This window comes from Streptomyces sp. NPDC055189 (assembly GCF_053606765.1).
In genome coordinates this window covers 1-55,633 of sequence record NZ_JBSGSG010000027.1, presented here as the reverse complement: position 1 = coordinate 55,633, position 55,633 = coordinate 1, and the positions used below count along the sequence as shown (strand labels likewise).

The following is a 55,633-nucleotide window of genomic DNA, read 5'->3' as shown; positions in this document are numbered from 1 at the left end:
TCACGCCGACCTCGCGGTCCGTCTCCACGTCCTGGCAGGCGTAGATCAGGTCGAAGCCGCCGATCCAGATGCCGACCGCGAGGCCGAGGATGACCGCCTGCCACGACCACTCGCCGGTGATCGCGATCCAGGCGCCGATCGGCCCGATGGCCTGGGCGAGGCCGAGGATCGCCTGCGGGAAGTTCGTGAACCGCTTGCCGTACGGATAGACCACCATCGGGATCACCGCGATGGGCGCGAGCGCGAGGCACAGCGGGTTGAGCAGTGCGGCGGCGCCCAGGAACACGACGAGCGCGATCAGCGCGCCGGTCCAGGCGGACTTCACCGAGACGGCGCCCGTGACGAGCTCGCGGTGGGCCGTCCTCGGGTTACGGGCGTCGATCTCCCGGTCGATGATCCGGTTCGCGGCCATGGCGAACGTGCGCAGGCCGACCATGCAGATCGTGACCAGGAGCAGCCGTCCCCAGTGGATGTTCTCGTCCAGCTGGAACATCGCGGTCAGCGCGGCGATGTAGGCGAAGGGCAGCGCGAAGACCGAGTGCTCGATCATCACGAGGCGCAGGAACGCCTTGACCTTGCCGGGCGGGGCGGGCTCGGGTCCGAAGAGTTCCGGCGTTGCTGAATCAGCACTCATCTTTAGAGCCCGTACTCCTTCCAGCGGCGGTCGACCTTCGACGCCGTCTCCGGGTCGGACTCGACCATGTTCGGCCAGCCCCCGTCCCGGGTGTAGCCCTCTTCGGGCAGCTTCTTCGTCGCGTCGATGCCCGCCTTGCCGCCCCAGAACTGCTGGTAGGAGGCGTGGTCGAGGTGGTCGACGGGACCTTCGGCCACCGTCAGGTCGCGCGCGTAGTCGGTGTTGCCGAGCGCGCGCCAGGACACTTCGTGCAGGTCATGGACGTCACAGTCCTTGTCCACGACCACGATCAGTTTGGTCAGCGACATCATGTGGGCGCCCCAGATGGCGTGCATGACCTTCTGCGCGTGCTTCGGGTACTTCTTGTCGATCGAGACGATCGCGCAGTTGTGGAAGCCGCCGGACTCCGGCAGGTGGTAGTCCACGATGTCCGGGACGATCACCTTGAGGAGGGGCAGGAAGAACCTCTCCGTGGCGCGGCCGAGCGGGCCGTCCTCCGTCGGCGGGCGGCCGACCACGATCGACTGGAGCAGCGGACGCTTCCGCATCGTCACGCAGTCGATCTTCAGGGCGGGGAACGGCTCCTGCGGCGTGTAGAAGCCGGTGTGGTCGCCGAAGGGACCCTCCGGCAGCATCTCGCCCGGCTCGAGCCAGCCCTCGATGACGACCTCGGCGTGCGCGGGCACCTGGAGCGGGACCGTCTTGCAGTCGACCATCTCCACGCGCTTGCCCTGGATGAACCCGGCCAGCATGTACTCGTCCATGTCGCCGGGCAGCGGCGCGGTGGAGGCGTACGTCACGGCGGGCGGACAGCCGAAGGCGATCGCCACGGGGAGCTTCTCGCCCCTGCGGGCGGCCACCTGGTAGTGGTTGCGGCTGTCCTTGTGGATCTGCCAGTGCATGCCGATGGTGCGCTTGTCGTGGCGCTGGAGGCGGTACAGGCCGAGGTTGCGCACCCCGGTGTCCGGGTCCTTGGTGTGGGTCAGGCCCAGGTTGAAGAACGAGCCGCCGTCCTCGGGCCAGGTGAAGAGCGCGGGCAGCTTCTCCAGGTCCACGTCGTCGCCGGTGAGGACGACCTCCTGGACCGGCGCGTTGTCGGACTTCACCTTCTTCGGCGGTACGTGCGTCATCGCGCCGAGCTTCCCGAAGGCCTCGCGGACGCCGACGAAGCCGTGCGGCAGCTCCGGCTTGAGCAGGCCGCCGATCTTGTCGCTGATCTCGGCGTACGACTTCAGGCCGAGCGCCTTCAACAGGCGCCGGTCCGTCCCGTACACGTTCATCGCGAGGGGCATCGCGGAGCCCTTGACGTTCTCGAAGAGGAGCGCGGGGCCGCCGGACTTCTGCACCCGGTCGGTGATCTCGCCGACCTCCAGGTACGGATCGACCTCGGCCTTGATGCGCTTGAGATCGCCCTCGCGCTCCAGTGCTCGGAGCAGGGAGCGAAGATCGTCATAAGCCATGCGTTCCAGTATCGGTCACCGGCTACCCTGGCCCCGTCACCGGGGGCACGCACGCCTCCCGCCGCCACCGCTTGGGGGACCGCGCCACCATGCTCAGGTATCTGCCGTTCCTCCTGGTCCTGGCGGTCTGGATCTACGCCTTCATCGATGTCCTGAACACTCCGGAGAAGGAGATCAGGCATCTGCCGAAGGTGGTCTGGGTCATCATCGTGCTGCTCTTCGGCGAGGTCCTGCTCGGCCCGATCGCCTGGTTCGTCACCGGCAAGGAGCGCAAGACGCCCGCCGGTGGAGGTGGTGCGCGCGCCGGGCGCGGCGGACAGTGGGTGGCACCGGACGACAATCCCGAGTTCCTGAAGTCGCTCAGGGACGAGGACCCGGACGAGAAAAAGCGGGACCGGGGCACCGAGAGCTAGGGCCGGCTGGAACGGAAGGCTGATCATGGAACTGCGGCTGCTCGTCACCTTCGAGAAAGTGGCGTCCGTGCTCAGCTTCACGCAGGCCGCGGCCGAGCTGAAGTACGCCCAGTCCAGCGTCACCAGCCAGATCCGCGCCCTGGAGTCCTCCCTTGGCACCGAGCTCTTCGACCGGCTCGGCAGCCGCATCCGCCTCACGGAGTCCGGTGAGCGCCTGCTCCCCTACGCCCGGCAGATCATCGAGCTGACGGACGAGGCGCGGGCCGCGGTCGTCGGCGCCGAGGAGCCCACCGGCGCGATCGCCGTCGGCACGATGGAGTCGCTGACCTCCTACCGCCTGCCCCCGCTGCTCGAACTCTTCCACCACCGCTACCCCGGGGTGCAGCTCGCCCTGCGCCCCACCCTGGGCGACGAGACGCGCCAGGCGCTGCGGCAGGGGACGTACGACGTCGGGTTCCTGATGGAGCGGGAGACCGAGCACGCGGGCCTGGAGACCGAGGTGCTCGCCGAGGAGCCGCTGGTCCTGGTCTGCGCGCCGACGCATCCGCTGGCAGGGCACGGGGCGGACTCGCTGGTCACGGGCGATCTGGCGGCGGTGCAGCTGGTCGGCACGGAGCCGGGCTGCCCCTACCGGGATCTGTTCGAGGACGAGCTGCGGGAGCGGAACGGCGCGCCTCCGCCGTTCATGGAGTTCGGCACGATCGAGGCCACCAAGCGAGGTGTCGCCGGTGGCCTCGGGGTGGCGCTGCTTCCGCGGATGGCGGTGCGTGCGGAGCTGGATTCGGGGGTGCTGGTCGCGCTGCCGTGGGAGCCGCCGTTCGTCCTGCACACGCAGCTCGCGTGGCGGGCGGGCAAGCGGCTGCCCGCCCATGTGCGCCTCTTCATCGAGCAGTCGGTACGGCTGGTGCGGGAGCAGGCAGCGGAGTCGCGGGAGACGGCGAACCGGTAACGGTCTTCGGCGTCCTGGCGCGGTTGACCTTCAGGCTGGCGAGGACGATGAGCGGTACGCCGAGCGCCTGGACGAGGCCGATGTGGTGCCCGTAGACGGCCCAGTCGGCGACCATCGCGACCGCCGGGTAGGTGAAGGCCAGTACGGCGATCTTGGCGGTGGGGAGCTTCGCGTACGCCGCGTACATCAGGACGTACATCAGGCCGGTGTGGATGACGCCGAGTCCGACGAGCCAGCCCCAGCCGGCGCCGGTTCCGCTCATCGCGCCGAAGTTCGCGAAGGGCAGCAGGAGCGGGATGCCGACGACGACCTGGATCAGGGCGATGAGGTGGGGGCGTACGCCCGTGATGCGCTTGGTGACGAGGGTGGAGAGGCCGTAGAGCAGCGCGGCCAGGAGGGCGAAGCCGATGCCGGTGAGCGAGCCGAGGTCACCGGGGCGGACTCCGGAGACGAGAATCAGCCCGGCGAACGCCGTCCCGAGCCACATGAGTTGATGCTTCGTCAGGCGCTCGCGGAAGATGACCGCGCTGAGCAGCACCAGCAGGAACGGCTGTGTGTGGTAGACGACGGTGGCAAGCGAGATCGAGGTCTCCTCGTACGCCTTGAAGAGGAACACCCAGTTGAAGACGATGAACGCCCCGCCGAGCGCGGCGAGTCCGAGCTTCTTGGGGGTGATTCCGTGGTTGTGGAAGTAGCCGCGGGCGAAGGCGTAGGTCCCGAGGGCGATGGCGCCGAACAGGACGCGGAAGAACACGACGTTGAAGGCCGACGCGCCCGACTCGACGACGAAAATCCCGAGGGTGCCGGAGAGCACCATCGCGGCGGTGAGCTGGGCCGTGCCCTTGTTCTCTGAGGTCATGCCCATGAAGCTACGAGCGGACGTATGCGCTGGTCCACGAGCCAGTGGGGCGTCCTGCCGATGGGGGCATCGGCGGGGACGATGAGCCCTGACGAAAGGTGTGCGCATGGATCAGGGACTGGCCCTCACGTGGCTCGCGACCGCTGTCGATGAGGCCCGCCAGGGCCTCGCGGAGGGCGGTGTCCCGATCGGCGCCGCGCTCTACGGGGCGGACGGGGCCTTGTTGGGGCGCGGTCACAACCGCCGTGTCCAGGACGGCGATCCGTCCCTGCACGCGGAGACGTCGGCGTTCCGGGACGCGGGGCGGCAGCGTTCGTACCGCGGGACGACGATGGTCACGACGCTCTCGCCCTGCTGGTACTGCAGCGGTCTGGTGCGGCAGTTCGGGATCTCGCGGGTGGTGATCGGCGAGGCGCGGACCTTCCATGGCGGGCACGACTGGCTGGCGGAGCACGGCGTGGAGATCGTGATCCTGGACGATCCCGGGTGCGCGGCGATGATGAGGGACTTCGTCGCGGCGCGGCCGGAGCTGTGGCACGAGGACATCGGCTTCGAGGACGACCCGGGCAGTGGTGGCGTGGGCTGAGCGCGACGCCTGCCCCCGGCAGGCGTCGCGTGGCTCGTGACCCGTGGCTACTTGTTGCGCGGGCGCTGGCCCGCCTTGTCGACGACGACCCGCTCCAGGACGGCGCTGCGGCCGGTCACGTCGCCCTTCTCGAAGCCCTGCGTGTCCTGGGTCGCGACCTGGCGTTCGCCGAGGAACTGCTTGGTCTCCTTGTCGAAGATCAGCTCCTGGCGCTCCCCGTCGTTCTCCCGGGCGATCGCGACTCCGCGCCGGCCGTCGGCGTCGGCCACGTCGTCGATCAGCTTGACGCCGGGGATCTTCGCCGCGGCCAGATACAGGGCGGCCGCCTGCTTCGGCGGCATCAGGGACTCCAGCGAGAGGTCCCCGACCAGTACGAAGGTGTTCTGGTCCTCGCTCTCGCCGCCCTCGCTCACCTTGTGCAGCCAGTCCAGCATGTTGACCGGGTCGGTCGGCAGCTTCTCCAGGTTGCGGTAGTTGGTGGCCGATTCCGGCAGCGGCTCTCCCGGCTCGGTGTCCGGATCGAACCGCTCCATGTCGAGGTCGTGGAGGGGCTCGTGGATCACGTCCGCGTGCCTGCCGTCCACGGACTGCCAGAACTCGCGCGGGTGCACGGGGTCGAGCTTGGCCGGGCCGTCCCCGCCCACCGCCAGGTAGCCGCCTGTGCTCCTGATGTACACGAACTGGTCGTCCCGGATGTCCTTCTGTACGGGCTGCCGCTCGGCCGCCGCGGCGATCTCCTTCAGCATCCGCACGGTCTCCGCGGAAGGCGCCGCTTGGGCGGACTGGCCGCCGAACGGCGAGGCCACAAGGACGCCCGCCGCGACGGCCGCCGCCACCGCTCCCGCGATGAGCGCGGGGCGGAACCAGCTCTTCTGGGTCTTCTTCGGCGCGGCCGCGGGCGCGGCCTCGCTCTGCCGGATCTCGGTCAACAGGTGCTCCCTGAGCAGGTGATGACGGCCCGGCGGAAGGTCGCGCTCGCGAAATTCACTCATCGGTTTCCCTCCCTGATGGGCCCGACCGCGGTGGTGCGGTCATCTCTCATCTGTCCGCGCCCGGAAGGCGGTTCCATATGTTTCGCGAGTTTTGTCCGGGCCCGCGAAAGGCGTGAACGTACGGTCCCGACCGGCACCCCGAGCGCCTCGGCGGCCGCCGCGTAGCCGAGCCCCGACCACACGCACAGGGCGAGGACTTCGCGCTCGGGACGCCGCAGGGTCGCGAGGGCCGCCCGTACGAGGGCGAGCTGCTCCTTGTCGTCGATGCGCTCGGCGACCTCGTCGGCGAAGTCGGCCACGCTCTCCTCGCGCGGCAGGCGCGCGACCGCGGCCGCGTGCCGCCGGGCGGCGCGGCGCGCGTTGCGGGTCACGTTCGTGGCGACGCCGAGCAGCCACGGCCGCAGCGAGCCGCCGTCGTCGTCGAGCCTGCCCCGCAGCCGCCACGCCTCCAGGAAGGTGAGCGAGACCATGTCCTCCGCCGCCGACCAGTCGCCCGTGAGGCGGTAGGCGTGGTTGTAGACGGAGCGCGCGTACGCGTCGAAGAGCTCACCGAAGGCGTCGGCGTCGCCGTCCCTGATGCGGACGCGCAGCGCTCTTCGGTGTGCCTGAAGTTCCCCCTGATTCGTCTCCACGCCCTCTTACCTGTCCGTACGGCGAAGGCCGGTTCCCGGCACCTGGAGAACAGGTGGCGGGAACCGGCCTCACGAGCCGTGCGAGAGGGGCGTCAGACGCCCGCGTACGAGTGCTTGCCGGTGACGAAGATGTTCACGCCGTAGTAGTTGAACAGCCAGCAGCCGAAGGCGATCAGGGCCAGGTAGGCGGCCTTGCGGCCCTTCCAGCCCGCGGTCGCGCGCGCGTGCAGGTAGCAGGCGTAGGCGACCCAGGTGATGAAGGACCAGACCTCCTTGGGGTCCCAGCCCCAGTAGCGGCCCCATGCGTCGCCGGCCCAGATCGCGCCCGCGATGATCGTGAACGTCCACAGCGGGAAGACGGCGGCGTTCACGCGGTACGAGAACTTGTCGAGCGTGGCGGCGGCCGGGAGGCGCTCCAGGACGGAACTCGCGAAGCGGCCGGGCTTTCCGCCCGAGGCCAGCTTGTTCTCGTAGGAGTCGCGGAAGAGGTAGAGGATCGTCGCGACGCCGGCCAGGTAGAACGTCGCGCCGCAGAAGATCGCGGTCGAGACGTGGATCCACAGCCAGTACGAGTGAAGGGCGGGAACCAACTGGTCGCTGGCGGTGTACAAGACAGTGACGGCGAGACCGAGATCGAGGAGGACCGTGGTGACCAGCGGAAGGCCGAGCCAGCCGACGTTCTTCTTCAGCGCCATGAGCACGAGGTACACACCGACGGCCATCGTGGAGAACGTCAGGTTGAACTCGTACATATTGCCCCACGGCGCCCGCTGCACCGACAGGGCGCGGGTGAGCACGCCACCGAACTCGACGAGGAACCCGAGCACGGTGAGGGACACGGCGATACGGCCGTAGAGGTCCCCCTGCTCGTCACCGGCCGAGGCACCCGGGCCGTCCGGCACGTCGCGGGTGCCGGTGACGGAGCGGGTGACGACCTTCGGGGCCGCCTTGGGCCGGTCGAGGACGGCGGTACCGGCCTTGGCCTTGACGGTGACCGCGGGCGCCTCCGCCGCGGCACCGGTCTTCGCGGTGATCGCGGAGGCCGTGCGGGCGACCTTGCTGCGGCTGCCGAGGATCCACTCCGCCATGTGCGCGAAGAAGGCAAGGAGATAGACGGCCATCGCGGAGTACACCAGCACATTGCTGATGTTCGCGAGGTTCTCGTTCGGTTCGGCGGCCAGGGTGGTGGCGAGATTCATTTCTCAGCCCCTTCGGCAGGAACAACTTGGGGGGTGGAATCGGCATGTTCGGCACGTTGGGCGTCCGCATGCGCGGCTTGGTCTGCGTCGGGCGCGCTCGGCGCCTTCTCGTGAAGGTGCGCGGCGAGGTCGCCGAGCTCTTCGGGCAGCTTGGCGGACTCGCTGCGGCCGAGCCCGGCCATCTCGACGACGGTGACGCCGTCGGCGCCCCGGACGGCCCGCACCCACACGCGGCGGCGCTGGATGAACAGCGACCCCGCGAGGCCGACGATGGCGGAGACCGCCCCGACGAGCGCCCACATGCTGCCGGGCTGCTGGGAGACCTGGAAGGTCGCCCAGCGCTTGATGTCCTTCTCGAAGGTGATCGAGCCGGCCCCGTCGGGCAGCTTCATCGTCTCGCCGGGCACCATCCGCTGCTTCAGGAGCTCGCCCTTGGAGTCCTTGAACTTGGTCATCTTGCTGGTGTCCAGCTGGTACACGTTCTGCGGCAGACCGGAGTCCACCCCGAGGCTCCCGTGGTACGCGGACAGCGCGAGCACCGGATAGTCGAGCGCGGGGAACTGGGAGAACATGTTGCCCTGCCCGGAGCCCGCGAACGTCGGCACGAAGAAGGCGTTGAAGCCGAGCTGCTCCTTCTTGCCGTTCTTGTCGCGGTAGCCGTCGAGCACCTTGATGGCGCCGGTCGCCGTGCCGTTCGAGTCGATGGGCAGGAGCGGCGTGGACTGGCGGCTGACGACCTTGCCCTTGCCGTCCCGCACGGTGACGGTCGGGGCGTAGCCCTGGCCGATGAGGTAGACCTTCGAGCCGTCGACCTCGAGCGGCTTGTTGACCTCGATGGCCTTCTTCTTCTCGGGGCCGTCGATGCCCTCGCTGTAGGTGACGTTCGCCCGGTAGGTGCGGGCCGTCCCCTTCTCGGGGCCCTTCCTCTCGAACGTCGACTCGAAGCTGTCCAGCTTGAAGCTGAACGGCGCCAGGTCGTCGGTGTTGAAGAGGTTGCCGGACTTGAAGTTGTCGTACTGGGTGAGGGTGTTGGAGAACCCGTCCCCCTGGACGATGAGCTTGCCGCCCTCGGACTTGAACAGGGCGCCGACGGCGAAGGCCACCAGGAGCACGATCAGCGAGATGTGGAAGAAGAGGTTGCCGGCCTCGCGCAGGTAGCCCTTCTCCGCGGCGACGGACGCCCCCGCGCCGCCCTTGCCGGACGCGAGGTCCGCGCGGAACCGGCGGCCCTTGAGCAGGCCGAGCGCGGCGTCGTGGACCTGCTCGGGCTCGGCCTCGGTGCGCCAGGTGGTGTAGGCGGGCAGCCGGTCGAGGCGTTTGGGCGCGCCCGGCGGGCGGCCGCGCAGCTGGCCGACGAACTGCCAGGTGCGGGGCACGATGCAGCCGATGAGGGAGATGAAGAGCAGGATGTAGATCGCCGAGAACCACACGGAGCTGTAGACGTCGAACAGCTGGAACTTCTCGTAGATCGGCGCGAGCGTGGTGTGCGCGGCCTTGAAGTCCTGGACCTTCAGCTCGTCGATGCTGGTCTGCGGGATCAGCGAGCCCGGGATGGCGCCGAGCGAGAGCAGCAGGAGGAGGAGCAGCGCGACCCGCATCGAGGTCAGTTGCCGCCACATCCAGCGCACCCAGCCGAGGGCCTCACGGCCCGCCCAGGCCAGCCAGCCGCCGGCACCGGGGCCGCGCTTCCCGCCGAAGGAGCCGGGCATCGCCCGGTCCACGGGAGCGGTGGAGAGCTGGGAGCCCGCGGCGCCCAGATCGTTCTGCTCCGCGGCACCCAGGTCGTTCTGCTCTTCAGGGGCTTCGGTCTTGCTCATGGATCAGATCCCCACCGTGTAGCCGTTGGACCAGACCTGCATCTGCTGCAAGATGCTGTCCCAGACGCCGGTGACAAGCAGCAGTCCGGTCGCGATCATCATGATGCCGCCGATGCGCATCACCCAGACGTAGTGCTTCTTGACCCAGCTGAACGCGCCGAGCACCTTGCGGAAGGCGATCGCCGCGAGGATGAACGGAACACCGAGCCCCAGGCAGTACGCGACGCTCAGTATGGCCCCGCGCCCTGCGCTCGCCTGGTCCAGGGCAAGCGCGTTGACGGACGTGAGTGTCGGCCCGACGCAGGGCGCCCAGCCGACGGCGAACAGCGCGCCCAGTATCGGGGCGCCCGCGAGCCCGGCGGCGGGCTTCTTGTGGAAGCGGAACTCCCGCTGGGAGAGCCACGGCATGAGCCCCATGAAGAAGATGCCGAGGACGATCATCAGGGCGCCGAGCACCTTGGTGATGACGTCCTGGTAGTCCTGGAGGTTCTGCCCCGCATAGCCGAAGAGGGCCCCGGTGGAGACGAAGACGGCGGTGAAGCCGAGCACGAAGAGCCCGGCCCCCGCGGTCATCCGGCCCCGCTTGGCCTCCGCGAGATCCGTGCCGCCGACCCCGGTGACGTAGGACAGATAGCCCGGCACGAGCGGCAGTACGCACGGCGAGAAGAAGGAGACGAGGCCGCCGAGCAGTGCGATGGGGAGCGCGAGGAGGAGCGCTCCGTCCATGACGGTCTGGTTCGGTTCGCCGACGGCGGCGAGAGTGGACATCACGGGGAAATCACTTCTCCGCGATCAGCGGGTCGATCATCTTGCGCAGGTTCTTCTCGCTGAGCGCCTGCTGCGAGCGGGCGGCGATCTTGCCGTCCCGGTCCAGGACGATCGTGGAGGGGATGAACTTGGGGTTCATCGTGCCCTTGGGGAAGCGCAGCATCAGCTTGCCCATCGGATCGTGCAGGCTCGGGTAGGAGATCTTCCACTCCTTCTCGAACGCGAGCGCCGGACCCTTCTGCGGGTCGCGGGTGTTGATCCCGACGAACTGCACGCCCTTGTACTCGGCGGCGTGCGAGACCTTCGAGAAGTTCGGCGCCTCGGCCCGGCACGGCGAACACCAGGAGCCCCAGACGTTCAGGACGACGATCTTGCCCTTGTAGTCGTCGACGTCGAGGTGCTTGCGGGTGAGGGTCTCCCCCTCCAGCTTCGGTCCGTCCTGGCGCTCGCCCTTGTCGGCGGTGGCGATGCCGTCGGAGCCGGTGACGAAGTTGGTGTTACCGGAGCCGCCGGACGTACCGCCCGAGCTGCACGCCGACAGGGTCAGTGCGGCGACCGCGGCCCCAGCGCCCAGCAGGGCGGTGCGGCTGCGGCTACGGCTGCGGTTGGTGCTGCGGGGGGCGCGGCAGGCGGCACTCATGTGAAAAGTTTCGCATGTCTGTTTCGGGGATCTTCCGCACCCCCCGGGGTTGCGGAAAGTCCCATTTCAGACGGCCTTCCCGAGTCCCTTCCAGCCACCGGTGGGCGCCTGGCCGACTTCGAGGCCCTGCAGGTCGGCGAGGACCTTGGGGTCCTGGACGTCGAGCCAGTCGACGAACTGCCGGAAGGAGACGAGGCGCACGTCCTTCTTCCCCGCGATGTGCTTGAAGGCCTCCTCGACGGCGTCCATGTAGATGCCGCCGTTCCACTCCTCGAAGTGGTTGCCGATGAAGAACGGCGCGCGGTTGGACTCATAGGCCCGCTTGAAGCCGGCTATGTAGGACTCGGTGGCCTGCTTGCGCCAGCCCGGGTAGTTGGCCGGCGGCGCCTTCGTGGAGTTCTGCGACTGGTTGGCCAGGATGTTGTAGTCCATGGACAGGACCTCGAAGGAGTGGCCGGGGAACGGCATCGCCTGCAGCGGCAGGTCCCAGACGCCCGTCTTCTTCTGGGGCCAGCGCTGACGGCCGCCGGGCGACGAGGCGTCGTAGCGCCAGCCGAGCTTCTTCGCCGTCGGCAGCAGATTCTCCTGGCCGAGCAGACAGGGGGTGCGGCCGCCGACGAGTTCCTTGTCGTAGTCGAAAGGCAGCGACGGCAGGTCGGTCCAGCCGGTATTCGTGCGCCATTCCTTCACGAACGAAGTGGCCTGGTCGATTTCGCTCTGCCATTGCGCGGGCGTCCAGTTGGCGACCGTGCCGCTGCCCGAGCAGAAGTGCCCGTTGAAGTGCGTGCCGATCTCATGGCCTTCGAGCCAGGCCTGCCGGACGTACTTCAGCGTCTCCTTTATGTGACCGTCGGTGAGGTAACCGATGTCGGAGGCGCCGACCCCGTTGTTCGGCGGCTTGTACATCCGCTTCTTGGATTCGGGGAGGAGATAGAGCCCGGAGAGGAAGAACGTCATCCGCGCGTCGTGTTCCCCGGCCAGCTTCAAAAAGCGCGGGAAGAGGCCGTTGCCGACCTCGCCCGCACCGTCCCAGGAGAAGACCACGAACTGCGGGGGCGTCTCACCGGGCTGCAGGGGGACGGGCTTGCCCGGCTGATTCGGCTGCTTGCCCGTGTACGAGGTCGAACCGTCGCCGATCGGCTTCGCCGGACGCTTGCCCGCGCCCTTGCCCTGACCCGCGGAATCCTGGCCCGACGATCCGCCCGAGTGACCGCTGCCGCCCGTGCCGCAGCCCGCGAGTCCCAAAGCGGCCGCGGATCCGACTCCGAGGCCGAGCATTCCCCTGCGACTGAAGTCGCGCATTCCATCCCCATTCGTCGTGCCCTTCGTCCATGCACGATGGACGCCCCGTTAGAGGGCACGACGAACAAGGGGGTTCCGACAAGTAGGCACATATTGAGTGCCTTTTACCGAGAACGGACATACAGTCGCCAGCCGATTACCTGGCGTGGGCGCCCCGAAGGGGGTGCGGGGAACTGCGCACCCGGCCACGACGACGACGCAGACAATCGACGGCAATACCAGCGGAGCGCTTATGCGCCGAACGCCTTCGCCTTCCCCTTCACCGGCTTGGCGCCCGCGAGGAGATGCGCGGGAACGAGATCCCGGGCCGGTTCGGCGTACCCCACCGAGACGATCTTGTCGCCGCGGTACGTGAACGTCGTAAGGGAGGCGAGCGTGCACTGCCGCTTGCGCGGGTCGTGCCACAGGCGCCGCTTCTCCACGAAGCTCCGCACGATCCAGATCGGCAGCTGATGGCTGACGCACACCGCTTCGTGCCCGCGGGCCGCGTCCTTCGCCGCGTCCAGGGCGCCCATCATCCGCACGACCTGCTCGACGTACGGCTCGCCCCAGGACGGCTTGAAGGGGTTGACCAGGTGCTTCCAGTTCTCCGGGTTCTTCAGCGCGCCGTCGCCCACACCGAAGGTCTTGCCCTCGAAGACGTTGCCCGCCTCGATGAGCCGCGCGTCCGAAGCAAGCTCCAGGCCGTGCTCCTTGGCGATCGGCGTCGCCGTCTCCTGCGCGCGGTCCAGGGGCGAGGCCACGACATGCGTGATGTCACGCGAGGCGAGATGCTCGGCGACCCGGTCGGCCATCTGCCGCCCGAGCTCGGAGAGGTGGTAGTCGGGAAGGCGCCCGTAGAGGATGCCCTCCGGGTTCTCCACCTCGCCGTGGCGCATCACATGGACGACGGTGAGCTCGCTGCCCGCGCTCATGCGGTGGCCTCCGTGGACTCAGTGGCTTCGGCGGCCGCGCGCGCCGCAGCGGGCAGGGCCGCGGCGATCTTCTCGATCGCCTGCTCGTCATGGGCGGTGGAAACGAACCAGGACTCGAAGGCCGACGGCGGCAGATACACGCCCTGCGACAGCATCGAGTGGAAGAACGCGGTGAAGCGGAAGGACTCCTGCGTCTTCGCGTCGTCGTAGTTCCGCACCTCACGCTCGGTGAAGAAGACGGAGAACATGTTCGACGCGTTCTGCAGCCGGTGCGCGACACCCTCCTTGGAGAGCGCGTCGGTCACCAGGGCGCGCAGCTGCCCGGAGACGATGTCGACCTTGTCGTACGCCGCGTCGTCGAGCAGCCGCAGCTGCGCGAGGCCCGCGGCCGTCGCGACCGGGTTACCCGACAGGGTGCCCGCCTGGTAGACGGGACCGACCGGGGCGAGGTGCTCCATGACGTCCGCACGACCGCCGAAAGCGGCGGCCGGGAAGCCGCCGCCCATGACCTTGCCGAAGGTCATCAGGTCGGGCCGCACGCCGTCGACGCCGAACCAGCCGGCCTTCGACGTACGGAAGCCGGTCATGACCTCGTCCGAGATGTACAGCGCGCCGTTCTCCCTGCACAGGTCCGCGAGCGCCTGGTTGAAGCCCTCACCGGGCGGTACGACGCCCATGTTGCCCGGCGACGCCTCGGTGATGACGCAGGCGATCTCACCGGCGTTCGCGGCGAACGCGGCACGCACGGCCTCGATGTCGTTGTACGGAACGACGATCGTGTCGCCGGCCTGGGCGCCGGTGACGCCGGGGGTGTCAGGAAGCCCGAACGTGGCGAGACCGGAGCCCGCCGCGGCGAGCAGCGCGTCCACGTGACCGTGATAGCAGCCAGCGAACTTGATGATCTTGGCTCGGCCGGTGAAGCCGCGCGCGAGACGGATCGCGGACATCGTCGCCTCGGTGCCGCTGGACACGAGGCGCACCTGCTCGACGGGCTCGATGCGCGCGACGATCTCCTCGGCGAGCGCGACCTCGCCCTCGCCGGGCGTACCGAAGGACGTGCCGCGGGCGACAGCCTCCTGAACTGCGGCGATCACATCGGGGTGGGAGTGGCCGAGGATCATCGGCCCCCACGAGCAGACGAGGTCGACGTACTCACGGCCGTCGGCGTCCGTCAGGTACGGACCGGTACCGGACACCATGAAGCGGGGCGTACCGCCCACAGCGCGGAAAGCGCGCACGGGAGAGTTCACACCGCCGGGTGTCACGGCCGCCGCACGGTCGAAGAGAGTCTGCGAAACTGGGGCGCTATACGGGAAGCTCACATGAACCATGGTGTCAGAGGCTTCGGACATCCTGCGGACAGGTGTTTCACTCGACGTTTTAGCCGGTGACCGTGGGGGAGGTCACTGACACGATGATCGGGTTGCGCGGCGGGGGCCGCGAGGCCTAGAAAAGCAGGGGCGGGCGCCCTGGAAAAGCAGTCGGGTGGAGATATGCATCGCGGTGGCGGACTGGGCGAGGGGACCGACGACCTGGGTCCCCGGCGTGCCCGGCGGATCGGCAAGCACCGGCGCGAGGCGGAAGCGGCCGAGGCCCGGGCCGTGGCACGGGGCGAGACGGAGCAGGACCGGGCGGCAACCAGGAGTGGCCGGGTGGGTGGGGTGACCTACAAGTACTTCGGAGCTCCGGACGGCGCGACCGCCGCCCGCGTGCCCATCTCGATGCGTCCCGAGGAGCTCGGCGGTGACGAACTCGGCATGGGCGGCATGTTCACGAAGATCAAGCCGGAGACGGTGGCCGCGATGGTCCTGACCGGCATCGAGGGCATACCCCTGCACAAGGTGCCCCCGCTCGAACTGGTCGTCCTGCACCCCGACTACGCCGTCGTGAAGCTCCCCATGACGGTCGTCGACCCGCTGCGCGGCGTCGGCGAGGAATCGGTCGGCGCCGCAGCCTTCATCTGGTCCACGGTCCCCGACCGCGGCGGCCCGCGCGACGCGTTCAACGTCTACCAATTGCTGCACGAATGGCAGGACTTCAGCCACCGGCTGCACGACGCGGGGCATCAGGCGTACTGCCTGGTGTGGCCGTAAGACCTGATCCCCGCTTCCGCGCCTACTCCGGCCGCAGCGCCGCCAATTGCTGCTCGAAGGGGATCAGCTCCTCGATCAGCCCCTCGTCCCGCACCGGCGCGGGCCGCATGATTCCGGCCAGCCCGGCCAGTTCGGCCGCAGCCCTCTCGATGCGCTCGTCCAGGCCGTCGGCGCCCCAGTCCTCGGACGCCGCGTACACGGCCGTCGGTACGACCACCGCCCGCAGGTAGGCGAACAGCGGGCGCATCGCGTGCTCCAGGACCAGCGAATGCCGCGGCGTACCACCGGTCGCCGCCATCAGGACCGGCGTACCGGCGATCGCGTCCTTGTCCAGGACGGTCAGCACGTCGAAGAACGACTTGAACAGACCGCTGTACGAGGCGGAGAAGACCGGCGTGACGACGATCAGGCCGTCCGCGCCCTTCACCGCCTCCGCCGCCGCGCTCAGCTCCGGGCCGGGGAAACCGGTCACGAAGTTGTGCGCGATCTCCACGGCCAGATCGCGGAGTTCGACGATCTCGATCTCCGCGTCCGTGCGACGTCCGGTGGCCGCCGCGAGCCGGTCGGCCAGCAGACGGGTGGAGGAGGGGACGCTGAGTCCGGCTGAGATGACGACGAGCTTCATGCGTCGACCTCCTTCTGGTTCCGGGTGGCTGCCACGCGTGCCGCGTGGGTGGGTGCGTCCGGCACTGTCGCCGGGCGGTTCTTGGCGAACTCCTCGCGCAGGACCGGGACGACCTCCTCGCCGAGGATGTCCAGCTGCTCCAGGACGGTCTTGAGGGGCAGGCCCGCGTGGTCCATCAGGAACAGCTGGCGCTGGTAGTCGCCGACGGTGTCGCGGAAGGACAGCGTCCGGTCGATCACCTGCTGCGGGGAGCCGACGGTCAGCGGCGTCTGCGAGGTGAACTCCTCGAGGGAGGGCCCGTGTCCGTAGACGGGCGCGTTGTCGAAGTACGGCCTGAACTCCTTCACCGCGTCCTGGGAGTTCTTCCGCATGAACACCTGACCGCCGAGCCCGACGATCGCCTGCTCCTCGGTGCCGTGCCCGTAGTGCGCGAACCGGCGGCGGTAGAGGTCGACCATCTTCTTGGTGTGCTCCTGCGGCCAGAAGATGTTGTTGTGGAAGAAGCCGTCTCCGTAGTACGCGGCCTGCTCGGCGATCTCCGGGGAGCGGATGGAGCCGTGCCAGACGAACGGCGCGACGCCGTCGAGCGGGCGGGGCGTCGACGTGAACGACTGGAGCGGCGTACGGAACTTGCCCTCCCACGTCACGACGTCCTCGTGCCACAGGCGGCGCAGGAGCGCGTAGTTCTCGACGGCGAGGTTGATGCCCTCGCGGATGTCCTTGCCGAACCACGGGTACACCGGGCCGGTGTTGCCGCGGCCCATCATCACGTCCGCCCGGCCGCCGGCCAGGTGCTGGAGCATCGCGAAGTCCTCGGCGATCTTCACCGGGTCGTTCGTGGTGATGAGGGTGGTGGAGGTGGAGAGGATGAGGTTGTCGGTGCGGGCGGCGATGTAGCCGAGCATCGTGGTGGGCGAGGAGGGGACGAACGGCGGGTTGTGGTGCTCGCCGGTCGCGAAGACGTCGAGCCCGACCTCCTCGGCCTTCAGCGCGATGGCCACCATGGCCTTGATGCGCTCGTGCTCGGTGGGGGTGCGGCCCGTGGTGGGGTCCGGCGTCACGTCGCCGACGCTGAAGATCCCGAACTGCATGCCGGATCCGGACTGCATGGCTGACTCACTCTCCGCAGATTGTTGACGCTTCAACTATACCTGCGGAACGGTGGTGGGCCAGGAGGTATTCCCCGCAGGCAGGACCTACGGCGTCCAGCCGGGGTCGCGGCCCGTCTCGGCCAGGAGTCGCTCCAGCTCAGAAGCGTCTTCGGGCACAGCGACCTGCTCTCCGAAGGCGCCCATCTTCCGGCCCGTCGGACCCAGACCCGCGACCGCTTCCCGCAGCACGGTGACGACGCCGCTGCTCCCGGGCGCCGCCTCGTACTCCTGGCCCGTGGCGCGGGCCAGGTCCCAGGCGTGCACCGTCAGGTCGAGCAGCACCATGCAGCCCACCGTCCTGGCCGGCATGTCCATCGCACCCGTGGTGCCCTCGTCGGCGCCGGGCGCGGACCAGGCGGCGACCAGCTTTCCGGCCTCGTCTGCGAAACGGTCGCGCCACTCGGGGCTCCCGGCGACGACATCGGGGGCCTCGCCGCCGAAGTCGGAATTCTGCTTGGCGGCGAGCGCCTGGAACTGGACGGTCACCTGGAAGAGGTGGTTGAACAGGGCTTTCACGTCGTACTCGGCGCAGGGCGTGGGAGCGGTGAGCTTGTCGTCCGGGATCGCGCGGACCACCGGGACGGCGTGTGCCGTGGCCACCTTCAAAAGGTCGGCAATGCTGTTCTCGGCATTGCTGTTCTCGGTCATGCTGTTCTCGGCATTGCTGTTCTCAGTCATGCCACGAAGCTATGGCGGCGGGTGCTCCGGGGGCTTGAAGAAACGCGACACGTGCCCGACCCCGGCATACGATCCAGCCATGGCCGACGCCGACGCCACTCCCGCCGCCCCGCGCAGCGACACCAAGGGCATCGTCGACGCCGCCGGGCTCCTCGCCCGCGCACGGTTCCGCCGGCACCTGGCCGCGCCCGCCCTGCGCCCCTACGTGGAGCAGTACTGGCTGATCGACTGGGACCTGTCCGAGCCCTACGCCTCGCACGTCGTGCCGCACCCGTCCGTGAACGTCGTCTTCCAGCGGCTGCCCGGACGGGAACCCTTCGCCGAGGTGGCGGGCATCGGGCTCGACCTCTTCACGCAGAAGCTGGAGGGGCGGGGCCGGGTCTGCGGGGTGAAGTTCCGGCCCGGCGGCTTCCGGCCGTTCGCGCCGGCAGAGCCGGTGTCCACCTGGACGGGCCGGCGCCTGCTGCCCCTCGAAGAGGTGTTCACCGAGGTCCCCGACGGCGCCCTCGACGCGGTGCTCTCCCCCGACGAGGAGCACGCGCGCGTGGCGGCGCTCGACGCCTTCCTGCTGGCCGTCGGCCCCACGCCCGACCCCGGGGCGGACCTCGCCATGGCCCTGGCCGAGCGCATCCGCACGGACAGCGGGATCCGCCGGGTCAGCGAGTTCGCCCGGGCGCAGGGCATGTCAGTACGGACGCTGCAGCGGCTGTTCTCGGCGTACGTCGGGGTCGGCCCGAAGTGGATGATCCTGCGCCACCGGATCCACGAGGCGCTGGAACGGGCGGAGACGGGCGGGGATGTGGACTGGGCGGACGTGGCCTGCACGCTCGGCTATGCCGACCAGGCCCACCTGATCAGGGACTTCACGGCGACGGTAGGCGTCCCGCCGACGGCGTACTCACCGCGCTGACGCCGGGCTCGCCTCAGCTCGCTTCAGCTCAGCTCAGTTCGGCTCATCTCACCTCAGCAGCTCAACTCAGTTCGACACTCCAGTCGTTGCACCGCATCCAGTTCCCCTTCGGGTACTCGAAGTCGTGCTCGCCCCCCGGCGTGAACCCGGCCTTGCGGCACACCCCGTTGGAAGCCGTGTGGCCCGCGGAGGGAAAGGCATGCAGCCGCCGGTGCCGACCGGCGGCCCGCGCCTCCTCGACGACAAGCCGAGCGGCAGCCGCCGCGATGCCCCGCCCCTGATAACCGGGCAGCACGCTCCACCCGGTCTCCCAGGCGGACTCCCCCTGCCAGGAGGTCTCCCAGTACCCGATGGACCCGACGGCGTCCCCGTCCACCACTATCCGGAACATCCGCCCCCGCTCCTCAAGGGTCAGATAGCGACGATGCCGGGACACCAACTGCTCGTGCGTCTCGGGCCCGCCCAAGTGGGCCATCATCTCCGCGGAGTTGCAGGCGACCAACAGCTCGAAGTCCCCTTCCGCCCAGGGAACCAGCTTCGGACCAACCAACGGCGATCTCTCCATACGGGCCACGCTACGGCGAGGGTCTGACAACGCCCTCTACGACATCACCATCGGCGACATCGCACCCCGGGAGGCGGGCCCAGCAGGGCGTCGCGCCGCACACCGTTCGTCTCCCTGCCCACGTGACCCACGACGGACCGCCTCCCGAGAACTTCCGGCTCCGGACATCTGCGCCAGACAGAAAGCGCACGACGCAGGTACCAGCGCCCCCGAGTGGTCCCGCAGCTACCAGCGCCCCCGAGTGGTCCCGCACCTGCCACGATCACCCCATGATGATCGCCCGCTCCGCCGCCCTCTTCGTCCTCGCCGCACTCTTCGAGATCGGCGGCGCCTGGCTCGTCTGGCAAGGAGTGCGCGAGCACAAAGGGTGGGCGTGGATCGGCGCGGGCGTCATCGCGCTCGGCGTGTACGGCTTCGTGGCCACGCTCCAGCCCGAAGCCGAGTTCGGCCGCATCCTGGCCGCGTACGGCGGGGTCTTCGTCGCGGGATCGATCGCCTGGGGCATGGTCGCCGACGGCTACCGGCCCGACCGCTGGGACGTGACGGGGGCGCTGATCTGCCTCGTCGGCATGGCGGTCATCATGTACGCGCCACGAACCCGTTAGGCAGGCGACTTATCCTGGCGGAACAGGCCAGGAACGTACACACGTCCAAGGAGAAACCATGACCGCCGCGCCCGCCGCCACCCGCATCGCGATCGTCACCGGCGCGAGCAGCGGCATCGGCGCCGCCACCGCGCGCGGACTCGCGGCCGCCGGCTACCGCGTCGTCCTCACCGCCCGCCGCAAGGACCGCATCGAGGCCCTCGCCGCCGAGATCACGGCTGCAGGGCACGACGCGATGGCGTACGCCCTCGACATCACCGACCGCACGGCCGTCGACGAGTTCGCCACCGCCTTCCGCAAGGTCGCCGTCCTGGTCAACAACGCGGGCGGCGCGCTCGGCGCCGACACCATCGCCACCGGCGACCCGGCCGACTGGCGCCAGATGTACGAGACGAACGTCATCGGCACCCTGAACGTCACCCAGGCCCTGCTCCCCGCGCTCACCGCCAGCGAGGACGGCACGATCGTGGTCCTCTCCTCCACGGCCGGACACGGCACGTACGAGGGCGGCGGCGGCTACGTGGCCGCCAAGCACGCCGAGCACGTACTCGCCGAAACCCTGCGCCTGGAGATCGTCGGCACCCCGGTCCGCGTCATCGAGGTAGCCCCCGGCATGGTCAAGACGGAGGAGTTCGCCACGACCCGCTTCGGCGGCGACACGGAGAAGGCCGCGAAGGTCTACGCGGGCGTGGCCGCCCCCCTCACGGCGGACGACGTCGCGGACACGATCACCTGGGCGGTAACCCGCCCGCCCCACGTCAACATCGACCTCCTGGTGGTCCGCCCCCGCGCCCAGGCCTCGAACACGAAGGTCCACCGGGAGCTGTAACCCCTCGGATCCGGGACGCGATTCACCCACATCGGTGAACGCGTCCTATCGCCATGCCCGTTGACGTTCCACCTGCCTAGGCTCAGATCAACAACAGCAAACAGAACGGCCCCCGGCCGGGACTGCAATCCCGGCCGGGGGCCTGACCATCAAGGAAGGACTCACTTCCTCATGGCTGAACGCGAGCCTAGCGCGCAGCAATTCACGCTGGACGATGCCCTCGGCGTCGACACGCCAGCATCCTTCATGGACCTGGAAGTCCCTGATTACGCCTACATGTTCGGCTTCTTGCAGACCGACGGGCATCTCTCACAACAATCGAGGGACCGAGGGCGGCTCACTGTCGAGATCAACGTGCGAGACATCCAGATCCTGCGCGAGTTCCAGCGACTGACCCCCTACAACAGCACGATCAGCGAGCGCACCCGGTCCACGAACTTCGCAGAAAGCCATCACTCGGCTACCTGGACACTGTGCTCCCTAGAAGCCAGGACAACCGTTAACCAGCTCGGTCTGCCCTACGGCCGCAAGTCAAAGAAGATCGCCCCACCGCGCGTCGAATTCTCACGCCGTGACTACCTGCGGGGCGTCATCGATGCGGACGGGGCTGTCGGCTACACCGGGCAAGGTCTCCCGTTCGTCTCCCTGACCACGGCCAGCACCGCCGTGGGGGTCTACCTGTGCCGCTACACGCGCATGCTCACAGGGGCTGAGCGCATCATCAAGCGCAATGCCCGTGATGACATCTACAACATCGTCTACACGAAGGAAGCGGCCATGGGGCTGGCCGCAGACCTCTACTACCCGGGCTGTCTGGCCCTGGAGCGCAAGCAGACAGCTGCCGCGTCACTCGGCGCCTGGGTCCGCCCGCCCGACATGAAGATCGCGCCTGAACGCCGTCGTTGGAAGCAATGGGAGGACCGGATCCTGCTGGATCAGGGCACCCCCCGTGCAGCAGCCGAAGCGCTGGGTCGAACCGAGCAGAGTTGCAGCCTCCGTCTCTGGCGCCTGCGCAGCGGAAGAGTGCCGATGCCTGCGAACGACCAGTAGAGCGCGGAGGGTGGTGGGTCCGGGCTGCTGCCAGCCCGGACCCACCCTCACTTCAGCCCTTCACGCAGATGAACTGCTTCAACTTCGCCACGACCTCGACAAGGTCACGCTGATGCTCCATGACCTGCTCGATCGGCTTGTAGGCCCCGGGGATCTCGTCAACCACACCCGAATCCTTGCGGCATTCCACGCCCTGCGTCTGCTCCTCCAGATCCCGCACTGAGAAGCGCCTCTTCGCCGCGTTCCGGCTCATCCGCCGACCCGCCCCGTGGGAAGCCGAATTGAAGGCCTTCTCGTTACCGAGACCCTTCACGATGTACGAACTCGTGCCCATGGACCCCGGGATGATTCCGTACTCCCCGGATCCGGCACGGATCGCGCCCTTACGCGTCACCAAGAGGTCCATCCCGCCATACCGCTCCTCCGCCACATAGTTGTGGTGGCACGAGATCTCCTGCTCGAAGGTCGGCTTGGCCTTCTTGAACTCCTTGCGGATCACGTCCTTCAGGAGAGCCATCATGATCGCGCGGTTGTACTTCGCGTACTCCTGAGCCCAGTAGAGGTCGTTCCGGTATGCCGCCATCTGTGGGGTGTCCGAGACGAAGACCGCAAGGTCGCGGTCGACCAAGCCCTGATTGTGCGGCAATTTCTGGGCCAGCCCGATGTGGTGCTCGGCCAGCTCCTTGCCGATGTTGCGGGACCCGGAGTGCAGCATCAGCCACACAGCCCCGTCCGCATCAAGACAAGTTTCGACCATGTGGTTGCCGGCTCCGAGCGTTCCCATCTGCTTCGTGGCACGTTCCTGACGGAACTTGACCGCGTCGGCAACCCCGTCGAACCGCGACCAGAAGTCCCCCCACCCACTGGTGGCGAACCCATGCAGCCTCCCCGGATCCACCGGATCCGCATGCATCCCCCGCCCCACCGGAATCGCCTGCTCGATCTTCGACCGGAGTCGTGACAGGTCGCCCGGCAGGTCATTCGCCGTCAGGGACGTCTTCACCGCCGACATTCCGCAGCCGATGTCCACCCCGACCGCCGCCGGGCACACCGCCCCCTGCATGGCGATCACCGAGCCGACCGTCGCGCCCTTGCCGTAGTGGACGTCCGGCATGACGGCCAGGCCCTTGATCCAGGGCAGCGTCGCCACGTTCCGGAGCTGCTGGAGTGCGACATCCTCGACCGAGGCCGGGTCCGTCCACATCCGGATCGGTACCTTGGCCCCTGGAACCTCCACGTACGACATTGCGTCCTCATTCCCCCGTAGTGCCTGTAGCGCCCGTAGCGCCTGCAGTTGAACAGACGTGCCGAATGGCTCTAAGCGCTCTTAGCGCAAATACCGGCACCAAGGTCAACGAAAGGGATGACGGACCGGCGTCCACGGCATTGCGTGCGATACACATTGTGTCCACCGGTCGCCCACCAGCGGCAACCGAATATCCCCGGCGAGAAGGAGCCCACACGGTGCAGCGGAAGGCCTACGTACCGGGCGTCGCAGCCCTCCTCGCAGCGCTGCTCGCCGGCTGCACGGGCGGGGGCGCGCTCGGCGGCGAGGCGGACGACTCGAAGCCCGGCGAGACCGGCAGCACGACCGCGGCCGCCGAGCCGGGCAAGTACCGCACGCTGCGCGAGCCCTGCAGCCAGGTCGAGGCGGGCACGCTCGACTCGATGCTGCCCGGCATCGAGGAGATGCCGGACGAGGAGCAGCAGGAGAAGGCGTACGAGGGCGTGCCGACCGTCACGTACGACACCGACCGGCGTGTGGGCTGCCGCTGGAAGGTGGAGTCCTCGGACGCCACCCACCATCTGCTCGTCGACTTCGAGCGGGTCGTCTCGTACGACACGGCTGTGAGCGATGACACCCGTGCGACGGAGGTCTACTCGTCGAAGGCCCAGAAGGCGCACCTGCCCGAGCCCTCCACCTCCTCGACCGACGAAGGGGAGCCGGAGGAGGGGTCGGAGACCACCGAGCCGTCCGAGAGCGCCGGGACAGATGCGGACGAGTCCGGCAAGGGTGACGACAAGGACAGTGGGAAGGGCAGCGGCAAGGGCAAGGGTGACGCGGACGACAGTGCCTCCGGCGGCTCGCCGACCGAGGCCGTCACGCCGCCCGGCCTGGAGCCCCGCGTCCTCGACGACCTGGGCGACGAGGCCTTCCTGGACGACGCGCTGACCACGGCCGCGTCCGCGACCCGGCACCGGACCGTGACTGTGGTGTTCCGCACGTCGAATGTCATCGTGACCGTCGAGTACGACGAGCAGCCGGGGCGTCGCACCGACATCCCCGACAGCAAGGAAATGCAGGACAAGGCGCAGGAACTGGCCGGAAAGCTTGCCGACGAATTCAGCGATTAGCGGCGGTTCGGACGGGTGACCGGCTCCGTGGAAGCGGAGTCGTCCGCGTCGGCCACGGCGTACCGTGGCCCATCGAACCGACGACAGCCGTCGTGAGTGACTTGAGTGAAGGAACCATGCACCGACAAGGACAGCGACTCACCCGCATACTCACCTGCGCAGCCGCCGTACCGGTGATCCTCATTGCCTCCGGCTGCTCCTCCGATTCCGGCTCGGACTCGGACGCGGCGAAGAAGGACTCGGGCTCGAAGGCCTCCGCGTCGGCCTCGGGCAAGGACAAGGCCGCGACCGTGGAGAAGGCGGCGTTCAGCAAGCTGCCCGAGCCCTGCGAGGTCCTGTCGAAGAAGACGCTCGACGACCTCGTCCCGAAGGCCAAGGACAAGTCGGGCAAGGCCGGCACGTCCGACGACACGTCGGCGCGCGGCACCTGCTCGTGGGACAGCCTGGAGAACAACGGCGTCGACGGCTCGCAGTTCCGCTGGCTCCGCGTCTCGCTGATGCGCTTCGACTCGGACGCGTCCCTGGGCAGCGGCGCCAAGCGCGCGCAGAACAGCTTCGCCAAGCAGGTCGCGGACGCGCAGGCGACGGAGGGCGCGAAGAGCGTCAAGACGGAGCCGGTGCCCGGGATGGGCGACCAGACGACGGTCGTGCATTACGACCTGAAGAAGGACAAGGAAAACTTCAAGCAGCAGACGGTCGTGACGCGCGTGGAGAACGCCGTCGTCACGATCGACTACAACGGCGCGGGCCTGGCGGGCGACAAGGCGCCGAGCTCGAAGGACCTGTCCAAGGACGCCGAGAAGGCCGCGAAGGAAGCCTCGGAGAAGGTCGTCTCCGCGAACAAGGCGGGCGGCAGCGCGAGCGAGGGCTCCGGCGGCGCTTCGAAGGACTCGGACAGCGACAAGTCCGACTCGAAGAAGGACTCCAAGTCCAGCGACAAGCCCAAGAGCTGACGCAGGACGCCGACGCGGGACTCGGAGATCTCGGCGCGCGCCGCGCGTAAAGGTCTCGGACAACTGGCGTCGAAGTAGCGGAAGTTGTGGAGCCCGGCCCTTTGTTGGCCGGGCTCCTGCCGTACCGGCACACTGTCTTCCGCATGCGTGTGCCAGGCTGTCGCTCGCAACAAACCGAACAGGGAGGGGTTCGCGGGTGGCCGCGATGCAGCTGACACGCACGCACCGGATACTCATCGGCGTGGTCGTAGCCGGTGCGGTCGTCATCGCCGCGATCGGTTTCGCGGGGTCGTACACGGCCGTGCGTGACCTGGCCGAGAAGAAGGGCTTCGGCGGCTTCTCGGTGGTCTTCCCGATCGGCATCGACGCGGGTATCTGCGTCTTGCTGGCCCTCGACCTGCTGCTGACGTGGATCCGGATTCCCTTCCCGCTGCTGCGCCAGACGGCGTGGCTCCTGACGGCGGCGACGATCGCCTTCAACGGCGCGGCGGCCTGGCCGGACCCGCTGGGCGTGGGCATGCACGCCGTCATCCCGGTCCTGTTCGTGGTCGCCGTGGAGGCGGCGCGGCACGCGGTGGGCCGGATCGCGGACATCACGGCCGACAAGCACATGGAGGGCGTGCGCCTCACGCGCTGGCTGCTCTCGCCCGTGCCGACGTTCAAGCTGTGGCGCCGCATGAAGCTGTGGGAGCTGCGTTCGTACGAGCAGGTCATCAAGCTGGAGCAGGACCGCCTGATCTATCAGGCCCGCCTGCAGGCCCGCTTCGGCCGCTCCTGGCGCCGCAAGGCCCCGGTGGAGTCGCTGATGCCGCTGCGCCTTGCGCGGTTCGGGGTTCCGCTGGCGGAGACGGCTCCCGCGGGGCTCGCGGCGGCGGGTATCGAGCCCGCGCTGCTTCCGCCGGTGCCGGTGGCGGCGGAGTCGCAGCATCCGGAGCTGGTGGCGGCGCCGGTGGCGGAGCCGCGGGCCGAGCAGGAGCAGGAGCCGGAGAAGCGGCAGGAACAGTCCGGGCAGCAGGAACAGTCCGGCCAGCCCGGACAGCAGGAGCAGCAGCAGGAACAGCCCGGCCAGCAGCAGCCCGCGCCCGAGGGTGCGCACGTGAGCCCGTGGTTCGCCGCCCAGCAGCCTTCGTACGTTCCTGAAGAGCCGCACGACCAGTGGTACGCGGAGCAGCAGGCGTACGCGGACCAGCAGGACCAGCAGGCCTATGCCGACCAGCAGGCCTACCTGGAGCAGCAGCAGGCGTACTTCGACGAGCACGGCCAGGCGGCTGCTGCCCCCTCCGGGCCCGAGTCCGAGTTCCAGGTCCCCGCCGGTCCCGGCCGCACCCGCCCGCTCGGCGGTCAGCACCTGATTCCGGGCCAGCGCGAGGAGCAGGCTCCCGAGGCCGGGATGCCGCAGGACGCGCCGGAGGAGCTGGGGCCGCTGCCCGAGGCGTCCGGTCTGCCGGACGACGTCTCGCGCGACGACGCGTACTTCGCCGCGTTCCGCAAGTACGTGAGCGAGCTCGGGGACTATCCCAACGCCCGCCAGTTCGGCCTGTATCTGATGGACCTGTACGGCGTCACCGGCCAGGCGGGCGGCCCTCCGGCGGAGAGCACGCTGCGCCCGTACCTGCGTGACTTCCGCAGCCGCTACCAGGAGGACCTGGACTCCGAGTACAGCGCTTAGCCGCTGCTGCGGGCCCGCTTCTTGCTGCTCTCGCCCCAGATGGCGAGGGCGGCGCCGACGACGAACAGGGCGAGGTATCCGGGGGTGGGGATGTCCCACCACTTGTGGAAGAGGCCCCACGGGTTGTCCCCGAAGATGCGCCCGCCGGCGCCAAGGGCCCCCTGAATCCCGGCGACCCATCCGACGATGGCGATGATTTCCTTCATACGTCCACGATCAGGCACCCGGCGACGCCGCACGTCGTGCCCCGGAGTGATCTCCCGGTAGTCCAAAGGATGCAGGACCCCACCGCACCCCTCGCCGCTCCCCGCTCCAAGCCCGCCCACCTCACGAGCACAGCCCCCGCCGCACCCTCCACAAGCCCGCCCACCTCACGAGCACAGCCCCCGCCGCACCCTGCACAAACCCGCCCACCTCACGAGCGCAGCCCCCAGTCGCACCCTGCACAAGCCCGCCGCTTCGCGGCAGATGTCTCCCACCCACCCACCCGTTACCCCGCAGTCCCACCCGCCCGAACAGGCCGCCCTACCCAGCCGATTGTCCGCAGGGTAACGGGTGGGTGGGCGGGAGAACTCCGCCGCGAAGCGGCGGTTCAGTCCACGGCACGCGAAGGGGGCGCCGCCCAGACAAACTGGACGGCGCCCCCATCTACGTACCGCTACGCCCCCAAGAGCTTCCGCACCCGCTCCGCGCCCACGGCGAGCAACAGCGTGGGCAGTCGCGGCCCCGTCTCGCGGGTCACGAGGAGCCGGTACAGGAGGGCGAAGAAGGACCGCTGGGCGACCTTGATCTCCGGCGGGAGTTCCTTCGCCGTGGCGTCCGCCGAGAACCCTGCCTGCACCTTCGGCACGCCGTACACCAGGTGCGTGAGCCCGTCGAGGGACCAGTGCGAGTCCAGGCCCTCAAGGAGCAGCCGCAGCGACTCACGCCCCTCCTCGTCCAGCGAGGACAGCAGCTCCACGTCCGGCTCCGCGCGCACGATCGTGCGGGCGTCGGCCGGGACCTGGGTGGTGATCCAGTTCTCGGCGCGGTCGAGCCGGGGCCGTGCCTCGTCGAGAGACGAGATCGGGTCCGACGGGTCCAGGTCGCGCAAGATCCGCAGGGTCTGGTCCTCCGCGCCCGCCGTGACGTCCGCGACGGACGCGAGCGTCCGGTACGGAAGCGGACGCGGCGTCGAAGGCAGCTCACCGGCGGCCGTGCGCACCGCACGCGAGTGCGCGGCGGCGTCGGCGGGCAGCGCGGAGCCGTCGGCGACCTTCGCGTCGAGCTTGTCCCACTCGTCGTAGAGCCGCTGGATCTCCTGGTCGAAGGCGATCTTGAAGGACTGGTTCGGCTTGCGGCGGGCGTACAGCCAGCGGAGCAGCGGTGCCTCCATGATCTTCAGGGCGTCGGCCGGGGTCGGCACACCGCCCTTGGAGGACGACATCTTCGCCATGCCGGAGATGCCGACGAACGCGTACATCGGACCGATCGGCTGCACGCCGTCGAAGATCTCGCGCACGATCTGCCCGCCGACCACGAAGGACGACCCCGGAGACGAGTGGTCCACGCCGCTCGGCTCGAAGATGACGCCCTCGTACGCCCAGCGCATGGGCCAGTCGACCTTCCAGACCAGCTTGCCGCGGTTGAACTCGCTCAGGTGGACCGTCTCGCTGTGCCCGCACTCGGCGCAGACGTACGAGAGCTCGGTGCTCTCGTCGTCGTACGACGTGACCGTGGTCAGGTCCTTCTGGCACGCGCCGCAGTACGGCTTGTACGGGAAGTACCCGCTGGAGCCGCCGCTGCCGTCGTCCTCGCTCGCGGCGCCCGATCCCTCGGCGGCTTCGAGCTCGGCCTCGTCGACCGGCTTCTGCGACTGCTTCTTGCCGGGCGCCTTCTTGGTCCGGTACTGGTCGAGGATCGCGTCGATGTCACCGCGGTGCTTCATCGCGTGCAGGACCTGCTCGCGGTAGACGCCCGAGGTGTACTGCTCGGTCTGGCTGATCCCGTCGTACTCCACGCCGAGCTCGGCGAGCGCCTCGGTCATGGCCGCCTTGAAGTGCTCGGCCCAGTTCGCGTACGCGGAACCGGCCGGGGCGGGCACGGAGGTGAGGGGCTTGCCGATGTGCTGGGCCCAGGACTCGTCGATGCCGGGGACGCCGGCCGGGACCTTGCGGTACCGGTCGTAGTCGTCCCAGGAGATCAGGTGCCTGACCTCGTGCCCGCGCCGCCGGACCTCGTCCGCGACCAGGTGCGGGGTCATGACCTCGCGGAGGTTGCCCAGGTGGATCGGGCCCGACGGGGAGAGCCCGGAGGCGACGACGACCGGTTTGCCCGGGGCACGACGCTCCGACTCGGAGATGACCTCGTCCGCATAGCGGGAGACCCAGTCGGTGGTATCGGTGCTCTGAGCCACGATCGGCACGCCTCTCTTCTTCTGATCTTCTTCTACGTGAGTACCGCTGTCGCGGCCATTCTCCCAGCTCGACCCTCAACCGCGAAAACCGCTTTTCTCTGCATGGGATACTTGCCGGGTCTATCTGCACCTCGAGGAGAACGGCATCCACTCCATGGCCTCGGTCACGTCCCTCACCGCCTCCGTCCACCAGCGCCTCGCGGACGCCCTCTCGGCTGCCCTGCCGGAGGCCGGCGCCGCCGACCCGCTGCTGCGACGAAGCGACCGGGCCGACTACCAGGCCAACGGGATCCTGGCCCTCGCCAAGAAGGCGAAGGCGAACCCGCGCGAGCTCGCGACGAAGGTCGTGGACGCTCTCCCCGCCGACGACGGCATGATCAAGGACGTCGAGGTCTCGGGCCCCGGCTTCCTGAACGTCACGGTCACCGACAAGGCGATCACCGAGAACCTCGCCGCGCGCGCCGCGGACGGCGAGCGCCTCGGCGTGCCGTACGCCGAGAAGGCCGGCACGACGGTCGTCGACTGGGCCCAGCCGAACGTGGCCAAGGAGATGCACGTCGGCCACCTGCGGAACTCGGTGATCGGCAATTCCGTCGTCAAGATCCTCGAATTCACCGGCGAGAAGGTCGTCAGCCGCCACCACATCGGCGACTGGGGCACCCAGTTCGGCATGCTCGTGCAGTACCTGATCGAGCACCCGGACGAGCTGGGCCACAAGGCGGACGCGGACACCGAGGAGGCGGGTGAGGAGGCGATGTCCAGCCTCAACCGCGTCTACAAGGCGTCGAAGGTGCTCTTCGACTCCGACGAGGAGTTCAAGACGCGCGCCCGGCGCCGGGTCGTGGACCTCCAGGCGGGCGACCCCGAGACCCTCGCGATCTGGCAGCGGTTCGTGGACGAGTCGAAGGTCTACTTCTACTCGGTCTTCAACAAGCTGGACGTGCAGATCGAGGACGCGGACATCGTCGGCGAGTCCGGGTACAACGACATGCTGGCCGAGACCTGCCGCATGCTGGAGGAGTCCGGCGTCGCGGTCCGGTCGAACGGCGCGCTGTGCGTGTTCTTCGACGACGTGAAGGGCCCGGACGGCAACCCGTCGCCGCTGATCGTCCAGAAGTCCGACGGCGGCTTCGGGTACGCGGCGACCGACCTCTCCGCGATCCGCGACCGCGTCTTCAACATCAAGGCGGACACCCTCCTGTACGTGGTGGACGCGCGGCAGTCCCTGCACTTCAAGATGGTCTTCGAGACGGCGCGCAGGGCGGGCTGGCTGACGGAGGACGTCAAGGCGGTGCAGCTGGGCTTCGGCACGGTCCTCGGCAAGGACGGCAAGCCGTTCAAGACGCGTGAGGGCGAGACCGTACGCCTCATCGACCTCCTCGACGAGGCGATCGAGCGGGCGTCGGCCATCGTGCGCGAGAAGGCCAAGGACCTCTCCGAGGAGGAGATCGCCGAGCGCGGCGCCCAGGTGGGCATCGGCGCGGTGAAGTACGCGGACCTGTCGACGTCGGCGGTGCGCGACTACAAGTTCGACCTGGACCAGATGGTGTCGATGAACGGCGACACGTCGGTGTACCTCCAGTACGCGTACGCCCGTATCCAGTCGATCCTGCGCAAGGCGGAAGACGCGTCTCCCAAGGCGCACCCGGAGCTCGAACTGGCCGACGCCGAGCGGGCGTTGGGCCTGCACCTGGACCAGTTCGCGGAGACGGTCGCGGAGGTCGCCGAGGAGTACGCACCGCACAAGCTGGCGGCGTACCTCTACCAACTGGCCTCGCTGTACACGACGTTCTACGACAAGTGCCCGGTCATCAAGCCCAAGCCCCCGCAGGACATCGCAGAGAACCGCCTGTTCCTCTGCGACATCACGGCCCGCACCCTGCACCAGGGAATGTCCCTGCTGGGCATCAGGACCCCTGAGCGCCTCTGAGCCCCGTCAGGGGCTCCAGGGGCGCGGGGAACTGCGCGACCAGCCACATACGGCCCGCAGCGATCAACCCACCAACGCGACCCTGAGCCTCCGCAGTCCCTCGGCGATCTCGTCGGGGGACTGCGTCACAAAGCACATCCGCAGGGTGGAAACGTCAGGCTCCCCGGCGTAGAACGGCGCTCCCGGCACATAAGCAACGAGATGCTCGACAACCCCCGGCAGCAACGCAGTGGTGTCGTACCCCTCGGGCAGCGTCGCCCAGACGAACATGCCGCCTTCCGGCCGGATCCAGGAAGAGCCGGGCGGCAACGCGTCAGCGAGGCCCGAAAGCATCGCGTCCCGCCGCTCGCGGTACGCTCCGGTGACGCGGGCGAGATGCGCGTCCAGGTCGTTGTCCGCCAAGTACCGCGCCGCGGCGAGCTGGTTGACGGTCGGCGTGTGCAGGTCCGCCGCCTGCTTGGCGATGGCGCAGGCACGCAGCAGTGCCGCAGGAGCACGCAGCCAGCCGAGGCGCAGACCCGGCGCCATGACCTTGGAGAAGCTGCCGAGCAGGATCGTGCGGTCCTCGGCGCCGGGGTACGAGGCGATCCACGGCGCACGCTCGCCCTCGAAGCGCAGCTCTCCGTACGGGTCGTCCTCTACGATCCACAGTCCGCGCCGCGCGGCGATGCCGGCGATCGCGGCGCGCCGGTCGGCCGGCATGGTGCGCCCTGTGGGGTTCTGGAAGGTGGGCACGGTGTAGAGCAGCTTGGGCCGGTGGCGGGCGACGAGTTCGTCGAGGGCGTCGGGGTCGATCCCGGCCTCGTCGCCCGGCACGGCGATCACCTGCGCGCCCGCGAAGCCGAAGGCCTGGAGGGCGGCGAGGTAGCAGGGGTTCTCGACGAGGATGGTCTCGCCGGGCTCGATGAGCGCGGTGGCCAGCAGCGAAAGCGCCTGCTGCGACCCGGTGGTGACGAGGAGGTCGTCGACCCCGGTCGCGAGCCCGCGCGCGGAGAACCGTTCGGCGATGGCGGTACGGAGGGTGGGCTCGCCCTCGGTCGTGGAGTACTGGAGGGCCCGCTCGGGCTGTTCGGTGAGCACGGCCCGGAAGGCGGCGGCGATGCCTTCCTTGTCGAAGAGGTCGGGAGCGGGGAGTCCGCCCGCGAAGTTGATGACCTCGGGCCGTGCGGTGACAGCCAGGATCTCCCGTACCGGAGAGCCCCCGACCGAGGCGGCGCGCGCGGCGAGCGGCGGGGTGGGAGCTGCGGTGGCGGCGGGGGCTGCTGCGGTGACGGTCATCTACGACTCCTTCGGTTGCCAGGCAGACTAGGCATGTCCGTGTCGCATACAAGTGTCATTTCGCGATACGGACATGGCTCGGTCCGCCGGGCGCGGCTCGGTCCGCCCGACGGTTCCCTGCCGCCCGGTGCCGGTCATGCAGGTCACGCAGGCGGGTCCGGCACGTCGTCGTTGTCGCGGTTGGTCTTCGTCCACTTCTTGCTGTTGAGCGAGAACGCGTAGACGGGGCGGCTCTTGTCGCCACTCGTGGCGAACGGCTTGCCCGTGTCGTCGATGCGCACCGTGCCGCTGCGGACGCCGCTCGACCACTCCAGTTCCAAGTACCAGCGTACGTAGCGGGTGTTGGCGGTCGCGTTGATGTAGAACGCCTCGGGGTCGCTTGCGCTCACCTTGTAGGGGAAGTTGTCGCCGCCGGACTGGGGGGCCGGGCGGGGCACCGACGCGTCGAGGTTGACGTCGAAGCTGTGCTTGGGGACGTTGCCCCCGCAGCCGACGCCGAGGTAGCCCATCTTGTAGTTGTTCCACGCGAGCGGGGCGCTGGTTCCCGCGACGCGGACGTTCAGGGACTCCAGGACGACGGTGTCGTCGCCCGTGCCCTGGACGACCAGCTTCACGGTCTGGTCCCTGGCGGAGACGGCGCCGTTCGCGGACGCCCAGCCGGGGGCGTCCTGCTCGTTGGGGGGCGGGGAGAGGGCGCCGGGCTCCTTGTCGACGAGATAGGGGTGGCCACAGGGGTCCTCCCAGTGGTGGGCATTGGTGGAGACGGTCACCGGGACACCGCCGTCGGCGCCGCCTCCCTCGCCGCCTCCCCCGGCTGCGGGCGCGGACGGCTCGCCCCCGGAGCCCTTGCCCTTGCCCTTGCCGTCCGGTTCGCCGGAGGGCTTCGCCTCCTTGTCCGCCTTGCCCTTGCCGGACTCCTTCGCGGAGGGCGATGCGGTTCCGGGGCCGTCCGGGCCGCCCTCGCGCTTGCCGTTGTCGGCGCTCGGGGAGTCGGTGGCCACCTTGTTGCCGTCACCGCCGCCGGATGCGGCCTGTACGGCGACGGCGGTGGCACCGAGCGCGAGCACGACACCGGCGGCGACGAGAACGCGGGCCCTGGGCAGCCTCCGCCCCTCGCGCCGCGCAGTCGCCGCGGGGGCGGAGCCGATGACGATGCCGGGGGCTTCGTCCTTGGTACCGGCGTCGCCGGGGTCACCCTCGGGGGAGCTTTCGTCGCCGGGGGTCCCGGCGCGGGAGCTTCCGTCACGGGAACCCTTGGCGCCGGGCTCGACGGCAGCCGACTCGCCGCGGGCAGGAGCGCCGGGGTGCGAGCCACCAGAAGCCGGGGCGCCGGACCCCGCAGCGCCAGACCCCGACCCACCGGAAGCCGAGCCACCAGAAGCCAAGCCCCCGGACGCCGAGCCCCCGACGGACGCCCCGCCCGCGTCAGCGGATGCCGCGCCGGGCGAGGACTCCGCATCCTTGCGGTCGCGCTCGCCTCTCGTCGCGTCGGCCAGGATCCACCGCCGGTGGACCTCGACCATCTCCTGCCGGGATGCCCCGCAGACCCGGGCAAACCGCTCCAGCGGAGCGAACTCCGTCGGTACGGCCGACCCGCTGACATAGCGGTGCAGCGTCGAGGTCGACACGTGCAATCGCTTGGCAAGGGCTCCGTAACTGAGCCCCGACCTCTCCTTCAACTCCCGCAGCAGTTCCGCGAGATCGCCCGCCCCCACGCTTTCTCCATCCCGTTCATCCGTTCCATGGAACGGAGTTATCGCAGATCACAGCCGTACGAACGTCCCAGCGTCCCCCGCTGCCGTTCCACGCTGGCCGCCGGGACAGAACCCCGCACAAGCTCTGGGTCATACAAGCACGCCGCGTCCAGAAGCCTTTGGTCGCGACTCACGTCGCCCCCGTCACACCGAAAGAGACCAGCCATGCGATTCAGCACCAAGGCCACCGCCGCCGCCGCGGCCCTCACCGCCGCTCTCTCGCTCACCGCGCTCGGCAGCGCCGCGTCGGCCGCGACGCCCGCCGCCAAGGCCGCGCCGGTCACCTGCTCCGCCGCCACCACGAAGGTCACCGTCAAGGAGGTCAGCCGGCCCGTCAACCACCTGCTCCTGAAGGCCAAGAACACGGGTACGAAGACGTGTTACGCGTACAGCGCGCCGTTCCTCCGCTTCGATGAGGCGCAGGCCCCCACGCAGTGGCTGGAGGACAGCACGCCGCAGGCGGTCGTCACGCTGGAGCCGGGCCAGAGCGCGTACGCGGGCATCGGCACGTCGTCGCCGGAGGGCTCGAACGGCTATCAGGCCCACAGCCTGGATGTCCTGTTCTCCAACCGCGCGGCGAACGGCAGCGTGGGCGCTCCGGCGGCGGCGAAGCTCCCGTCGGGCGGGGTGTACGTGGACAGCTCGGCGTTCGTCACGTACTGGCAGACCTCGGCGTCTGACGCCCTGATGTGGTGACCGACGTGCCTGGCCCCGCCGGGACTCCCTCACCAACCTCCGGGTAAGTACGCACAAAAAAGTCGGTACTTGTCCGCTTCTCCGTACACGAGAAGGATCGGAGGCGTTCCCACCAGACGCCTCCGATCGGAGTCCCACAACCATGCCCGCACAGCCCGCTCAGCCCGCCCAGTCCCCCGTGACCGTCCTCGGCCTCGGCCTCATGGGCACCGCCCTGGCCTCCGCGCTCATCAAGGCGGGCCACCCCACCACGGTCTGGAACCGCACCGCGTCCAAGACGGGCCCCCTGGCCGCCCAGGGGGCCACCCCCGCGGCCACGGTGAGGGACGCCGTCACCGCGAGCCCCCTCACCATCGTCTGCCTCACCACCAACACCGACGTCCGCACCCTCCTCACCCCGGAGGCGGAGTCCCTCGCGGGCCGCACCCTCGTGAACCTCACGAACGGAACGCCCGCCCAGGCACGGGAGTTGGCAGCCTGGGCGGCGGCGCACGGCATCACGTACATCGACGGCGGCATCATGGCCGTACCGCAGATGATCGCGACGCCCGGCGCGTACATCCTCTACAGCGGCAGCGACGAGGCCGCCTACGAGACCCACCGCCCCACGCTCCAGGCGCTCGCGGACACCAAGTGGGTCGGCGAGGACCCCGGCCTCGCCGCCCTGTACGACCTCTCCCTGCTCACCGGCATGTACGGGATGGCGATGGGCGTGGCGCAGGCGTACGCGCTGATCGGCAGCGAAGGCATCCCGGCCCGCGCGTTCGCGCCGCTGCTCAGGGACTGGGTCGTGGCGATGACGGAGGGGATCGTGCCGGAGACGGCGGAGGCGGTCGACACCGACCAGCACCTGACCGACGTGTCCAACCTCGCCATGAACCGCGAGGCCTACCCCAACTTCCTGCGGGCGTACGCCGATCAGGGCCTGCGGACCGATCTGTTCGAGCCCTTCCAGGATGTCCTGGACCGCGCGGTGGAGGAGGGCCACGGCGCGGACGGCTTCTCCCGCCTGGTGACACTCCTCAAGCAGGGCTGAAAAACCGGCTAGGGGACGAGCACGACCTTCCCCGTGGTCTCCCGCCGCTCCATGGCCGCATGGGCGCGAGCCGCCTCCGCCAGCGGGAACGTCTGCACCGCGGGCACCAACTCCCCCTTGGCGGCGCCCTCCAGGGCCCGCCGCTCATGATCGGGCCCGTCCTCGGGCCGCTCGATCAGCTGGAGGAGTGCATTGGTGACGGTGATCCCCCGCGCCTCCACCACACCCGCGTCGGGCTCGAACTCTTCCTGCGAGGACCAGCCGATGACCACGTACCGCCCGCCATCGCCGAGCAGTCCGAACGCGGCGGCGGACTTCTCGCCGCCCACCCCGTCGAGCACGACACTGACCCGACGCCCGTCGAGCCGCACGCGCACGACGTCCGCCCAGCCGGGTTCGTTGTAGTCGACGGCGAGATCGGCGTCGAGTTCCCAGACGTCCTCCACCTTGCGGGCCCCACCGGCGGCACCGATCACGACCGCCCCGAGCGCATGGGCGTACTGCACCACGAGCCGTCCGACGCCCCCGGCGGCGGACGTCACGAGGACCACGTCGTCGGCGGTGAGCCGGGCGGCGTCCAGGAGCCCCATGGCCGTCGCCCCGGTCATCACCATGGTCACCGCGGCCTCGAAGCCGAGCCCGTCCGGCACCTCGTGCAGCTGCGCGAGATCGGCCACGGCGAGCTCTGCGTATCCGCCGGGTTCGCTGCGCGGGGTCACGACGGCCCGTCCCAGCCACGTGTCGTCCACCCCGGGGCCGACGGCGTCGACGATCCCGGCGACCTCCCCGCCGAAGACGGCGGGCAGCTCGGGCAGCGGCGGCGCCATGTCGCTCGCGGCGCCCTGCCGCATGACGGTCTCGACGTGGTGAACTCCCGCCGCGCGCACGGCGATACGCACCTGGCCCGGCCCCGCGACGGGGTCGGGCCAGGTCTCGTACGTCAGGTTCCCGGCGGGCCCGAACTCGTGCAGGACGACAGCGTGCATGGCGTGCTCCTCAGAACGTCGGAACGCCGGAACGGCGATGCACACCATCCTGAAACCCCAAGCAAACTTGAGGTCAAGCACGCTGCCCGAGCCGGGACTCAGAGCTGCCGCGCCACCTCGGTGGCCCAGTACGTGAGGATCATGTTGGCGCCCGCACGCTTGATACCGGTGAGCGACTCCATGATCGCCTTGTCCCGGTCGATCCAGCCGCGCTCGGCGGCGGCCTCGATCATCGAGTACTCGCCGGAGATCTGGTACGCGGCGACCGGCACGTCCACGGCGTCGGCGACCTTGGCCAGGATGTCCAGGTAGGGCCCGGCGGGCTTCACCATGACCATGTCGGCGCCCTCTTCGAGGTCGAGCGCCAGCTCGCGCAGGGACTCACGGGCGTTGGCCGGGTCCTGCTGGTAGGTCTTGCGGTCGCCCTTGAGGGACGAACCGACGGCCTCGCGGAAAGGACCGAAGAAGGCGGACGAGTACTTCACGGTGTAGGCGAGGATGGAGACGTCCTCGTGTCCGACCTGGTCCAACGCGTCCCGGATCACGCCGACCTGACCGTCCATCATGCCGCTGGGGCCCACCACGTGGGCGCCCGCGTCGGCCTGGACCTGCGCCATCTCCGCGTACCGCTCAAGGGTTGCGTCGTTGTCGACGCGCCCCTCGGAGTCCAGGACACCGCAGTGGCCGTGATCGGTGAACTCGTCCAGGCACAGGTCGGACATGACGATGAGGTCGTCGCCGACCTCCGCGCGCACATCGCGCAGCGCGACCTGGAGAATCCCGTCCGGATCGGTGCCGACGGTCCCTGCGGCGTCCTTCTTCTCCTCCTCCGGCACTCCGAAGAGCATGATCCCGGAGACCCCGGCCACCATCGCCTCCACGGCGGCCTTCTTCAGGCTGTCGCGGGTGTGCTGGACGACGCCGGGCATGGCGCCGATCGCCACGGGCTCGCTGATTCCCTCGCGCACGAACGCGGGCAGGATCAGGTCGGCCGGATGCAGCCGCGTCTGGGCGACCATGCGCCGCATGGCGGGCGTGGTCCGAAGGCGCCGCGGCCGCGCTCCGGGGAACGATCCGTACTTGGTCACTGTCTCTCTCACCTCACGCTGTGTCTGGCACTCCGGCCCGCCCCAGACCCAACCTCAAACGCCGGACAGGCTGGGATATCCAGCCTGTCCGGCGCTTGAGGACGAACTCGGCGAAGCCGGTGATTTACGGTACGCCCGGCACTCAGGGTGCCGCACGCCGCCTGCGGGAACCGGGACGCCGCTCGCTGGGCCGGGTGACGGGGTCCCCCGCCTCCAGCGCGGAGAGCCTGCGCCGAGTGCCGAACTCGGCGAGCGCCTCGGCCAGCTTGTGGACGGACGGCTCCGGAGCCATCACGTCGACCCGGAGCCCGTGCTCCTCCGCGGTCTTGGCGGTGGCGGGACCGATACACGCGATGACGGTCACGTTGTGCGGCTTGCCGGCGATGCCGACGAGGTTCCGCACGGTCGACGAGGACGTGAAGAGCACGGCGTCGAAGCCGCCGCCCTTGATCGCCTCACGCGTGTCAGCCGGGGGCGGCGACGCACGCACGGTCCGGTAGGCCGTGACGTCGTCGACCTCCCAGCCGAGGTCGATGAGCCCGGCGACCAGGGTCTCCGTGGCGATGTCGGCCCGCGGCAGGAAGACACGGTCGATCGGGTCGAAGACCGGGTCGTACGGCGGCCAGTCCTCCAGGAGACCGGCGGCCGACTGCTCGCCGCTGGGCACCAGGTCGGGCTTCACGCCGAAGGCGATCAGCGCCGCGGCCGTCTGCTCGCCCACCGCCGCGACCTTGATCCCGGCGAAGGCGCGCGCGTCGAGCCCGTACTCCTCGAACTTCTCGCGCACGGCCTTGACCGCGTTGACGCTGGTGAAGGCGATCCACTCGTAGCGACCCGTGACGAGGCCCTTGACCGCGCGCTCCATCTGCTGGGGCGTGCGGGGCGGCTCGACGGCGATGGTCGGCACCTCGTGAGGCACCGCCCCGTAGGAGCTCAGCTGGTCGGAGAGCGAGGCCGCCTGCTCCTTCGTACGCGGAACGAGCACCCGCCACCCGAAGAGCGGCTTCGACTCGAACCACGACAGCTGGTCGCGCTGGGCGGCGGCGGACCGCTCACCGACCACGGCTATGACGGGCTGGCCTCCGTCGGGCGAGGGCAGCACCTTCGCCTGCTTGAGGACCTGCGCGATGGTGCCGAGGGTCGCCTGCCACGTGCGCTGACGCGTAGTCGTACCGGCGGCGGTCACCGTCATCGGGGTGTCGGGCTTGCGCCCGCACGACACCAGCTCACCGGCGGCCGATGCCACGGAGTCCAGGGAGGTCGACACGACCAGAGTCCCGTCGGACGCCCCCACCTCGCTCCAGCAGCGGTCGGAAGCGGTGCGCGCGTCGACGAAGCGCACGTCCGTGCCCTGGGCGTCGCGCAGCGGAACACCCGCGTAGGCGGGTACACCGACCGCCGCCGCGATGCCGGGCACGACTTCGAAGGAGATGCCCTCGGCGGCGCAGGCGAGCATCTCCTCGGCCGCGTAGGTGTCGAAGCCGGGGTCGCCGCTGACGGCACGCACGACCCGCCTGCCGCCCCTGGCTGCCTCCATGACAAGATTGGCGGCGGCTCGGGTTGGAGACGCTTCGGCGATCGCTGACGCGTCGTCAACTGTCCCTGGCCGAGGTGTGTCCACACCTCCCCTGGCATGCGCGCGAACGACGTCGAGCACATCCGGCTCGGCGATCAGTACGTCCGCTCGGGCCAGCGCCTCCACGGCGCGCAGCGTGAGTAGTCCCGGATCTCCGGGTCCGGCACCCAGGAAGGTGACGTGCCCGTGTGCGGGAAGGCCGGGAAGGTTCGAGGTGGGGCTCAAAGTGCTCGCTCCCCCATCAGACCGGCCGCGCCCTTGGCAAGCATCTCGGCAGCGAGTTCACGGCCGAGCGCCAAGGCTTGGTCATGCGTCTCGGGCACGGGACCGGTGGTGGACAGCTGCACCAGCGCCGAGCCGTCGGTTGCCCCGACGACGCCGCGCAGGCGCATTTCCTTGACAATCTGCCCGTCGGCCAAGAGGTCGGCCAGCGCGCCCACGGGGGCGCTGCAACCGGCTTCCAGGGCGGCGAGCAGGGATCGCTCGGCGGTCACGGCGGCCCGGGTGTACGGGTCGTCGAGCTCGGCGAGCGCGGCGGTCAGTGCCGCGTTGGACGCGGCACATTCGATCGCCAGTGCCCCCTGGCCGGGGGCGGGCAGAATTGTGTCGACCGCCAGGAAGTCGGTCACCTCGTCGATCCTGCCGACGCGGTGGAGTCCGGCGGCGGCGAGTACGACGGCGTCGAGCTCGCCCTTGCGCACGAATCCGATGCGGGTGTCGATGTTCCCGCGGATCGGCACGGTCTCTATGGCGAGTCCGTGGTTGCGGGCGTAGGCGTTGAGCTGCGCCATGCGGCGCGGCGAGCCCGTACCGATGCGTGCGCCGCTCGGCAGCTCGGGGAAGGTCAGCCCGTCGCGTGCGATGAGCACGTCACGGGGGTCCTCGCGCAGCGGCACGGCGGCCAGGGCCAGGTCGTCCGGCTGCGCGGTCGGCAGGTCCTTCAGCGAGTGCACGGCGAAGTCGACCTCGCCGCCGAGCAGCGCGTCGCGCAGGGCGGTCACGAAGACGCCGGTGCCGCCGATCTGCGCCAGGTGCTCACGGGACGTATCGCCGTACGTCGTGATCTCCACGAGCTCTACGGGGCGGCCGGTCAACCGGCGTACGGTGTCGGCGACTTGCCCGGACTGGGCCATGGCCAGCTTGCTGCGCCGTGTCCCGAGCCTGAGTGCCCTCTCGGTCATGCCCGGCCTCGATTCGGATCTGATTGCGGTGCGTTCTGGTCGGTGGAGTCGTTGAGCTTGTCGGCCCTGCTGACGGCGGCGACCGTCTGCGGGTCGAGGTCGAAGAGGGTGCGCAGCGCGTCCGCGTACCCTGCGCCGCCGGGCTCGCCGGCCAGCTGCTTGACCCGCACGGTGGGTGCGTGGAGCAGTTTGTCGACGACGCGGCGGACGGTCTGGGTGATCTCCGCGCGCTCCTTCTCGGCAAGTCCGGGGAGCCGTCCGTCGAGCCGCGCGATCTCGTTCGCGACGACGTCGGCGGCCATGGTGCGCAGGGCGACCACGGTCGGCGTGATGTGCGCGGCCCGCTGTGCGGCGCCGAAGGCGGCGACCTCGTCGGAGACGAGTCCGCGGACCTTCTCCACGTCGTCGGCCATCGGGGCATCGGCGGAGGCGTCGGCGAGCGACTCGATGTCGACGAGGCGTACGCCGTCGATGCGGTGCACGGCCGCGTCGATGTCGCGGGGCATGGCCAGGTCGAGCAGGGCGAGCAGGACGTTGCCCGTCTCGACGAGCGAGGGACGGCGGCGGCGCTCGTCGGGCAGCCGCGCGCCGGCGGCCACGGCCGCGGCGAGCGCGGCGATGGTCTCGGCCTCGTTCTGCGGGTCGTCGCGGCGCGCGGCGGGTGCGTTGTCCACCCAGGCGGCGTGCTGTTCGAGGGTCGCGGCGTCCATCCCGGCCACGGCGTCCTCGCCCATGACGGAGAAGCCGACGCCGCGGGGTACGGCCGCACCGTCACCGGAGAGCCCGAGCGGGCACGCCTCGTCGGCGTCGGGAGCGGTGCCGGGGGCGGTGTCGTACGCGGCGGAGGGGGCCGGAGTGCCGGGCCCGGCGGGTGCCAGGGGTGCGCCGACCATGGCGGGCGTGCCCGTGCGGTCCGCGACCCCGGCCGCGACGGCCTCGGCCGTCAGGACGAGACCCGTGGCGCCGGTACAGGAGACGGCGACATCTGCACGTGTCAGTTCGGCCGCCACCTGGTCCATCGGCACGGCGCGCGCGATGGTGCCGGTGCCGCCCTCCGAGAGGATCTCCGCGAGGCGGTGCGCCCGGTCGAGGGTGCGGTTGGCGACGACGACCTCGTGGACACCGGCCCGCGCGAGCGTGGCCGCGGCGAGCGAGGACATCGATCCGGCGCCGATGACCAGGGCGCACTTGCCCTTGGCCCACACCTCGACCGGCTCGCGCCCGGCGAGCTGTTCGAGGCCGAAGGTCACGAGCGACTGCCCGGCCCGGTCGATGCCGGTCTCCGAGTGCGCGCGCTTGCCGACCCGCAGGGCCTGCTGGAAGAGGTCGTTGAGGAGGCGCCCCGCGGTGTGCAGCTCCTGGGCGCGCGCGAGGGTGTCCTTTATCTGGCCGAGGATCTGGCCCTCGCCGACGACCATCGAGTCAAGGCCGCAGGCCACCGAGAACAGGTGGTGGACGGCCCGGTCCTCGTAGTGGACGTACAGATAAGGGGTGAGCTCTTCCAGGCCGACACCGCTGTGCTGCGCGAGCAGGGTCGACAGCTCGGCGACGCCCGCGTGGAACTTGTCCACGTCGGCGTACAGCTCGATGCGGTTGCAGGTGGCGAGCACGGCCGCTTCGGCCGCGGGCTCGGCGGCGAGCGTGTCCTGGAGGAGCTTGGCCTGCGCGTCGGCGGCCAGGGCGGCCCGCTCGAGCACGCTCACCGGGGCACTGCGGTGGCTCAGCCCTACGACGAGGAGACTCATGCCGGCATCACGGCGGGGACGTCCCCGTCGGGTCCTTTGCGCTGCTGCTTGGCGGCGGCGGGCGGCTCGACACCGTCGGCCGCCGCTTCCTCACCGGCCTTGCGCTGCTCGTGGAAGGCGAGGATCTGCAGCTCGATGGAGAGGTCCACCTTGCGTACGTCGACGCCGTCGGGCACGGAGAGAACGGTGGGCGCGAAGTTCAGGATCGAGGTCACACCGGCGGCGACGAGCCGCTCGCAGACCTGCTGGGCGGCGCCCGCCGGGGTGGAGATGACACCGATGGAGACGCCGTTGTCGCTGATGATCTTTTCGAGGTCGTCCGTGTGCTGCACCGGCATGCCCGCGACGGGCGTGCCCGCCATCGCCGGGTCGGCGTCGATCAGCGCGGCGACACGGAAGCCGCGCGAGGCGAATCCGCCGTAATTGGCAAGCGCCGCACCGAGGTTACCGATACCGACGATCACGACGGGCCAGTCCTGGGTCAGGCCGAGCTCGCGCGAGATCTGGTAGACGAGGTACTCGACGTCGTAGCCCACGCCGCGCGTCCCGTAGGAACCGAGGTAGGAGAAGTCCTTGCGCAGCTTCGCGGAGTTGACCCCCGCGGCGGCCGCGAGCTCCTCGGAGGAGACCGTGGGCACCGAGCGCTCCGACAGAGCGGTGAGGGCTCGGAGGTACAGCGGAAGCCTGGCGACGGTGGCCTCGGGAATCCCTCGGCTGCGGGTCGCCGGTCGGTGAGTTCGGCCAGTTGCCACGGTGCTCCTGCGGGTAGAGCGGGGCTGCAGGCGGTCACACGTCCCCAGACCGCCCCGTCGAATGCAGGCTATGTCTTTGTGAACGCGTGCACAAAGATAGTGTCCGATTTGCCCGGCCAACGTGACCGGGGTCACGCGCCCCGGGCGTGCATTCCTGGAACCGGCGCACAGGGGGCGGCGTTGCTCATTTGATGGGGGCAAAACCGCACACTCTCCTCACGATCATCGCCCCCGAGACCAAACCGCCCACGATCCTAAGGGACCATTCGGGCCGTTTGTACTCGTCGGTCAGTGACGATTCGGACTACGGAGCGAGCTCGCGGCGCAGCCGGTCCTCGTCCACGCGCCAGAAGGTGTGCTGCTCCCCGTCGACCAGAACCACCGGAATCTGTTCCCAGTAGGCCCGGTTGAGCTCTTCGTCCAGCGTGATGTCCTTCTTCTCCCACGCGACCCCAAGATCGCCGCAGACCTTTTCGATCACCAGCTGTGCGTCATCACACAGATGGCAGCCGGGCTTGCCGATCAAGGTGACGGTCCGGTCTTCGGGCTTCTTCTTCTCCGTACGGCGAAAAATCGGGCTCATGACACCATTCTCGCCCGTCGACGCGCCGCACGGCCCGCCTGTTTGCCCGTCCGTTTAACGGTGCGGTCGCGGAGAGTTCACAGCGTGGAATCCTGCCGACTCCGGAACGACCGAACGAACTAGCTATGCTCACGACATGGCCGCTCTCGGATGGCTCACCCCCCGTAGGCGCTCCGCCACCGCGCGGAGCGTGTTGGCAGGCGAGGCCTCGGCTGAGGCAGCGCGCAAGTCCTCCCAGGAGCAGGAGGCGCTCGACGACGCCGCGGCCGCCGCGGCTCTCGCGGTCGAGCCCGCTCCCGAGGAGCCCGCCGAGCCGGAGTTCCCGGTCGTCGGCGACGACAAGGCCGCCGCCTTCTTCGACCTCGACAACACCGTGATGCAGGGCGCCGCGATCTTCCACTTCGGTCGCGGCCTCTACAAGCGGAAGTTCTTCGAGCGCCAGGAGCTGGCCAGATTCGCCTGGCAGCAGGCGTGGTTCAGGCTCGCGGGCGTCGAGGACCCCGAGCACATGCAGGACGCCCGCGACAGCGCCCTGTCCATCGTCAAGGGCCACCGCGTCGCCGAGCTGATGTCCATCGGCGAGGAGATCTACGACGAGTACATGGCCGAGCGCATCTGGCCCGGCACCCGCGCCCTCGCCCAGGCCCATCTCGACGCGGGCCAGAAGGTCTGGCTGGTGACGGCCGCCCCGGTGGAGACCGCGACGATCATCGCCCGCCGCCTGGGCCTGACCGGCGCCCTCGGCACGGTCGCCGAGTCCATGGACGGCATCTATACGGGAAAGCTCGTCGGCGAGCCCCTGCACGGCCCGGCGAAGGCCGAGGCGGTCCGCGCCCTTGCCTCGGCGGAGGGCCTGGATCTGGCCCGCTGTGCGGCGTACAGCGATTCGCACAACGACATCCCGATGCTCTCGCTGGTCGGGCATCCGTACGCGATCAATCCCGACGCCAAGCTGCGCAAGCACGCGCGCGAGCGGGACTGGCGCCTGCGGGACTACCGCACCGGCCGCAAGGCCGCCAAGGTCGGTATCCCGGCCGCCGCGGGTGTCGGCGCACTGGCGGGCGGCACGGCCGCGGCCATCGCCCTGCACCGCCGCCGCCACTGAACATTCTCTCGGTCATACCCCGCCCCGGCTCCCGCCAGTCACGTTGGTAGCACTCGACCACAACACGCACCGCGCTTAGACGGAATGTGAACCACTTCGATCAATAAGCGATCACTGTGCGCTACTTGAACGGGCATCGACCGGTAACAGAAGCGACGTAATCGGTGATTTGAGCAACTGGGTGTAGTGCCGCCTGTACGAAGCGTTATTCTCCTCAGACGCATTACGGACCCCACACGTCGCTACGACGGGTGAACGGTTCCGCACTGCACGTGATGGAAGCTCTGCCTCTGGGAGTCCCGTGTACCCACACGTCGGGGTTGACGCCTCGGGCCTGGCTACGCTGCGCGCAACGGTCGCCGACCGCTTGCGCGGCTTCGTCCCCACCGCGTACGCCGGCCCCGCCGTCCCCGCATTTGCCGTCCCCACACCCGCCGGGCCGCTCTACGCCCTGGCGGACAGCGGCGCGGCGGTCAGCAGACGGGCTCGTTCCGCCTCTGCCGCCACCTCAACCCCCACCCACCGCCGTCCCGCCGCGGACAGCGACAGCGCCCGCATGATGGATCTCGTCGAACGCGCCCAGGCGGGCGAGTCCGACGCCTTCGGCCGTCTCTACGACCAGTACAGCGACACGGTCTACCGCTACATCTACTACCGCGTCGGCGGCAAGGCGACCGCCGAGGACCTCACCAGCGAGACCTTTCTGCGCGCCCTGCGCCGCATCAGCACGTTCACCTGGCAGGGCCGTGACTTCGGCGCCTGGCTGGTCACGATCGCCCGCAACCTGGTCGCCGACCACTTCAAATCGAGCCGTTTCCGCCTCGAAGTGACCACCGGCGAAATGCTCGACGCCAACGAGGTCGAGCGCAGCCCCGAGGACTCCGTCCTGGAGTCCCTCTCCAACGCCGCACTGCTCGACGCCGTGCGCCGCCTCAACCCCCAGCAGCAGGAGTGCGTGACCCTGCGCTTCCTGCAGGGCCTCTCGGTCGCCGAGACCGCTCGGGTGATGGGCAAGAACGAGGGCGCGATCAAGACCCTCCAGTACCGCGCGGTCCGTACCCTCGCCCGGCTCCTGCCGGACGACGCGCGCTAGCACCGCACCCCGCCGATAGCCCTCTGTAGCCGTACGGAGTGTCCAACTCACCCTCCGTGGCGGCCAGATGGCCGTCGCGGAATTAGGGCGGTCCGATCATCCTCCGTCCGTAACCCAAGTGCCGCGACGCTCGTTGTGCGGGATGCAGGCTCCCTGTGGTCGCCCCCTGATTACCTCCACTCACTCGATCGTGTGGATGTGCTCAAGTGGTGCAACCCTCAGGACCCCCTGGGGAGTCGACCGTCATGACGAGAGGAGGTGCCGCCAGTGATCGCGAACGTATCGGCACACCGGCGGGCGAACGCCTTCGCCCAAGCCCTTGAGGAGCAATCCGACCAGGGCCCGGCGGCCGAGCAGACCGAAGGTCCCGTCACACCCGATTCCGCGCCGTCCGAACAGACGGCGCCGGACCAGATGTTGACGCTGGCGAACGGCCTCGGCGAGCTGCCGAAGCCGGAGCTGGACCCCGAGGTCAAAGTGGTCCAGCGGGCCCAGCTCGTAGCCGCCATGGAAGCCATGCTCCTTGAGGGCACGGCCGCGGGCGGTGGGACCATCGGCACCTCGGTGCCCGAACAGCGGTCCCGTAAAGGCGCCCACCGGGCCACGGGGCTGCGCAAACTGAAGCCGCGCTCCAGGCTGTCGAAGGGCATCGCCGCAGGCGGGCTCACCGTCGGCGTGGCCGCCGGGGCGTTCAGCGGAGTGGCCGCCGCCAGCTCCGACGCGCTGCCGGGCGATTCGCTGTACGGCTTGAAGCGCGGCATGGAGGACCTCAAGCTCGGCATGGCCGACGACAGCAGCGACAAGGGCGGGATCTATCTCGACCACGCCTCGACGCGCCTGAACGAAGCCCGCCGGCTGATGGAGCGGGGCCGCTCCGGCGACCTCGACCACGAGTCCCTGGGCGAGATCAGGCGGGCCCTCTCCGGCATGCGGCACGACGCCACGGAAGGCCACCGCCTGCTGCACGAGGCGTACGAACGGGACGGCTCGCTCGGTCCCATGCAGACCCTGTCCGCCTTCTCCGAGTCACACCGCAGAAGCTGGCGCGACCTGCAGAGCAGGCTCCCCGTCCAGCTCGGCGACGTGGGCGAGCAGGTGAACTCCGTCTTCGACGCGATGGACCAGGAAGTGGACCCCCTCCGCTCCCTCTTCCCGCGCACCCCGGACAAGGGCGAAGCCCCCGGCCGGCCGAGCCAGGGCGGCTCCTCCGACTCCTACGCCCCGGACAGCCCCTCGGCCCCGGACTCCTCCCCGCGGGACGGAGCAAGCGCCGACAAGGGCGAGCCCCGCCCCTCCGCACCGGACAAGGGCGAGGACGACGGCTTGCTGGGCGGCAACACGGGCGGCCTCCTGGACCCCCCGAAGTCCGACACGACGCCGACCAGCCCGTCGAACGGCGACTCGTCCGGCAAGAAGGAAACCCCGGCCCCGAAGCCGGACGTCACGGTCCCGCCGATCCTGCCCGGCTTGCTGCCGGGCCTGGGAATCGACGAGGAGGACGCGAAGTAGTACACGACCGCCGGACGGGCTGGACCCCTTGGGGTTCAGCCCGTCCGGCGTTTGAGGCCATCCTGTAAGGGGGTCCAGGGGGCGAAGGGTCAGAAGAACACAGACCGCCGCTGCACAAGCAGCTTGTACAGGGTGTGCTGGATCTGCTCCCGCACCTGATCGGTCAGGTTGAACATCAGCATCGGATCCTCCGCCGCCTCCGGCGGATACCCGTCCGTGGGAATCGGCTCCCCGAACTGAATCGTCCACTTCGTCGGCAACGGCAACGCCCCAAGCGGCCCGAGCCAGGGAAACGTAGGCGTGATCGGGAAATACGGAAAGCCGAGCACCCGCGCAAGCGTCTTCGCGTTCCCGATCATCGGGTAGATCTCCTCCGCCCCCACGATCGAGCACGGAACGATCGGCGTCCCCGCCCGCAGGGCGGTGGAGACAAACCCGCCACGCCCGAAGCGCTGCAGCTTGTAGCGCTCGCTGAACGGCTTCCCGATGCCCTTGAACCCCTCCGGCATCACCCCGACCAGCTCACCCCGCTCAAGGAGCCGCTCCGCGTCCTCGGCGCACGCCAGCGTGTGCCCCGCCTTGCGGGCCAGCTCATTGACCACCGGCAGCATGAAGACGAGATCCGCCGCGAGCAGCCGCAGATGCCGCCCCTCGGGGTGGTTGTCGTGCACGGCGACCTGCATCATCAGGCCGTCGAGCGGCAGCGTCCCGGAGTGGTTGGAGACGATCAGCGCCCCGCCCTCGGAAGGGATGTTCTCGATGCCCTTCACCTCGACGCGGAAGTACTTCTCGTACAGCGGCCGCACCAGGGACATCAGGACCTGGTCGGTGAGCTCCTCGTCGTAACCGAAGTCGTCGACCTCGTAGTCGCCCGTCAGCCGCCGGCGCAGGAACGCGAGACCTCCCGCGATACGCCGCTCCAGGCCACCGCCACCGTCCCGCGGCTCCGGTACGGTCCCGGACGCCGTCCCCGGCCCGGCGGCCTCCTGCCGCGAAGGCTGCGGCTCGGCCCCTTCCACCTGCGGTTCCCCGTCCTGCTTGCCCGGCATGGCCGTGACCTCACGCACGGCTGCCGGATCGTTCTTGCGCCGGGCCGTGCCCGTCGTGCCCCTGCGCCGCGACGGGCGCTGCGCACCCGCGCGCGACCGGTCGTCGTCGAACGGAATGACCTTGGCGTCCGCCATCGTTGACGCTCTCCTCAGTTGGCGCTCTGGTTGCCCGCGAAGGGCAGCGTGGCGATCCGGTCGATGGCCCCCGCGACGGCCTGCGGCGGCAGAAGTCCCGGACCCCGACTGCGTACGAAATCCGCGAAGGTCTCCGCGGTCGTGTACTTGGGGCTGAAGCCCAGTGTCTCGCGCATCTGCCGGGTGGCCACGACCCGGCCATGGGTGAGCAGCCTGATCTGCTCGGGCGAGAAGTCCGTCGCGCCCAGGGTGCGCAGCGCCTGGCCGACCCAGGTGACCGCGGGCATGAACACCGGCAGCGTCGGACGCCCCAGGCGCCGCGAGCACTGCGAGAGCAGCAGCAGGCCGTCGCCCGCGATGTTGAACGTGCCGCTGTTGAGCGTCCCGCGCTCCGGGTCGCGCGCCCCCAGGCGCAGGACCTCGATCGCGTCGTCCTCGTGCACGAACTGCAACCGCGGGTCGTAGCCGAAAACGGTCGGCAGGACCGGCAGCGAGAAGTACTCGGCGAGCGGGGAGTCCGCCGTGGGGCCCAGGATGTTCGCGAAGCGCAGCACGCAGACCGCCACGTCCGGCCTGCGGCGGGCGAATCCGCGTACGTATCCCTCGACCTCGACGGTGTCCTTGGCGAAGCCGCCGCTCGGCAGCGACTTCGGCGGCGTCGTCTCGGTGAAGACCGCGGGGTCGCGCGGGGCGGAGCCGTACACGTTGGTGCTCGACTTCACCACGAGCCGCTTGACCGTGGGCGACTTCTGGCAGGCACCGAGCAGCTGCATGGTGCCGATGACGTTGGTTTCCTTGAGCGAGCCGCGGTTGCCGCCGGCCAGCGCGGTGCCCGTCACGTCCATGTGCACGACCGTGTCGACGGAGAACTCGGCCAGCACCTTGGCGATCGCGGGCTGCCGGATGTCGGCCTGGACGAAGTCGGCACCGCCCAGATGGTGCTCCGGGGGAACCGCGTCCACGGCGACCACCCGGTCGACCTCGGGGTCCCGCAGCGCGCGTCGGACGAACCGCCCGCCCAGTTGTCGGGCCACCCCGGTCACGAGCACGACCTTGCCCAAGATCAGCGCCTGCCTTCCCCAGCCCTTGAAGTCCTGCCGCGCCCCATCATTTCTCTCCTGGCACACGCTAGCGGGTCGATGTTGCGCTGTGATGACCGCCCGATGCAGGAAGTGACGACAGCCACAACACAGGTGCACGGACCTGGCCCTATGCCCAGACCAGGACGTACGCCGGATCGGGACGCACATCCTGCCCAGAGCGTACGTTCGAAACAAGCCCCCGGGTGCTCCGGTACGGCCCGAAAACCGGCCGGAAGACGCCCGGGCAAGCCGGCGGCCGACCCGCAGGCGCCAACCAGCGAGTACCCCGAAAACGCCGAAGCCCTCCCGCCGGATGACGGGAGGGCTTCGGTACGCGCTGTACAGCTGTCGCTTACTTCTTGTTGCGACGCTGAACGCGGGTGCGCTTCAGCAGCTTGCGGTGCTTCTTCTTGGCCATCCGCTTACGCCGCTTCTTGATAACAGAGCCCACGACTACCCTCGCTCACTTCTCTTCACTCGGTGCGGGGCAGCTGACTGGGCCCACACGACCTACGTCGGCCCTAGCCTACCCGCCCCTGGGTGAGGGACGTAATCGAGGGGGATCGATCGACTCCGGTCAGCCCGCCTCGACCCCTACATAGGACTCGCGGAGGTACTCGTGAACCGCCTGCTCCGGGACCCGGAAGGACCTCCCGACCCGGATGGCGGGCAGATGACCGCTGTGCACCAAGCGGTACACGGTCATCTTGGACACTCGCATCACCGAGGCGACTTCCGCCACGGTCAGGAACTGAACCTCGTTCAGCGGCCTCTGGTCTGCAGCCATGACACCCCACCTGAACCTTCCGCACATGACGGGCACCGGCTTCCCCTTCCGGTGACTCTTCGTCTCTGCGCGCTCACTCACCAGACTAGGGGCGGATGATGCGAGTGGGGAAGAGGAGTAGCGATCGGCCGCCTACTGTGACAGACACGCTCGATTGAGTACATAGCGAGTAAGCGGTCGGTAGTAATCAGACCGCACAGCGTCATCAAGCGGAACGACGACGGACACCTGCCCCTCGGCCTCTCCGACGAACAGCGCGGGATCATCCGTATCCGCCAGACCGATCGCCTCGAACCCCAGCTGACCTGCCCCGCAGACCCATCCGTGGTCCCCGATGACAAGCTCTGGAAGCGGCCCATCGGCCTCCGCAGCGGCCTCGAGCGCGGCTCGAACCGGGAGCGGAGAATGGGTGTGTGCGCCGGTCTCACTCCCGGCGGGACGCGCGCCGGGTTCCCGCACCAGCGCGACTCCTTGTACGTAGTCAAGGTTGTACGTGCGTAGACCGAACCGGGTCGTTATGTCGACACTGTTGCCCTGCGCGGGGGTGAGAACGGTGCACCCGGCCGCCGATAAAGCGTCCGCCAGCGCGGCGTAGAAGCCGAGGAGACGGTGCGGATGACCTGTCCCGAGGAGCACGGGAATCCGCCTTCGGGCCGCGTCCGCGACCCTCTCGGCGAAGGCGTCGAGCGCGGCCAACGTCCTCTCGGGGTCGATGACGTCGGCCCCCGATGTGTGCCGCGGGTCGGCTGAGACCCCGCACTTGTCCGCCATCAGCCCCAGCAGGTCCCCCGGGCCCCAACTCCACTCGGGATCGAGCCCCAGGAGTATCCGGGGGTCCCGGGCCGCGAAGAGCCGATAACTCCGCAGACTCTCTTCCCGCAGGGTGGCCACGGGCCCGGCAAGACGGGCAGCCAACAGATGCGCACGCAACGCTCCGGTGCTCAACACGCGCTCGATGTTGACGCATTACTCGGACGGCCACCCCCAAAACCCTGGAAAACCCCCACACTTGGGCTAACAGGTCGACAATCCAGCCCGTCGTGGGGCCCCTGCTTTGGGGAAAGCCCCGCAGGGCCCGCCCCACCCGCACGGCTACGGCAAAAGCCCCCGCAACGGAAACGCCGCCCGGCGAGCAGCAAGCACCGCCTGGTCAAGCCGATCAGCGGGGTCATACCCCTCGGACCAGTCCGCGAAGGCGACGGGCCACCGCCCATCACTCATCCGCGCAGGCGCCAACTGCCGAGTACGAGCAAAGACTTCCTGCCGCCAGGCCTCCGGAATCATCTCCGAAGGATCGACCTCCCGCCCCGCGGCGATAGCGGTCAGATGCGTCCAGGACCGGGGCACCACATCCACCACGGCGTACCCACCCCCGCCCAGAGCGACCCACCGCCCGTCGGCATACGAATGCGCCAGCTCATGGCATGCCACCTGCACCGCCCGCTGCGCATCGAGCGAAACGGCGAGGTGGGCCAGCGGATCCTCGAAATGCGTGTCGGCCCCGTGCTGAGTGACGAGCACCTGCGGCCTGAACTCCGCCAGCAACTCCGGCACGACAGCGTGGAACGCCCGCACCCACCCCGCGTCCCCGGTCCCGGCCGGCAACGCCACATTCACCGCTGAGCCCTCGGCGGCACCGGCCGCCCCCGTCTCCTCGGGCCACCCGGTCTGCGGAAACAACGTCCGCGGATGTTCGTGCATCGAGATCGTCAAGACCCGCGGATCGTCCCAGAAGGACGCCTGCACCCCGTCCCCGTGGTGCACGTCAACATCCACGTACGCGACCCGCTCGGCACCGAGCTCGAGCAGCCGCGCGATGGCCAGCGAGGCATCGTTGTAGATGCAGAACCCCGAAGCGGACCCCGGCATCGCATGGTGCAGCCCGCCGGCGAAGTTCACCGCATGCAGCGCTTCCCCGCGCCACACCGCTTCCGCCGCTCCCACCGACTGCCCGGCGATCAGCGCCGACACCTCGTGCATCCCCGCGAAGGCCGGATCATCCGGGGTGCCGAGGCCATAGCTGCCGTCCGCCGACGCCGGATCGGCGGACGCCGCCTTGACCGCGTCCACATAGTCCTCGCGATGCACGAGCCGCAGCGTCGAGTCACCGGCACGCTTGGCCGCGACCACTTCCACCTCACGGTCGAGGCCGAAGGCACCGACCAGACTTCTGGTCAGCGCGAGCCGGACCGGGTCCATGGGGTGCTCAGGACCGAAGTCATAGCCCGTTACTGCCTCGTCCCACATCAGCTGTGCGCGCCCGCTCATGCCCGTCACCGTATCGGTCCGCTCCGGGGGCGAAGGAACGGGCGTACAACAAGGTCACGAGCACCAACACCATGGGAACGAGCATCGCCGCCCGGTAGTTCCAGGCGTCCCCGAGCGCCCCCACCAGCGGAGAACCGATCAGGAACCCCACATAGTTGAAGATATTGAGCCGCGCGACAGCGGCATCCGAGGCCCCGGGAAAGAGCCGCCCCGCCGCGGCGAAGGTCTGCGGAACGATCACGCACAGCCCGAGCCCAAGCACCGTGAAGCCCAGAATCCCGGTCCACGCCCCCGGCGCCGCCGCCACGATCGCGAACCCGAGAGCGCCCACCACCGACCCGGCCCGCACCACGGCCACGGCCCCGAACCGACGCACGCCCAGGTCCCCGAGCCCCCGCCCGAGCAGGGTCATGACCATGTAGACGTTGTAGGGGACGGTCGAGACCTCCTCCGAACTCCCGAGCACGTCCTGCAGATACTTCGCGCTCCAGTTGGAGACGGTCGAATCCCCGATGTACGCGAAGGTCATCACCAGACACAGCGGCAGGAGCAGCTTGAAGACGACGGGCCCGCCCTTGCCCTCACCGGCGGCACCCTCATCACCCCCGCCATCGGCATCGACGTACCACCGACTCCCCACCAGCGCCGCCGGCAACAGCACGACGACGACCGGCAGATAAGAGACGAAGAGCGACAGATCCCAGTGCGCCCCCGCCCACGCGAGCGAAGCCCCCGCGATCCCGCCCAGGCTGTACGCCGCGTGAAACCCCAGCATGATGCTGCGCCCGTACGTCCGCTGCAGACTCACCCCGAGCATGTTCATGGAAGCGTCGAGCGCCCCCACCGAAAGCCCGAACGCCCCGAGCGCCACCGCCACTTGCCACAGTGCGTCGCCCGCGCCGACCCCGAGCAGCGCCAGGAGCACCACGGGCTGCGCCCACCGCAGCACACGGCTGGGCGGCACCCGCTTGACCAGCCACTCCGTACCCACGCTGCCGACACCCGCAAGGATCGGCACGGCGGCCAGGAACACCGGCAGCAGGCCGTCGGATATCCCGTACTGATCCTGGATGGCAGGGATCCGCGTCACCAGCAACGCGAAGGTGACGCCCTGCACCAGGAAGCTGAACGCCAAAGAGGCCCTGCCGCGCCGCAGCTCATCTGTCATGGCTGCAGAGCGTAGGACCCCTGACTACCGGTGGGTAGATAGATCACCCACTCAATTCCCTACGGCTTCCCTGCTTCTCCCCTTCTTCTCCCCTTCTTCTGCCTCGCGCCTTCCCTCACCGCCCGAGCGCGGCGACCTCCGCGCTCACCTTCTTCTCCATCGGGTCGACGACCAGGGCGCCACTCACCATGACCGTCGCCGTAATGGTGACCGCGGCGATCGCACCGCCGAGCCAGACCATGGTGTCGATGGGCAGCGTGTAGGCCCCCACGGCTCGCACCACTGCCTCACCGAACAGCGCCACGCCCCAGAACACCGAGAACATCCGCTCCATCCGTGCGAACTGCCCTCGCTCGGCGATCAGCCGCTCCCACACCGCGGTCCGCACCGGATTGCCCTTGGTGACCCAGGGCTTGAGCCCGGCGGTCATCAACGGCCTCCCGCCGGCCACGGACACCAGCACGGCAATCCCGATCGTCGCGGTGATCCCACTGTCCTTGGCGAGCATCAACCGGGGATCACCGGCCACCAGGCTGAGCAGCAGCCCGACGACGTTGGCGGCCAGAATGAGCGCCGCCAGCCCGTTCACCTGCCGCTCCTTGACCACGCTCCACAGCGTCCGCCCCGCGGGCACCACACTGCTCCAGGCGAGCGCCGCCATCGTGCCCATACCGAACCCCTTGCTGAGCAGGTAGTACGAGGCTGTGGGCACCGCCGCGTCAAGGACGAGCGGCTTCAGCGACTCCCAGCGCGACTGCCGGACGGAGGCTTCGGCGGGGGCTGCTTCTGCGGCTGCTGTGTCTCCTGTGGCCGTGGTGGTGGCGAGCTGGCTCATGGTGATCGGTCCTCCGTCGTCCCTGTCACTGTCACTGAGTGCGTGCCGTTCGTTCTCGACGTACTCAGCTTCGCCGCGACCCCCCATCGGCCGACAGAAACGATCGTCCGGACCTGGCAGTGACAAATGTCAGACCGATCCCACAGCCCGTGTCATACGAGCAGGTCAGCCAACTCCCCCATGTCCCCGAAGAGTTCGGTGGCCCCTGACAACCGCTCCGCGGGCGTCATGGCGGTGAACCCGTAGACATCCATCCCCGCCGCCAATGCAGCCCGGACCCCCAGCGGACTGTCCTCGACCACCACACACTTCTCGGGCGCCACCCCCATGCGCTCGGCCGCATACAGAAAGAGATCCGGCGCCGGCTTCCCCCGCCCCACGTCCTCGGAACTGAAGATCCGCTCGTCATCGAACCACCGGTCGAGTCCGGTCCTGCGGTGCCCGACCCGAATCCGCTCATGACTCCCCGACGAGGCAAGGCAGTACGGCACCCCACCGGCCACCAGCTTCTCCAGTACGCCGACGGCCCCCGCCACTGGCTCCAGCTCCCGCTCGAAGGCCTCGAATACCCGAGCGTGGAAGGCCGCATCAAAATCCTCGGGCAACCGCTGCCCACTGCGCTCAAGAACCAGATCGTGTACGCGATGAACGGCGGCCCCCATGTAGTCACGCAGGGAGTCCTCATACGTGGTGGGGTGGCCGAGTTCGGTCAGATAGGCGGCGAGGATGGTGTTGGAAAGCGGTTCGCTGTCCACTAGGACGCCGTCATTGTCGAAGATGACCAGGTCGTATCGCATAACTCGACCCTAAACGCAGAAAACCCCCGCACCCAGAGGGTGCGGGGGTTTCCCGTAATAATAGTTCGGCGGCGTCCTACTCTCCCACAGGGTCCCCCCTGCAGTACCATCGGCGCTGTGAGGCTTAGCTTCCGGGTTCGGAATGTAACCGGGCGTT

54 protein-coding genes and 1 rRNA gene (1 of these 55 cut by a window edge) are annotated in these 55,633 nt (G+C 69.3%); 17 read left to right on the top strand and 38 right to left on the bottom strand.

From position 1 onward, the window contains the following. A protein-coding gene (mqnP, locus tag ACWFR3_RS20890; protein ID WP_453736090.1) for a menaquinone biosynthesis prenyltransferase MqnP crosses the window boundary here: on the bottom strand, positions 1 to 634 show its 5' portion. 290 nt of this gene lie to the left of the window's left edge; only the first 634 of its 924 coding nucleotides appear in the window; it begins with the start codon at positions 632 to 634; its stop codon lies beyond the left edge, outside the window. Positions 635 to 636: 2 nt separating this feature from the next. Further along, positions 637 to 2,094, bottom strand: a complete 1,458-nt coding sequence (locus ACWFR3_RS20885) for a menaquinone biosynthesis decarboxylase (RefSeq protein ID WP_361199520.1) — start codon at positions 2,092 to 2,094, stop codon at positions 637 to 639. An 89-nt stretch (positions 2,095 to 2,183) separates the two neighbouring features. On the opposite strand from ACWFR3_RS20885, the gene ACWFR3_RS20880 reads away from it, so the two are divergent. Both ACWFR3_RS20880 and ACWFR3_RS20875 read left to right on the top strand, forming a co-directional pair. Further along, complete coding sequence (locus ACWFR3_RS20880; RefSeq protein ID WP_453736089.1) at positions 2,184 to 2,507, top strand: PLD nuclease N-terminal domain-containing protein; 324 nt, start codon at positions 2,184 to 2,186, stop codon at positions 2,505 to 2,507. 25 nt (positions 2,508 to 2,532) lie between these two features. After that, the gene (locus ACWFR3_RS20875) at positions 2,533 to 3,456 is read left to right on the top strand and encodes a LysR family transcriptional regulator (protein WP_453736088.1); all 924 of its coding nucleotides are present in this window, start codon (positions 2,533 to 2,535) and stop codon (positions 3,454 to 3,456) included. On the opposite strand, the gene ACWFR3_RS20870 is transcribed toward ACWFR3_RS20875, so the two are convergent. Further along, complete coding sequence (locus ACWFR3_RS20870; protein ID WP_453736087.1) at positions 3,389 to 4,315, bottom strand: DMT family transporter; 927 nt, start codon at positions 4,313 to 4,315, stop codon at positions 3,389 to 3,391. The two genes, ACWFR3_RS20875 and ACWFR3_RS20870, sit on opposite strands and share 68 nt — an antisense overlap. Before the next feature lie 106 nt (positions 4,316 to 4,421). Here ACWFR3_RS20870 and ACWFR3_RS20865 point away from each other — a divergent pair, with 106 nt between their 5' ends. Continuing rightward, entirely contained in the window at positions 4,422 to 4,901 is a 480-nt protein-coding gene (locus tag ACWFR3_RS20865; RefSeq protein ID WP_453736086.1) for a nucleoside deaminase, read from the top strand. Between the two features lie 47 nt (positions 4,902 to 4,948). Here the strand turns inward: ACWFR3_RS20865 and ACWFR3_RS20860 are convergent, their stop codons facing one another. From ACWFR3_RS20860 to hemL, 9 genes are all read right to left on the bottom strand, one after another. Continuing rightward, positions 4,949 to 5,893 (bottom strand): CU044_5270 family protein, encoded by a 945-nt coding sequence (locus ACWFR3_RS20860; RefSeq protein WP_453736085.1) that lies wholly within the window; start codon positions 5,891 to 5,893, stop codon positions 4,949 to 4,951. Then, entirely contained in the window at positions 5,890 to 6,525 is a 636-nt protein-coding gene (locus ACWFR3_RS20855; RefSeq protein ID WP_453736084.1) for an RNA polymerase sigma factor, read from the bottom strand. The genes ACWFR3_RS20860 and ACWFR3_RS20855 overlap by 4 nt, the downstream gene beginning before the upstream one ends. 92 nt (positions 6,526 to 6,617) lie before the next feature. After that, positions 6,618 to 7,724 (bottom strand): c-type cytochrome biogenesis protein CcsB, encoded by a 1,107-nt coding sequence (gene ccsB / locus ACWFR3_RS20850; protein ID WP_453736083.1) that lies wholly within the window; start codon positions 7,722 to 7,724, stop codon positions 6,618 to 6,620. After that, positions 7,721 to 9,541 (bottom strand): cytochrome c biogenesis protein ResB, encoded by a 1,821-nt coding sequence (gene resB / locus ACWFR3_RS20845; protein WP_453736082.1) that lies wholly within the window; start codon positions 9,539 to 9,541, stop codon positions 7,721 to 7,723. Before resB ends, ccsB begins: the two co-directional genes overlap by 4 nt. A gap of 3 nt (positions 9,542 to 9,544) precedes the next feature. Then, on the bottom strand, positions 9,545 to 10,309 hold the full coding sequence (locus ACWFR3_RS20840; protein ID WP_453736081.1) for a cytochrome c biogenesis CcdA family protein: 765 nt from the start codon (positions 10,307 to 10,309) through the stop codon (positions 9,545 to 9,547). 10 nt (positions 10,310 to 10,319) lie between these two features. Continuing rightward, positions 10,320 to 10,949: a TlpA family protein disulfide reductase gene (locus ACWFR3_RS20835; RefSeq protein WP_453736080.1), complete on the bottom strand. Its 630-nt coding sequence runs from the start codon at positions 10,947 to 10,949 to the stop codon at positions 10,320 to 10,322. 66 nt (positions 10,950 to 11,015) lie between these two features. Then, complete coding sequence (locus ACWFR3_RS20830; protein WP_453736079.1) at positions 11,016 to 12,251, bottom strand: hypothetical protein; 1,236 nt, start codon at positions 12,249 to 12,251, stop codon at positions 11,016 to 11,018. Positions 12,252 to 12,481: 230 nt separating this feature from the next. Further along, complete coding sequence (locus ACWFR3_RS20825; protein WP_453736078.1) at positions 12,482 to 13,165, bottom strand: histidine phosphatase family protein; 684 nt, start codon at positions 13,163 to 13,165, stop codon at positions 12,482 to 12,484. After that, positions 13,162 to 14,496: a glutamate-1-semialdehyde 2,1-aminomutase gene (gene hemL / locus ACWFR3_RS20820; protein WP_453736077.1), complete on the bottom strand. Its 1,335-nt coding sequence runs from the start codon at positions 14,494 to 14,496 to the stop codon at positions 13,162 to 13,164. Before hemL ends, ACWFR3_RS20825 begins: the two co-directional genes overlap by 4 nt. 162 nt (positions 14,497 to 14,658) lie before the next feature. Between hemL and ACWFR3_RS20815 the strand changes: the two genes are divergently transcribed. Continuing rightward, positions 14,659 to 15,258 (top strand): hypothetical protein, encoded by a 600-nt coding sequence (locus ACWFR3_RS20815; RefSeq protein ID WP_453736076.1) that lies wholly within the window; start codon positions 14,659 to 14,661, stop codon positions 15,256 to 15,258. A 22-nt stretch (positions 15,259 to 15,280) separates the two neighbouring features. Here ACWFR3_RS20815 and ACWFR3_RS20810 read toward each other — a convergent pair whose 3' ends face one another. From ACWFR3_RS20810 to ACWFR3_RS20800, 3 genes are all read right to left on the bottom strand, one after another. After that, on the bottom strand, positions 15,281 to 15,883 hold the full coding sequence (locus ACWFR3_RS20810; protein ID WP_453736075.1) for an FMN reductase: 603 nt from the start codon (positions 15,881 to 15,883) through the stop codon (positions 15,281 to 15,283). Then, positions 15,880 to 16,974 (bottom strand): LLM class flavin-dependent oxidoreductase, encoded by a 1,095-nt coding sequence (locus ACWFR3_RS20805; protein WP_453736121.1) that lies wholly within the window; start codon positions 16,972 to 16,974, stop codon positions 15,880 to 15,882. The genes ACWFR3_RS20810 and ACWFR3_RS20805 overlap by 4 nt, the downstream gene beginning before the upstream one ends. Positions 16,975 to 17,079: 105 nt before the next feature. After that, complete coding sequence (locus ACWFR3_RS20800) at positions 17,080 to 17,712, bottom strand: TIGR03086 family metal-binding protein (protein WP_453736074.1); 633 nt, start codon at positions 17,710 to 17,712, stop codon at positions 17,080 to 17,082. 79 nt (positions 17,713 to 17,791) lie between these two features. Here ACWFR3_RS20800 and ACWFR3_RS20795 point away from each other — a divergent pair, with 79 nt between their 5' ends. Continuing rightward, on the top strand, positions 17,792 to 18,622 hold the full coding sequence (locus tag ACWFR3_RS20795) for an AraC family transcriptional regulator (RefSeq protein WP_453736073.1): 831 nt from the start codon (positions 17,792 to 17,794) through the stop codon (positions 18,620 to 18,622). Between the two features lie 61 nt (positions 18,623 to 18,683). Here ACWFR3_RS20795 and ACWFR3_RS20790 read toward each other — a convergent pair whose 3' ends face one another. Further along, the gene (locus tag ACWFR3_RS20790) at positions 18,684 to 19,187 is read right to left on the bottom strand and encodes a GNAT family N-acetyltransferase (protein WP_453736072.1); all 504 of its coding nucleotides are present in this window, start codon (positions 19,185 to 19,187) and stop codon (positions 18,684 to 18,686) included. A 269-nt stretch (positions 19,188 to 19,456) separates the two neighbouring features. On the opposite strand from ACWFR3_RS20790, the gene ACWFR3_RS20785 reads away from it, so the two are divergent. From ACWFR3_RS20785 to ACWFR3_RS20775, 3 genes are all read left to right on the top strand, one after another. Continuing rightward, the gene (locus tag ACWFR3_RS20785) at positions 19,457 to 19,792 is read left to right on the top strand and encodes a YnfA family protein (protein WP_453736071.1); all 336 of its coding nucleotides are present in this window, start codon (positions 19,457 to 19,459) and stop codon (positions 19,790 to 19,792) included. 58 nt (positions 19,793 to 19,850) lie between these two features. Then, positions 19,851 to 20,621 carry an SDR family NAD(P)-dependent oxidoreductase gene (locus ACWFR3_RS20780; RefSeq protein WP_453736070.1) on the top strand — a complete coding sequence of 257 codons (771 nt, stop codon included), beginning with the start codon at positions 19,851 to 19,853 and terminating at the stop codon, positions 20,619 to 20,621. 171 nt (positions 20,622 to 20,792) lie between these two features. After that, positions 20,793 to 21,671 (top strand): hypothetical protein, encoded by an 879-nt coding sequence (locus tag ACWFR3_RS20775; RefSeq protein WP_453736069.1) that lies wholly within the window; start codon positions 20,793 to 20,795, stop codon positions 21,669 to 21,671. 52 nt (positions 21,672 to 21,723) lie between these two features. Here ACWFR3_RS20775 and ACWFR3_RS20770 read toward each other — a convergent pair whose 3' ends face one another. Then, positions 21,724 to 22,917, bottom strand: a complete 1,194-nt coding sequence (locus tag ACWFR3_RS20770) for an RtcB family protein (protein ID WP_453736068.1) — start codon at positions 22,915 to 22,917, stop codon at positions 21,724 to 21,726. A gap of 218 nt (positions 22,918 to 23,135) precedes the next feature. Between ACWFR3_RS20770 and ACWFR3_RS20765 the strand changes: the two genes are divergently transcribed. The 3 genes from ACWFR3_RS20765 (at position 23,136) to ACWFR3_RS20755 (ending at position 26,648) form a co-directional block, all read left to right on the top strand. Further along, positions 23,136 to 24,026: a DUF3558 domain-containing protein gene (locus tag ACWFR3_RS20765; protein WP_453736067.1), complete on the top strand. Its 891-nt coding sequence runs from the start codon at positions 23,136 to 23,138 to the stop codon at positions 24,024 to 24,026. 116 nt (positions 24,027 to 24,142) lie between these two features. After that, positions 24,143 to 24,979 (top strand): DUF3558 domain-containing protein, encoded by an 837-nt coding sequence (locus ACWFR3_RS20760; protein ID WP_453736066.1) that lies wholly within the window; start codon positions 24,143 to 24,145, stop codon positions 24,977 to 24,979. 196 nt (positions 24,980 to 25,175) lie between these two features. After that, positions 25,176 to 26,648 (top strand): DUF2637 domain-containing protein, encoded by a 1,473-nt coding sequence (locus ACWFR3_RS20755; RefSeq protein WP_453736065.1) that lies wholly within the window; start codon positions 25,176 to 25,178, stop codon positions 26,646 to 26,648. Here ACWFR3_RS20755 and ACWFR3_RS20750 read toward each other — a convergent pair. Continuing rightward, complete coding sequence (locus tag ACWFR3_RS20750; RefSeq protein ID WP_453736064.1) at positions 26,645 to 26,854, bottom strand: hypothetical protein; 210 nt, start codon at positions 26,852 to 26,854, stop codon at positions 26,645 to 26,647. The genes ACWFR3_RS20755 and ACWFR3_RS20750 overlap by 4 nt on opposite strands. 452 nt (positions 26,855 to 27,306) lie before the next feature. Then, positions 27,307 to 29,052 (bottom strand): lysine--tRNA ligase, encoded by a 1,746-nt coding sequence (lysS, locus tag ACWFR3_RS20745; RefSeq protein WP_453736063.1) that lies wholly within the window; start codon positions 29,050 to 29,052, stop codon positions 27,307 to 27,309. Positions 29,053 to 29,197: 145 nt separating this feature from the next. On the opposite strand from lysS, the gene argS reads away from it, so the two are divergent. Next, entirely contained in the window at positions 29,198 to 30,973 is a 1,776-nt protein-coding gene (gene argS, locus ACWFR3_RS20740; protein ID WP_453736062.1) for an arginine--tRNA ligase, read from the top strand. Between the two features lie 63 nt (positions 30,974 to 31,036). On the opposite strand, the gene ACWFR3_RS20735 is transcribed toward argS, so the two are convergent. Both ACWFR3_RS20735 and ACWFR3_RS20730 read right to left on the bottom strand, forming a co-directional pair. Then, positions 31,037 to 32,251, bottom strand: coding sequence for an aminotransferase-like domain-containing protein (locus tag ACWFR3_RS20735; protein ID WP_453736061.1), 1,215 nt, complete (start codon positions 32,249 to 32,251; stop codon positions 31,037 to 31,039). Between the two features lie 143 nt (positions 32,252 to 32,394). Continuing rightward, positions 32,395 to 33,966, bottom strand: a complete 1,572-nt coding sequence (locus ACWFR3_RS20730) for a helix-turn-helix domain-containing protein (RefSeq protein ID WP_453736060.1) — start codon at positions 33,964 to 33,966, stop codon at positions 32,395 to 32,397. A gap of 204 nt (positions 33,967 to 34,170) precedes the next feature. Between ACWFR3_RS20730 and ACWFR3_RS20725 the strand changes: the two genes are divergently transcribed. Both ACWFR3_RS20725 and ACWFR3_RS20720 read left to right on the top strand, forming a co-directional pair. Further along, a complete protein-coding gene (locus tag ACWFR3_RS20725) occupies positions 34,171 to 34,701 on the top strand; it encodes a DUF4232 domain-containing protein (protein WP_453736059.1) in 531 nt (176 codons plus the stop codon). A 142-nt stretch (positions 34,702 to 34,843) separates the two neighbouring features. Then, the gene (locus ACWFR3_RS20720; RefSeq protein WP_453736058.1) at positions 34,844 to 35,737 is read left to right on the top strand and encodes an NAD(P)-dependent oxidoreductase; all 894 of its coding nucleotides are present in this window, start codon (positions 34,844 to 34,846) and stop codon (positions 35,735 to 35,737) included. An 8-nt stretch (positions 35,738 to 35,745) separates the two neighbouring features. Here ACWFR3_RS20720 and ACWFR3_RS20715 read toward each other — a convergent pair whose 3' ends face one another. The 7 genes from ACWFR3_RS20715 to ACWFR3_RS20685 form a co-directional block, all read right to left on the bottom strand. Then, a complete protein-coding gene (locus tag ACWFR3_RS20715; protein WP_453736057.1) occupies positions 35,746 to 36,723 on the bottom strand; it encodes a zinc-binding dehydrogenase in 978 nt (325 codons plus the stop codon). A 98-nt stretch (positions 36,724 to 36,821) separates the two neighbouring features. Further along, entirely contained in the window at positions 36,822 to 37,811 is a 990-nt protein-coding gene (gene hemB / locus ACWFR3_RS20710) for a porphobilinogen synthase (protein WP_453736056.1), read from the bottom strand. 142 nt (positions 37,812 to 37,953) lie between these two features. Beyond that, complete coding sequence (locus ACWFR3_RS20705; RefSeq protein ID WP_453736055.1) at positions 37,954 to 39,612, bottom strand: uroporphyrinogen-III synthase; 1,659 nt, start codon at positions 39,610 to 39,612, stop codon at positions 37,954 to 37,956. Beyond that, positions 39,609 to 40,568 (bottom strand): hydroxymethylbilane synthase, encoded by a 960-nt coding sequence (hemC, locus tag ACWFR3_RS20700; RefSeq protein WP_453736054.1) that lies wholly within the window; start codon positions 40,566 to 40,568, stop codon positions 39,609 to 39,611. The genes ACWFR3_RS20705 and hemC overlap by 4 nt, the downstream gene beginning before the upstream one ends. Continuing rightward, positions 40,565 to 42,313 (bottom strand): glutamyl-tRNA reductase, encoded by a 1,749-nt coding sequence (locus tag ACWFR3_RS20695; RefSeq protein WP_453736053.1) that lies wholly within the window; start codon positions 42,311 to 42,313, stop codon positions 40,565 to 40,567. The genes hemC and ACWFR3_RS20695 overlap by 4 nt, the downstream gene beginning before the upstream one ends. Next, positions 42,310 to 43,065, bottom strand: a complete 756-nt coding sequence (locus ACWFR3_RS20690) for a redox-sensing transcriptional repressor Rex (RefSeq protein WP_344519174.1) — start codon at positions 43,063 to 43,065, stop codon at positions 42,310 to 42,312. Before ACWFR3_RS20690 ends, ACWFR3_RS20695 begins: the two co-directional genes overlap by 4 nt. 304 nt (positions 43,066 to 43,369) lie before the next feature. Then, positions 43,370 to 43,648, bottom strand: coding sequence for a glutaredoxin family protein (locus ACWFR3_RS20685; RefSeq protein ID WP_453736052.1), 279 nt, complete (start codon positions 43,646 to 43,648; stop codon positions 43,370 to 43,372). A 136-nt stretch (positions 43,649 to 43,784) separates the two neighbouring features. On the opposite strand from ACWFR3_RS20685, the gene ACWFR3_RS20680 reads away from it, so the two are divergent. From ACWFR3_RS20680 to ACWFR3_RS20670, 3 genes are all read left to right on the top strand, one after another. After that, positions 43,785 to 44,753: an HAD family hydrolase gene (locus tag ACWFR3_RS20680; protein ID WP_453736051.1), complete on the top strand. Its 969-nt coding sequence runs from the start codon at positions 43,785 to 43,787 to the stop codon at positions 44,751 to 44,753. A gap of 301 nt (positions 44,754 to 45,054) precedes the next feature. Then, positions 45,055 to 45,846 carry an ECF subfamily RNA polymerase sigma factor, BldN family gene (locus tag ACWFR3_RS20675; RefSeq protein WP_361199413.1) on the top strand — a complete coding sequence of 264 codons (792 nt, stop codon included), beginning with the start codon at positions 45,055 to 45,057 and terminating at the stop codon, positions 45,844 to 45,846. A 267-nt stretch (positions 45,847 to 46,113) separates the two neighbouring features. After that, positions 46,114 to 47,355 (top strand): DUF5667 domain-containing protein, encoded by a 1,242-nt coding sequence (locus ACWFR3_RS20670; protein WP_453736050.1) that lies wholly within the window; start codon positions 46,114 to 46,116, stop codon positions 47,353 to 47,355. An 89-nt stretch (positions 47,356 to 47,444) separates the two neighbouring features. Here ACWFR3_RS20670 and ACWFR3_RS20665 read toward each other — a convergent pair whose 3' ends face one another. The 10 genes from ACWFR3_RS20665 to rrf all read right to left on the bottom strand — a co-directional run. Further along, on the bottom strand, positions 47,445 to 48,539 hold the full coding sequence (locus ACWFR3_RS20665) for a lysophospholipid acyltransferase family protein (RefSeq protein WP_453736049.1): 1,095 nt from the start codon (positions 48,537 to 48,539) through the stop codon (positions 47,445 to 47,447). 14 nt (positions 48,540 to 48,553) lie between these two features. Continuing rightward, positions 48,554 to 49,600: an NAD-dependent epimerase/dehydratase family protein gene (locus tag ACWFR3_RS20660; RefSeq protein ID WP_453736048.1), complete on the bottom strand. Its 1,047-nt coding sequence runs from the start codon at positions 49,598 to 49,600 to the stop codon at positions 48,554 to 48,556. Positions 49,601 to 49,973: 373 nt separating this feature from the next. Continuing rightward, positions 49,974 to 50,072 carry a 30S ribosomal protein bS22 gene (locus ACWFR3_RS20655; RefSeq protein ID WP_003948845.1) on the bottom strand — a complete coding sequence of 33 codons (99 nt, stop codon included), beginning with the start codon at positions 50,070 to 50,072 and terminating at the stop codon, positions 49,974 to 49,976. A gap of 126 nt (positions 50,073 to 50,198) precedes the next feature. Continuing rightward, on the bottom strand, positions 50,199 to 50,408 hold the full coding sequence (locus ACWFR3_RS20650; protein ID WP_157869005.1) for a helix-turn-helix domain-containing protein: 210 nt from the start codon (positions 50,406 to 50,408) through the stop codon (positions 50,199 to 50,201). Between the two features lie 132 nt (positions 50,409 to 50,540). Next, positions 50,541 to 51,356: a phosphatase gene (locus tag ACWFR3_RS20645; protein ID WP_453736047.1), complete on the bottom strand. Its 816-nt coding sequence runs from the start codon at positions 51,354 to 51,356 to the stop codon at positions 50,541 to 50,543. A 144-nt stretch (positions 51,357 to 51,500) separates the two neighbouring features. Beyond that, on the bottom strand, positions 51,501 to 52,676 hold the full coding sequence (locus ACWFR3_RS20640) for an acetoin utilization protein AcuC (RefSeq protein WP_453736046.1): 1,176 nt from the start codon (positions 52,674 to 52,676) through the stop codon (positions 51,501 to 51,503). Continuing rightward, a complete protein-coding gene (locus ACWFR3_RS20635) occupies positions 52,627 to 53,844 on the bottom strand; it encodes an MFS transporter (RefSeq protein WP_453736045.1) in 1,218 nt (405 codons plus the stop codon). Before ACWFR3_RS20635 ends, ACWFR3_RS20640 begins: the two co-directional genes overlap by 50 nt. Positions 53,845 to 53,959: 115 nt before the next feature. Continuing rightward, positions 53,960 to 54,679, bottom strand: coding sequence for a VC0807 family protein (locus ACWFR3_RS20630; protein ID WP_453736044.1), 720 nt, complete (start codon positions 54,677 to 54,679; stop codon positions 53,960 to 53,962). A gap of 152 nt (positions 54,680 to 54,831) precedes the next feature. Then, on the bottom strand, positions 54,832 to 55,476 hold the full coding sequence (locus tag ACWFR3_RS20625) for an HAD family hydrolase (protein ID WP_453736043.1): 645 nt from the start codon (positions 55,474 to 55,476) through the stop codon (positions 54,832 to 54,834). 63 nt (positions 55,477 to 55,539) lie between these two features. Next, positions 55,540 to 55,633, bottom strand: a 5S ribosomal RNA gene (gene rrf, locus ACWFR3_RS20620); the annotation flags it as partial.

Coding starts and splice junctions, on each gene's coding strand:
- ACWFR3_RS20885 (WP_361199520.1), bottom strand. CDS start 2,094: ATGGCTTATGACGATCTTCGCTCCCTGCTCCGAGCACTGGAGCGCGAG.
- ACWFR3_RS20880 (WP_453736089.1), top strand. CDS start 2,184: ATGCTCAGGTATCTGCCGTTCCTCCTGGTCCTGGCGGTCTGGATCTAC.
- ACWFR3_RS20875 (WP_453736088.1), top strand. CDS start 2,533: ATGGAACTGCGGCTGCTCGTCACCTTCGAGAAAGTGGCGTCCGTGCTC.
- ACWFR3_RS20870 (WP_453736087.1), bottom strand. CDS start 4,315: ATGACCTCAGAGAACAAGGGCACGGCCCAGCTCACCGCCGCGATGGTG.
- ACWFR3_RS20865 (WP_453736086.1), top strand. CDS start 4,422: ATGGATCAGGGACTGGCCCTCACGTGGCTCGCGACCGCTGTCGATGAG.
- ACWFR3_RS20860 (WP_453736085.1), bottom strand. CDS start 5,893: ATGAGTGAATTTCGCGAGCGCGACCTTCCGCCGGGCCGTCATCACCTG.
- ccsB (WP_453736083.1), bottom strand. CDS start 7,724: ATGAATCTCGCCACCACCCTGGCCGCCGAACCGAACGAGAACCTCGCG.
- resB (WP_453736082.1), bottom strand. CDS start 9,541: ATGAGCAAGACCGAAGCCCCTGAAGAGCAGAACGACCTGGGTGCCGCG.
- ACWFR3_RS20840 (WP_453736081.1), bottom strand. CDS start 10,309: ATGTCCACTCTCGCCGCCGTCGGCGAACCGAACCAGACCGTCATGGAC.
- ACWFR3_RS20835 (WP_453736080.1), bottom strand. CDS start 10,949: ATGAGTGCCGCCTGCCGCGCCCCCCGCAGCACCAACCGCAGCCGTAGC.
- ACWFR3_RS20830 (WP_453736079.1), bottom strand. CDS start 12,251: ATGCGCGACTTCAGTCGCAGGGGAATGCTCGGCCTCGGAGTCGGATCC.
- ACWFR3_RS20825 (WP_453736078.1), bottom strand. CDS start 13,165: ATGAGCGCGGGCAGCGAGCTCACCGTCGTCCATGTGATGCGCCACGGC.
- hemL (WP_453736077.1), bottom strand. CDS start 14,496: ATGGTTCATGTGAGCTTCCCGTATAGCGCCCCAGTTTCGCAGACTCTC.
- ACWFR3_RS20815 (WP_453736076.1), top strand. CDS start 14,659: ATGCATCGCGGTGGCGGACTGGGCGAGGGGACCGACGACCTGGGTCCC.
- ACWFR3_RS20810 (WP_453736075.1), bottom strand. CDS start 15,883: ATGAAGCTCGTCGTCATCTCAGCCGGACTCAGCGTCCCCTCCTCCACC.
- ACWFR3_RS20805 (WP_453736121.1), bottom strand. CDS start 16,974: ATGCAGTTCGGGATCTTCAGCGTCGGCGACGTGACGCCGGACCCCACC.
- ACWFR3_RS20800 (WP_453736074.1), bottom strand. CDS start 17,712: ATGACTGAGAACAGCAATGCCGAGAACAGCATGACCGAGAACAGCAAT.
- ACWFR3_RS20795 (WP_453736073.1), top strand. CDS start 17,792: ATGGCCGACGCCGACGCCACTCCCGCCGCCCCGCGCAGCGACACCAAG.
- ACWFR3_RS20790 (WP_453736072.1), bottom strand. CDS start 19,187: ATGGAGAGATCGCCGTTGGTTGGTCCGAAGCTGGTTCCCTGGGCGGAA.
- ACWFR3_RS20785 (WP_453736071.1), top strand. CDS start 19,457: ATGATGATCGCCCGCTCCGCCGCCCTCTTCGTCCTCGCCGCACTCTTC.
- ACWFR3_RS20780 (WP_453736070.1), top strand. CDS start 19,851: ATGACCGCCGCGCCCGCCGCCACCCGCATCGCGATCGTCACCGGCGCG.
- ACWFR3_RS20775 (WP_453736069.1), top strand. CDS start 20,793: ATGGCTGAACGCGAGCCTAGCGCGCAGCAATTCACGCTGGACGATGCC.
- ACWFR3_RS20770 (WP_453736068.1), bottom strand. CDS start 22,917: ATGTCGTACGTGGAGGTTCCAGGGGCCAAGGTACCGATCCGGATGTGG.
- ACWFR3_RS20760 (WP_453736066.1), top strand. CDS start 24,143: ATGCACCGACAAGGACAGCGACTCACCCGCATACTCACCTGCGCAGCC.
- ACWFR3_RS20750 (WP_453736064.1), bottom strand. CDS start 26,854: ATGAAGGAAATCATCGCCATCGTCGGATGGGTCGCCGGGATTCAGGGG.
- argS (WP_453736062.1), top strand. CDS start 29,198: ATGGCCTCGGTCACGTCCCTCACCGCCTCCGTCCACCAGCGCCTCGCG.
- ACWFR3_RS20735 (WP_453736061.1), bottom strand. CDS start 32,251: ATGACCGTCACCGCAGCAGCCCCCGCCGCCACCGCAGCTCCCACCCCG.
- ACWFR3_RS20725 (WP_453736059.1), top strand. CDS start 34,171: ATGCGATTCAGCACCAAGGCCACCGCCGCCGCCGCGGCCCTCACCGCC.
- ACWFR3_RS20720 (WP_453736058.1), top strand. CDS start 34,844: ATGCCCGCACAGCCCGCTCAGCCCGCCCAGTCCCCCGTGACCGTCCTC.
- ACWFR3_RS20715 (WP_453736057.1), bottom strand. CDS start 36,723: ATGCACGCTGTCGTCCTGCACGAGTTCGGGCCCGCCGGGAACCTGACG.
- hemC (WP_453736054.1), bottom strand. CDS start 40,568: ATGACCGAGAGGGCACTCAGGCTCGGGACACGGCGCAGCAAGCTGGCC.
- ACWFR3_RS20695 (WP_453736053.1), bottom strand. CDS start 42,313: ATGAGTCTCCTCGTCGTAGGGCTGAGCCACCGCAGTGCCCCGGTGAGC.
- ACWFR3_RS20685 (WP_453736052.1), bottom strand. CDS start 43,648: ATGAGCCCGATTTTTCGCCGTACGGAGAAGAAGAAGCCCGAAGACCGG.
- ACWFR3_RS20680 (WP_453736051.1), top strand. CDS start 43,785: ATGGCCGCTCTCGGATGGCTCACCCCCCGTAGGCGCTCCGCCACCGCG.
- ACWFR3_RS20665 (WP_453736049.1), bottom strand. CDS start 48,539: ATGGCGGACGCCAAGGTCATTCCGTTCGACGACGACCGGTCGCGCGCG.
- ACWFR3_RS20650 (WP_157869005.1), bottom strand. CDS start 50,408: ATGGCTGCAGACCAGAGGCCGCTGAACGAGGTTCAGTTCCTGACCGTG.
- ACWFR3_RS20640 (WP_453736046.1), bottom strand. CDS start 52,676: ATGAGCGGGCGCGCACAGCTGATGTGGGACGAGGCAGTAACGGGCTAT.
- ACWFR3_RS20635 (WP_453736045.1), bottom strand. CDS start 53,844: ATGACAGATGAGCTGCGGCGCGGCAGGGCCTCTTTGGCGTTCAGCTTC.
- ACWFR3_RS20630 (WP_453736044.1), bottom strand. CDS start 54,679: ATGAGCCAGCTCGCCACCACCACGGCCACAGGAGACACAGCAGCCGCA.
- ACWFR3_RS20625 (WP_453736043.1), bottom strand. CDS start 55,476: ATGCGATACGACCTGGTCATCTTCGACAATGACGGCGTCCTAGTGGAC.